Here is a 57,671-nt window from a genome sequence, read left to right as displayed (position 1 = left end):
ACCCTTACTCAAGATTCCTCTACTATTTGGGCTTGTGGCAGGATTGGTTTGTTTTTTGTTTTTTTTGATAGTGCAAAACCTCGATAAATTTTCGAGCACTAGTCGATTATTAGACGTTGGCTTTTTTAGTATTCTGATTGCGGCGGCGTGTTGGTATTATCGAAAAAATATTGGTAAAGGCTATATGCATATGTGGGAAGGGATTTCGATTGGGTATGTAGTTTGGCTAACAGGCGCCTTGTTTTGTGGGTATCTTACAAGTTTGTTTTTTTATTTTTTCCCAAATTCCCTTTTACATTATAAAAACATCCTTCGTCAATCTCTCTTGACCAATAAGGAAGAGGCTGTCAAAGTATGGGGCAAAGAACTCTATGATCAAAAAATAGCCGATATTGACCTGCTTGAACCGTCAAGTTTCATCTTTGATGAATTCCGTTTTACCTTGCTTCTGATTGTGATGGCGGTATTGTTGATAGCCCTTATATTTCGCAAACAGCATCCTTCAGGAACCGCTTAATAGGTGGGTGTACTTGTAGATTTTATTTTTTCTTAATTTTGTAAAAACACAATGACTAAAACCATGAAAAAAGTAATCTTAACGTCTTTGATGACGATACTTGCATTAGGCGTTTTTGCACAATCAGAGGGGTATTTTGGAAAAAAAATAAACGACAAAGGAGCAATTGCCTCTGCGGAGCTACCCAAAAAACTAGGCTCTAAAGAAAAAATGAGTACCAAAGTAACAGGTACTGTCGAATCAGTTTGCCAAGCAAAGGGCTGCTGGATGAAAATCAAAACTACGGACGGGCAAACGATGCGCGTGACTTTTAAAGACTACGGTTTTTTTGTGCCTAAAGACATCGCCGGTAAAACGGTAGTGTTTGAAGGAGAAGCAAAAATGAAAACCACTCCTGTGGCCGAATTGCAGCATTATGCCGAAGATGCTGGCAAGAGTAAAGAAGAAATTGCTAAAATCACTGAGCCTAAGCATGAACTCACTTTTGTTGCTGATGGCGTAATTGTGAAAAAATAAAGAACACAAAGTCGCAGGCGGTCGGTCGGTTTAATCCTGACCGACCGCTTTTTATTTGTACTTTTGTCGTTTCTTCAAAAAAGAATAATAAATAAAATAACATTTTAATACCATGACCACAGAACAGTTGAAAGACTTGAAAGCCCGTGTTTCGGCTTTGAGGGGGTATCTTTGACTACGATACCAAGAAAGAAAGACTAACAGAATTGGAACAAGTGCAAAGTCAGCCCGAATTTTGGAATGATAATACCAAGGCCGAGCAGACTATGAAAGAAGTGAGAGCCCTAAAAGGCTGGACCGAAGGCTACGAAAAAGTTGAGGAGCGTTTGGGAGATTTAGAAACCTTACAAGAGTTTTGGGAGCTAGGCGAAGCGACTGAAGCCGAAGTAGAAGCCGAATACCAAGCGCTCTTGAAAGTATTGGAGGAAGTGGAATTGAAAAAAATGCTCTCCAACGAAGAAGACCAACTCAATGCTGTTTTGGAAATTAACTCTGGGGCAGGTGGTACCGAAAGCCAAGATTGGGCCGATATGTTGTATCGGATGTATGTGCGTTGGGCCGAAAAACACGGCTACAAAGTGACCCAAATCGATTATCAAGAAGGAGACGGGGCAGGTATAAAATCGGCTTCTATTCAGATAGATGGTCCACAAGCTTACGGTTATTTGCAGTCCGAAAATGGTGTCCACCGTTTGGTACGTATTTCGCCTTTTGACTCTAATGCTCGTCGCCATACTTCTTTTGCGTCGGTATATGCCTATCCGCTGATTGACGATAGTATTGAAATCGAAGTCAATCCCGCCGATATTGAATGGGATACCTACCGTTCGGGAGGTGCTGGAGGCCAAAACGTAAACAAAGTAGAAACGGCAGTACGTCTTCGACACCGTCCGTCGGGCTTGATGATTGAGTGTCAGCAAGAACGAAGCCAACACCTCAACCGCGATTTGGCGATGCGTTTATTAAAATCAAAACTATACCAAATCGAAGTAGAAAAACGCAATGCGGCGCGTGCAGAAGTAGAAGCCTCCAAGAAAAAAATTGAGTGGGGTTCACAAATTCGTAACTACGTCATGCACCCTTACAAATTGGTAAAAGACGTTCGGACAGGCGTAGAGACCTCTGACGTTCAGGGCGTTATGGATGGTGACTTGGACGAATTTATCAAAGCCTATTTGATGTTGCAGTAGTAGAACAGTTATCTCAAATAATACAAAAAGCCCTGACTCATCATCAGGGCTTTTGTGTAAGGATGGTTGTTTACAAACCTATAAATCTAAAAATCTGTTAATAATTTTCTGTAAATCAGTGAATAATAATTAACAGCGTTGCCAGCACTAAATAGCAGGGTCTGCGGGGGTATTGGATGAATTATTAGCTCTTTCGGTCAATGGATAAGGATACCATGTACGACTCCGCTCCACTTGTGAAGCTGCATTTCCTGAAATAGGTGCTGTACGATTAAAGCGGCGATTATCTTCCAAGCGCATTCCTGATAGATACAATTCAATCGCCCGCTGACGATATATTTCCGTCAACAGAGCTGTTGCAGTGTTTTCGCCACTGTAAGCCGGAAGCCCCGCTCCTATTCCCCAAGCATCAGTAGTTTTTGTCAATACTGAATTGAGAGCTGCTGTAGCACCCGCCAAGTCGTTGGTACGCGCCGCTGCTTCTGCTCTAATAAGCAAAATTTCGCCAGGCAAATACACCGGAATCGCGGCGTTGTTAGCCGTAAAGAAGCTTGCTCTTCCCAGATTTACTCCGCCAGCTGCAACTCCCGTAGGATTGGATAGATAAAAAGCCATACGTTTGTCTGTCGCTACAGGACGTAAGCCTTCTGGCAGACCCAAGGTAGCATTGAGTGGTTCGGTAACGTTTCTGTTACCAAAAGTGTTAAAAAACATAGGGTTCTGGGTGGCGTCGTCAAAATTGAAGGCCGATTTTTTGGTTAAATCCACCTTATTGGCTGCCGCAAGTGCTTTGGCATTATCGCCTGTCATGAGACTATAACGCGCAATCAGTGCTTGAAGGGTATTGGCAAGATCTATACCCGCTACAATACGACTCGCAAAGGTCGAAGAAACAGGAGTAGCAGCAAGGGTTGTGGCGGCTGATTCGAGGGTTTTGATTGCTTCTTTCAAGGCTTCATCGCGCGTTACGAACGGCGCATTAGTGCCACTTACGATAGGCAGTTTTTCCCAAAATTGAGCCATTGTACCCAGTGCCAATGCCCTGAAAATAGAAGCATAAACAGTGATACCACTTTTGGTACCTGCATCACCAGCTACATTGCCTACATTTTGTAAAATCAAATCCGCATTTGCTTTTACCAATTGATTTTGAGCCCACAGGTTGCGTATGATGCCATTGTTGGTAGTGATACCAATCCCCCCAATACGGAGTTGTTCTTCATCACCATTTCCGGCATTCAAAACAGTCAATTCTTTGGTAGTAAGACCGTTGGCTGTAATGGAGGTATAAATAACACCCGCACGAGTGCTAGTGTAGCGATATTGTAATCCGTTGCAAAGAGTAATCAACCCATTGATGTCGGTAGTTACTTGGGTTTCACTAGCTGCACTAGGGTTGAGGTACTCTTGGTCACAAGAAGTAGTAGTGAGCAAAAATCCAGCTAAAATTGAATATATGATGGTCTTTTTCATATGAAAATCAAAGTTTTAATTAAAATGAAAGGTTCAGCTGCACTTGGTAAGTACGCGGGATAGGTACGTTTCCAAAGTCAACTCCCCGCAAAATATCGCTGTTATTACCTGCGTTTGTTTCAGGGTCAAAACCGTTGTATTTATCCCAAGAAATCAAATTGCGACCTACTAGCGAGACACTCCAATTGCTGATACCTTTTACTTGGGGTAATTGATATGTCAAGGCCAACTCTCTTAGTTTAGTAAATGCTCCATTATCTACGCGGTATTCTTCGATGTTTACCAAAGAAAATACATAACCACGTGGTACAGTACCGAGCATTTCGGCTTCTGCCAAATCACCGATACCTACGTTGTTGCGGGTACGTTTGTCAGCATTAAAGACTTGTACACCCTGAACTGCATCCAACAAAAACCGTAATCCTACTTTTTTATAAGTAAGATTGCCACTAAAGGAGCCTGTCCACTTAGGGTTTGGATTACCAATTACGGTGGTGATAAAACTTCCCGAAGGTTGCCCGTCGGCTCCGCGTTGAGCGGTATAACTAATCGGGCTATTCTGGGTACCACGTTCACGTTGTGGAAGGTTTTGGGAAGTTAGAAGAAGAGAACCATCGGCATTGCGGGCATAAGGGAAGCCGTAAAATACACTCGCAGGTTGTCCTTCAATCAAAAATACGGGCGCACCTGCGGAGTTTGAAATGGTAAGTGTCCCGATTCCTGGGTTTCCTTGGTCAATATCTAATACTTTGTTGCGGTTTTGGTTGTAAAGTACCGTGAAATCTGCCGAGAAGTCTTTTTTCTTGACGGCAAGTGCATTCAAGCTGATTTCAAAGCCTTTGTTTTCCATGGTTCCTACGTTGTTTACGATACTTGTACCACCCGTAGAAGGTGCCAATTCGCGGTTTACAACTAAGTCTTTGATTTGCTGATTATAGACAGACACACCTACATTTACTCTGCTTTTCAAGAGAGAAAGGTCCGCTCCGACTTCTATTTCATCCATTCTTTCGGGGCGCACACGTGGATTGGCAAGGGCGCTACCCGGTACAATGGTATTTTTTCCTAAGAACGGAACAGGCGAAAATTGCCAAAAACGGCTATAGCTACCAATACCTGTAAGATTTCCGGCTTGTCCGTAAGAAGCACGAAGTTTGAGGCCATCCCAAATGCCCGACAAACCGCTGTTTTTCCAGAATTCTAGGTCAGATACCACAAAGCTACCGCTGATTTTGGGGTAAGTTTGGTTGGTTTCAGAAGGGGAGAATTTGGAAGAACGGTCGCGACGAATCGCAGCGGTCAAAAAGGCTAAGTTTTTGTAACCCACCGTAGCTTGGGCAAAGAATCCACTCAAATTATACCGGTCTAATCCGTAGCCAGCCGTAACAGTAGTACTAGCTGCACCACTTACAGTTTCGATAAAAGGTGCTGTGTTTAAGCCACTTGCACGGGTAAAATCTGACTGATAAAATTGGTAGTTGAAGCCAGCCGCCGCATTGAGTTTGAGGTCGTTGGTAATGTCAATTTCGTAAGTGGCGTTGATGTCGCTATTAAATTGCGTTACGTTGTTGGTGGCATTCGCAGCAAATCCATCAGGATAGCGTTCGGCAGGTAACCCTGCTACGGCTTGATAAGGATAAGGAGGAATGTAGTTTTTACCCAACTGAGAGTAATTATCTACCCCCACAATCCAGTCAATGCCTAGACCTTTGATAGGCGTTAGATTGAGCTGAGCGTCGGCGATAGTGCGGTTTACGGCTTGGGTAAACTGCATAGCCTCAACAGTCGTAAGTGGATTGACGCGCGTTGGCTCTACGGCTAGCAAATTCCCCGCTGCGTCGCGTTGGGTAATATCGTAGATGTTGTTAGTGATAGTGACGGAGTTGATAGGGCTGTAGAAAACGTTACCGTTGGGTTTTTCGTTGGAAAAACTATTAGAATAATTTAAGCCTGCCGACAATTTTGCCCAATTGGTCAAACGTTGGTCAACCCGAGCGCGCAGACTAGCTCGACGGAAATCTACACCTTTAACAATCCCTTCATTTTTCATGTAAGAAGCTGATACAAAGTACTGAGTACGGTCAGTTCCGCCTGAGATAGAGAGGGTATTGTCATTTCCATAACCAGTACGGAAAATTTCGTCAAAATAATTGTAACGAGTCACATCTACCAAATTAGAAGCTAACTGAGAAGTCGCACCGTCTCTTACGATACCCACGGTGGTAGTTCCTGGGTTGGCGGCGATTTGCGCGGACGAAATCACCCCAATAGTGTGTAGTCTCAAATCCTTAAATCCAAACTGCTTGCCAAGAGTAGAAATAAATACCCCTTTACGAAGCTCATTGACTGAGAAGTTGGTTGAAAAATTGATTTTAGGAGTTCCTGCTTTGCCTCGTTTGGTAGTGATAATGACCACGCCATTGGCAGCTCTAGAGCCATATTGGGCGGCGGCAGCGGCACCATTGATTACGTTAAGGCTTTCGATGTCGTTAGGGTTGATATCTGCCAAACGATTGGTACCCAAAGCGGCATTGGGAGCTTGACCACCCAAGCTAAGGGCAAGTTGAGATACGGATGAGGTTTCGTTGTTGACAATCACGCCATCGATTACATACAGCGGATCTGAGCTTCCTAGTATAGATTTTACCCCGCGCAAACGCACCGTAATCCCACCCGCAGGGTCTCCAGAGTTTTGGGTAATTTGGGCACCGGGTACTTTTCCTTGTAAAGCACTCACGAGGTTTGGAGTACCAGTTTTTTCAAGATTGTCGGCCTTGATAGTAGTGATAGCATTTCCTAGTTGACGTCTTTCGGCGCGGAGTGTCGAACCCGTCACTACCACTTCATCAAGATTCATTTGGTCTTCTTTTAAAGACGCATTCACTACCGATTGACTAGAGGTTACATTTTGGCTGACAGAACTAAACCCGATAGCACTAAAAGTTAGTTTTGCATTTCCACTCAGTGATAAGGAGTAGTCTCCTTCGATGTTGGCAGTAGTACCTACTGTAGTACCTACTACCTGAATAGTAGCCCCTGGTATAGGCTGCCCATTGGCATCTGTCACTTTACCTTTTACGGTAAAAGACTGCGCCCAACTACTTAATGTAATCAGCATCGCAACGATAGTGCCAAGGATTTGCTTCCATGAAAACTGAAGCCGTAGGGGTAAAAAGTGAACGTAGCTGTTTTGGCTCATAGTTATTGAAATAGGTTATTGTTGAAATCGGCATAAAACCGCATGAAATAAATAAAAAAACGGCAAAGTCCGACAAATAATTGCGGAGTTTTTCGTTTTTTTGGTAAAATATTCTAAAAAAAAGGAATTTAAGCCAATAAAAAGATTTGTGCCGCTTAGGTTATTTGATTTATTTGCGCCTTTATGCGGGTTTATCTTCAATGGAAAAAAATATGCATCAAGTTCAAACGCATTTGTTAAAAAGAGAACGACAGGCTTTTATTATGAAGCAGATAAACCTACACAACAGGGTTTTATCGGCTGATTTAGGATTGATGCTCAATGTATCAGAAGATACAATTAGAAGGGATTTGAACGAATTGGCGGAGCTTGGGGAGCTTGTAAAAGTTCATGGAGGAGCCTTGTCCAAATCTTACCATTATGACTATGCTTCCAATACTACTTATGCGCTGCCCGAAAAAACAATCATTGCGCAGAAAGCAGTTACTTTGATAGAAGAAGGTATGTATGTAATGGTAGGCGGCGGAACTACCGTTCGTGAGTTGGTGCGATTACTGCCCCAAGATCTGAAAGCCACGTTTTTCACAGTAAGTCTAACTACGGCTTTACAACTTTGTGATCATCCTAGTGTGGAAGTAATTTTTTTGGGAGGAAAGCTTATCAAAAACTCACAAATAAGCGTGGGAGGAGAAGTCATAAGTCGAGTCAATGACATCAATGCTGATTTGTGTATTTTGGGTACCAATGCTATTGATGTGACGGAAGGAATCACCGATTCGGACCTAGAAGCGGTACAGGTTAAAAAAGCAATGATGAAAGCCTCAAAACGCACGGCTATTGTGACTATTAGTGAAAAATTGGGAAGTATGCAGCGGTTGCGTGTTTGTGATTTGAGTGATATAGATTTTCTAATTACTGAACTTATCCCTTCAGACCCTGTCTTCAGCAATTATGACCAAAACGGGCTCATGATTTTATGATAAATCCTCACGGAGATGGGCGAATATAAGATGTGGCACATAGAAGCTCAAAATTTGTAGACAAAAGCTACACCCATTAAAATTTGACTTCTCCGAAGTCCTTGGTGTGAAGGCAAAAACCTTATGCTACAAAGGTGAAGCTTCTCCGAAGCTATTCTTCCACAACGGTCTTCTCATATGCTGCTTCGGAGAGGCGCAAAGTTTGTAGCTCATTCATTTTTCTTTTAATCACGCCTTTTACGTCTTTCTTCTCTTCGCGTCTTATTGAGTTTGCTAATTGCTTCTTTAGCTTCTTTTACTTGGCTTGATTTTTTTTCACCTCTATCTACTACTGTTTTATAATACTCCAGTGCTGCTGTAAAATCCTTTTCATTTTCGGCTATTTTTCCTAAACTTATCAATGAAGATAGATAATAGCCCGAGGTGAAGGATTTGGTTTTAGTGGCAAAATCAATCGTTTTTTGATAATACTCTTTGGCTTTAGGGATATCGCGGTGGTAATTGTTGTAATAATACGCCAAAGCATAAGCGGCATTTCGGCCACTTACGGCTTCGTAGCCAGGCATTCCTTTATCAATTTTAGTTAAAATGCTATTGGCTATTTTTTCTGCCTCGGCGGCTTGGCCTCGTACAAATGCCGATCTCAAATAGTAGCGTTCAAAATAGGGATTATCTGGATAAGTTTCCCAAGAGTATTTGGCCAAATCGTACGATTTAGCGTACTGATTTTCGTAGCCATAAATTTGAAGCAAAAAATACCGAGCTTCCGTACGTGTGTAGAAAGCATTATTACCTACTTTTTCTAGTTGCTGAATACCGAGTTGTTTGTTTCCTTTCGGGAAAAGCCACAAAATTGGCTTTAGTAACGGATAATTGTCGGGAATCCATTCGGCAAAATAATTAAACAAACCATCCCCAAAAAGCAATTCTGGGCTTAGTTCGCTTTTGCCTTGGCATTTCTCCATGTATTTGAGGGCATTTTTGCCCGCCACGGTAGCGCGAGTCCAATGTTTACGCTCAGAGTGGATACGACCTTTGAATGCATAAGCAGCTGCTAGAAAAAACGCAGGTTCGATTTTATTTTCTCGAATATCATAAAGTTTCTCGGCCAGCGTAATGCACGTATCCATCAGTGCGATACAGCTTGCGTCGTAGCGGGTGTCGTCGGTATTGGGGACCATTTTCCACCATTCAGCCAAACCCATCAAAAAATAAGGCATGGGATGATTGGGGTAGCGATATTTCAACCAACGAAACTCGGCATCTGCTTCGGCAAATTTAAAATTATACAGTTTGTTGATTGCCTCGGTAGCCTCAATTTGTACCCCTGGGTTCGACAAGAGCATTTCGTATTTACTATCAAAATCGGCAGAAGCGTATAATTGCGCTTGTAGAGGGCTTTCACAAACCACAAACAACCCTATTAAGCTGAATAACCAATATTTTAAGTGGTTCTTTTTCATGGTGTATTATCTTTGCTGTGTCATACTAACGAACAATTCTTGAGAACAGTTTGTGTGCCTTCTGTTTTTTTAAGGATTTTTTAATATTTTTCAAATCATGCTGACGGTCAAAGACAAAAAATTTGTTTCGTTTATCGACAAACACCAAATAGAAACGCGAATAGCTCAACTTAGTCGCGAAATTAGTGAAGATTACCGACATAAAAACCCTTTATTCATTGTAGTCCTCAATGGTGCTTTTATGTTTGCATCAGACCTTATGAAAAACGTTTCAATCCCTTGCGAAATTACGTTTGTGAGGGTTTCTTCTTATTCCAAAACTACTTCTACGGGTGAGCTTACTGAAGTGTTGGGATTAAAAGAACCAATCCAGAATCGACACGTAATTATCGTAGAAGATATTGTTGATACAGGGCTGACAATGAACAAGTTATTGTTTCAATTGTCTATTCACAAACCAGATTCTATTCAAGTTGCAACTTTGCTTTTTAAACCCGCTGCCCTCAAAACCCCCCTTAGCGTCAAGTACGTAGGTTTTGAAATTGAGAATCGTTTTGTGGTAGGCTATGGCCTTGATTATGATGGCTATGGTCGCAATACCGATAGTATTTATGTTTTGGCTGATTAAAGCTTTTTGATAATAGTTAAGAAAATTTTACCTAACTTCTTCCCCGCTCCATGTCTGAATTTCAAGCGTATTTACAACTTGGTTTTGAACACATCACCGACCCCAATGGTTATGACCATATTTTGTTTGTAGTTGCACTTTGTGCCGTTTATGCTTTTCGTGATTGGAAAAAAGTTTTGATTCTGATTACAGCCTTTACATTAGGGCATTCGGTTACGCTTGCCTTGGCTACGCTTAAGCTTATTACTTACAGTTCGGATGTAATAGAATTATTGATTCCTATAACTATTTTTATCACAGCGCTTTCTAATTTTTCCGAAAACAACCAAGTAGAAGCAAAATCCCCCAAATTGCGGTATGTGCTAGCGGCATCTTTTGGCTTAATTCACGGAATGGGTTTTTCCAATTACTTGCGGAGTTTGTTGGGTGAACAAGAAAGTATCGTAATGCCTTTGTTTGCGTTTAATCTTGGTTTGGAATTGGGACAGTTATTAATTGTTGCCATTGCCTTGGGAATTGCCTCGCTTTTTGTGGAGGTTTTAAGGGTAAAACGCCTCACTTGGAATCATCTTATATCAGGTATCGTAGCAGGTATGGCTCTTTCGCTTATCTTAAACAATGAGCTTTTTCGCACTATGATGGGGATGTCGGTAGAATGACGTCGCTAAAAAAGTGCTAAATGTCGTGCCTTAAAAGGTCTTTATTTATTATTAGAGTATTTTTACACCAATCCAACAAACCAAATATCAAATGAGAAAACAGTTTATCTTTTATTGGCTCATGCTTACAGGAGGCGGTCTGCTAGCACAGCCTCCAGCAGGTAACTACCACGCCAACGACCGTTTTGAACAACTTGGAGCGACCTTGCCTACCCCCAACACTACACGTACCGCATCGGGTGCCCCAGGGAAAGACTTTTGGCAGCAACGTGCTGATTATGACATCAAAGCAGAACTAGATGACGAACAACGTAAAATCACCGGAAGCGAAACCATTACTTATCATAATTATTCGCCTGATGAGCTGAAATATGTATGGTTGCAGCTTGACCAAAACTTGTTTGCGAAGGGTTCTATTAATGCGCTTTCGCAGCACAATAGCATCCAGCCACAAATGTCGTCCAATGCCGTACGTGGCCTAAACGCGCCAAGCTCGGTACGCAGTAGCATTACTGGCGATAAAGACTATGATTTTAAAATTACTTCAGTCAAGGATGCTAAAACAGGCAAGCCTCTACCTTATACCATCAACAACACCATGATGAGAGTGGAGCTACCAGTAGGTATCAAAACAGGGCAATCATATGCATTTTCGGTAGATTGGAATTATTTCATCAACGAATATTATGGACGTGCAGGGTATGAGTTTTTCCCAAAAGACGGCAACACCAACTACTTCATTGCACACTGGTTTCCGCGCATGTGTGTATATGATGATGTAAACGGCTGGCAGCATAAGCAGTTTTTAGGGCAAGGGGAGTTTACCCTGACTTTTGGAAATTATAAAGTAGCTATTACGGTTCCCAATGATCATATCGTAGGAGCAACGGGCGAGATTCAGAATATGGCACAAGTGCTTACGCCTGAGCAGCTAAAGCGTATGGAGAAAGCAAAAACTGCTACTCGTCCAGTACTAATTGTGAGCCAAGAAGAAGCCGAAAAAGCAGAAAAGGGCAAACCTACTGGCAAAAAAACGTGGATTTTCAAGGCTGACAACGTCCGTGACTTTGCCTTTGCTAGTAGCCGCAAATTTATCTGGGATGCGATGCAAGTAGAGCAAGCTGGCAAAAAAGTAATGTGTATGTCGCTTTATTCTAAAGAAGGAAATCCTCTTTGGGGTCAATATTCGACAATGGTCATTGCGCACACGATTAAAAGCTACTCTAAGTTTTCTATTGATTATCCGTATCCTGTATGCTACTCTTGCCATGTCAATGGTGGGATGGAATATCCAATGATTTCGTTTAATGGTGGCCGTCCCGACCCTGACGGAACTTATTCGGAAGGTACGAAATTTGGAATGATTGGGGTGATTATTCATGAAGTAGGCCATAATTTCTTCCCCATGATTGTCAATTCCGATGAACGTCAATGGGGCTGGATGGATGAAGGATTAAATACTTTTGTGCAATATCTCACCGAAAAAGAATGGGATAGAGATTTTCCGGCACGTCGTGGAGAGCCTCAAGATATTGTGGAATACATGAAGCAGGATACCAAAAACTTGGTGCCTATTATGACAAGTTCCGACAATATCATGATGTATGGCCCCAATGCCTACGCAAAGCCTGCCACTGCGTTGAATATTCTACGCGAAACAGTAATGGGACGTGAGTTGTTTGACTACGCTTTCAAAGAATATAGCCGCCGTTGGGCTTTCAAAAACCCTACTCCTGCCGATTTTTTCCGTACCATGGAAGATGCCTCTGGGGTAGATTTGGATTGGTTTTGGAAAGGTTGGTTTTATGGAGTGGAGCCAGTAGACCAGGACTTGGTGGAAGTAGAATGGTTTGCGGTCGATACCCAAAACCCTGACCTCAACAAAGCCGAAGCCAAAAAACAAGCCGACGAAAAACGCAATACCGTGGCTCGTCAACGCGACAAAGATTACATCAAAGAGTCGGTGGTAGAAAAAAATCCTGACATGAAGGATTTTTACAATACCTACGACCCTTACAAAGTAACCGACGCCGACAAGAAGAAATACGAAGCCTATCTGGCAAGTCTCTCACCTGATGAGCGAAAATTGGTAGAATCAGGCTTGAATTTTTATACTTTGAAAGTGAAAAATAAAGGCGGCCTGCCGATGCCCGTGATTGTGAAGATGCAGTTTGAAGACGGAACGGATTCGGTGGCTCGTTTTCCAGCGGAGATATGGCGCTTGAACGACCAGCAGGTATCGAAGGTGGTGACGACGAAGAAGAAAGTAGTGCAATGGACCTTGGATCCCTATCGCGAGATCGCTGATATTGATGAAGAGAGCAATCATTTCCCACGTCAGCCAGCGCAGCCTACGCGTTTTCAGTTGTTTAAAGGAGGCGGTTTTCAGCGAGGTGGTGGCAGCAATCCCATGCGTGAAGCCCAGCAAAATCAACAGGCCCGTCCTGCTCAGCAAGGAGGCGCCAATAAAAACTAAGAAATTATTTTAATGATTTTTACCCCTATTATGGTTTCGCCCTGATAGGGGTTTTTTATGGCATGAGATTTGCCAGTGCCTTCTAAAAAGACAGATAGTATGTTTAAAGCGATATATCTTGCTGGGTTGCTCATCATGACTTTGGTGGGGAGCACCAATGCACAAAAGGGCTTTCGGATAGAAGGGAAACTGCACAATGCGACTCCTATGAGGCTTATTTTAGCGCAGCATTTTGGTGGCGAATTGATGCCCATCGATACTGCAGTAGTAGGAGTGGACGGAAAAGTCACGTGGGAAGATTCCCAACCTTTACCAGCCGGGATGTGCCGTATAATAGGTATTGGAAGAGGACTTGATATAATAGCAGCCGATTCGCAACGGTTTTCTTTTGAAGCTGATATGAAAGATGTTATTAGTACGATTCGTTTTCAGAATTCTGCCGAAAATAACTTGTTTTTTGATTATCAGCGTCAAGTGAGAGTTCGCTATCAAAAAGCCTTGCTTTTTCGTCAGCAAAACAATATTAAAGATGACAATGATCCGCGTTGGAAAACTCGTTTTCAGGAATTGAATGAAGAAGTCAAGCAATATGTAGATTCCCTATATGCCCAAAAACCCTCGTCTTTTGTAGTACGTTATCTAAAAAGTTATCAGGAACCTAAGCAGCCGGTTTTGCCCGTAAAAAAACTGACCTCTAAAGATTCCTTATTTTTACAGTCATATAGTAGGGTTCATTATTTTGAAAATTCTTTTTTATCTGATGAAAGAATGGTTTATACACCTACTGTGCCCCTAAGAGTAAATCGCTTTTTGAAAAGCCTAGCTCAACTCCCCGCTTCCGACCTTATAGCTATCGCCGATAATATTCTTCTGCAAACTAAAGGGACAGTTGAGTTGAAGAAATATATTGTTGGAAAATTTGCCCACGAATCAGAATTAGCAACATCCCCTGCCCTAGACATGCTTTATGACCACATAGTCACCAACTATGTAGAGGCCGAGCCTAAGCTTTGGGATGCAAGTACGCTTCAAAAAGTCAAAGAAATAAAAGAGATAAAGGCTAGATTAAGCCTACATACTCCCTTTCCTGATTTGGTCTTAACAAATACTGTGGGCCAAGAAGTATCATTGAAAGACATACAAAGCCAATATACGGTTGTGTTTTTTTATGACCCAAGTTGTAGTCATTGTAGAGAGCAAACCCCAAAACTGACAGCCTTAGCCAAGCAATATGCTCAAAAGCTAAAAGTATTTGCTGTCAGTTTGGACTCTGACGAAAATGTATGGAAGAAATTTATCGCCGATTTTCAGACCGATATGTTTATCAATGTACGAGATGTGTCCAAAAAGATAGAATTTTACAAACTTGGTGTGTATAATTATCCTACCATTTATGTATTAGACCAAAATAAGAAAATGGTGGCTCGGTGGATAAATGCTTCACAGCTTGAGAGTTATTTGCTCAATTGATAAGCCGCAGTGAGTTGTAAAACCCCAAATTTTTGGAAAAATCGACTATCTCTCAACTGTGAGTCACCGGGTACATTATAGGCAATATACATATCACTAACTCCCTGAATACTGGCTAAATACCTCAATCCCAATTTTAATTTATTGGCTTTAAACCCTACTCCTCCTTGGTATCCTAAAGTGAAAGGACGATAAGGTGAAAAAGTAAGGGGAGAATTAGAATATTGAGAAAGAAATTCTTTGAGGTTTCCGTCATCAAATGCCTTGAATGAAAGCATGGGACCAGCACTGATTTCAAAACGATTTTTTTGATAACCAATTGACAAAGGAATGTCTATTTGACCATATTGAAGGTTGGTTAGATTACTGCTGCTTGAACTTTCTAGTTCGCCGCCTTTTACAGATAACAACAACTCTCCTTGTAAAAATACGTCTTCCAAAGTACGAACATAGCCTCCTACTGCATACCCAAATGTCATTTTGCCACTCGAACGAATCGTTTCGAGATTAGAGGAGCTAGAGGCCGTTCGGCGGGCCAAAAAATCTTCTCCTTTAAATTGAGAAAGCTGCAACCCCGCTTTTAGTCCCCATTCTACTCTTTGCGCATTGGCTGTAACGACGCAAAGACATAAAAAACATACAAATCTTATCTTCATAAATCAATTTTATAGTTTGCATTAACTAAAACGCAAATCTACGGAAGATGTTGCTTGAGTTATGGAGCCTTATTGTATTTTTGGAAGAATATAATTCGGTTATTAAAAAAACTAATAGAATGAAAAAATACATTTTAGGTGGTGCTCTTTTATTGGCTACTCCGTTGTTGACTTTGGCTCAAGTCTATGATATATGTGTATATGGAGGAACATCTGCGGGAGTAATAGCTGCTTACACCGCCAAAAAAGCTGGCAAATCGGTACTTCTGATAGAACCTAGCAAGCATTTGGGAGGACTTAGTGCTGGAGGTTTAGGACAAACAGACATAGGGAATAAATATGCCATTACGGGAATCGCTAGAGCGTTTTACCGAAAGATTGGACAGCATTATGGCAAGTTCGAACAATGGACTTTTGAGCCTCACGTGGCCGAAAACTTATTTAAAAGTTATGTAAAAGAGGCTGGAATTGTGGTCTGGTACGAACATCGTCTGCTGGCGGTCAACAAAAAACAGGGCGTGATTCAAGAAATCGCTGTGGAATCCTCTAATAAAGTAGGTACTAGAAAACTAGTAAAAGCTAAGATGTATATTGATTGTACTTACGAAGGAGATTTAATGGCCAAAGCGGGGGTTAGTTATATCGTAGGGCGAGAAGCCAATAGTCAGTATAATGAAACATGGAACGGTGTACAGCTCCTCGACAAACATCAATTCCCAGACGGAATTGATCCCTACAAGATTCCCAATGACCCCTCAAGTGGATTGCTTTGGGGGATTTCTACCGATGCTTTGGCTCCCAATGGAACGGGCGACAAACTCGTTCAAGCTTATAATTTTAGACTATGTCTTACCAACAACCCTAACAATCGCATTCCAATTACGCGTCCTGCTCGTTATGATTCAACAAAGTACGAATTATTGCTGAGGCAAATCGCTATTGAAAAGCCTACTCACATCAATTGGGGAGTAATGCATATTGCGGATATGCCTAATTCTAAAACCGACATTAACAACAAAGGGGGCTTATCGACAGATATGATTGGCGCTAATCATAACTATGCAGAAGCAGACTATGAGACTCGAAAAAAAATCATTCAAGACCATGAAGACTACACCAAGGGATTTCTATATTTTGTAGGGCATGACGCCCGTGTTCCTAATCACCTTCGGCAGCAAATGCTCGAATGGGGTTATCCTAAAGACGAATATTTAGACAACGACCATTTTAGTCATCAGTTGTACATAAGAGAAGCCCGTCGGTTGATTGGAGAATATGTAATGACCCAGCACAATTGCGAAGGCCGCGAAGTGGTGCAAGATGGTATTGGGCTTGCCGCTTATACAATGGACTCTCACAACTGTCAAAGGATATTGGTGAAAAACCCAAAGACCGCAAAACTAGAAGTAAAAAATGAAGGAGATGTGCAGGTAGGAGGCTTTCCCCCCTACCCGATTAGTTACCGTTCGTTAGTTCCCAAAAAAGCAGAATGCCAAAATTTACTGGTGCCAGTTTGCTTGTCAGCGAGCCATATTGCTTATGGTTCTATTCGAATGGAGCCTGTTTTTATGGCGTTGGCTCAAGCGTCGGCGGTAGCCGCCACAATGGGCATTGATAATAAAAAAGCAGTGCAAGAAATAAACATCTCTCAGTTGCAGCGTACTTTGCGTATCAATCCTCTCATGGATGGCAGCCAAGCGGAAATTTTGCTTGATAATGATGTAACTCCCCAAAATATCTCTACCCAAGGAAGTTGGCAGAAAATCACTACCGGAGGTAAATATGCAGCCTCACAACTGATAAATACCCCTAAAGCAAAAGACGTAGCCAGTGTACGTTTTACGCCTGATATTCCGCAAAAGGCTACCTATGACATATATCTCTACAATCCCAATCCCACCGGCGGTGGAGGAAATCCTGGGGCGGAAGCTGACCAAACCAAAGCTGCTAAAACGCTCATCAGAATAAAGGCTGGAAGTAAAGTAACAGAAGAAGAGATTATATCCCAAAATCAAATCAATGATTGGATAAAGTTAGGCTCTTTTGTGCTGGAGAGAGGGGCGGATAATTTTGTTGAAATTACCAATCTTAAAGCAGACGGAATCGTAGTGGCTGATGCTGTACTATTTGTTCCTCGCTAAAAAATAAAGGAGGCATTCAGATGCCTCCTTCCATTGCTCTATTACTATTTTGAATATTTATGGATTTACTATTTTTCCCATAAAAAGAACAGTATTAGAGCTTTTTTCATTTATAACAATAACAAAGGGACGGTCTGCATAATAAGTTTGTGGAACAGAAGTCAACTCTACCCCAATCGTAGTGACAGCCGCAGCTTCTGTACCTTTTTCATCTACGCCAACATAAGTGTTTTGCTTTACAAATCCTACTTTGAGATTGCCAGCTTTGTTGATTTTTGTTAAATCAGCATCATCCGAAAAAGCGGTAGGCATACCCATTTTTTTAAGGACTTCGTTGAGATAAACTTCGTATTCTAAAGTAAACCGAGGGAGGCCGATTTGTAGGTTATTTACCTCTTGTAATCCTTTCTGTAGGTCTGACCATTCGGTGGCTGAAAGCTTTGAGATAAGGCCATTGACATCTGTATTTTCGGTAGGTACCATCACTGTCATGGCATATTGACCATTACCGTAAGGAAGTTGGTAGGCAAAGTATCCATTACGATTGGCAAACGAAATTTTATCTTTCATCTGCATCATTTTGACATTCTTGGTTTGATTGCCACCCAACTGAAAAGGGTAATCTGACGTTTTTTGGGTATCAAAACTCGTTTTCCAATCTCCTTTAAAATAAAGAGCATTCATCAAAAACAATACCATTTGTGGTTCTATTTTGTCGAGTACTTTTTTGATTTTGCCGTTGGTTTTATCACTAGCCCAATTATTTAAGGGAGTGGCATCTGAGCCGCTAAAAGAAGAAGCTTGGGCTTGGAAAGATTGTTTTAGGATATTGATAAAATCAGTCTCAGGCTGAAACGAATCTCGATTCCAGACAGAGTTAGCCAAGCCTAGCGTTACTTTGGGATCTGCTTTTGGCAATCCTTCAATGAGTTTTTGATAAGTGGCGTTGGCGTCGGCCAATGATATACCGTTCAATTTTAAAGTTTGTTGAATTTCTTCCGCAGTTTTGCCATTCGCACCGTTGACAAGCATCCCCAATGCCATATGTAAACTCAAAGGAGATACAAAAACATTCTTTTCGGGTTTTTCGACCTCATTAAGTTTTTTGAAAAAATCAAAGGCAAAGTCATCCGTTCGGCTGGCAAAGTCACCAGAAATCGTTACTTCTACACCACTTGGGGCTGGGCCACCAGAGCTACAGCCTATTGCGGCCCAAAGCAGCAATAAAGTCGCTGCAATGACAAATAAGCTTTGGAAAAAAGAAGAGGTTTTCATGATAAATGCTGTTCTAGGAATAGTAGTCATAAGCTGTTTGATTTGGGTGAAAACTTAACCTATGACGTACTTTGTAAAATAACGGTTGGAACTAGAAAAAATTTTTTTAAATCTATGCAACCTTTGTGCCAATCACTTGCATCTACCTATTGAAACAGCCTAGTTATGGTAAAAATTTTACAACTGTTCACGAGCGAAGCCCAATTGGTCAGAGCCTTGCAAAAGGGAGATACCAAAGCCCAACGCCACTTGTATGAAAAATACTCGGCGAGGCTTTTGGCGGTTTGTGTCAGGTATATCAATGATAAAATGGAAGCGGAAGATGTGATGATAGAGGGGTTTATGAGAATTTTTGAAAAGATAGATCAATTTAAAAGTGAGGGGAGTTTTGAAGGATGGATGCGGCGCTTGATGACAAACGAAGCTCTGATGTATTTACGCACCAAACGCCACATAGAGATAGATATTGACGCTCCCGAAGCGCAGCAGCTTACTAACTATGATTGGGCGGATGCAAACCTAGAAGCGGATGATTTGATGGCAATCATCGGAAAACTTCCTACTGGATACCGTACCGTGTTTAATTTGTATGCCATAGAAGGGTTCTCTCATGCCGAAATCGCCGAGCAACTCGGAATCACTGAAAGTACATCAAAGTCTCAATTGCATAGAGCACGGGCTTTGTTGCAAGAAATGGTAAAAGAAGCAGAAAATCTAAGTCGAGCCACTACAGAGGTAGTAAATCGTCTAAAAAAATAAAAAAACATGAAAAAGCACCCTACAGACAAATTTTTTGCTGAAAAGCTAAAAGAGGTCGAAATTAAACCTCGTCCTGAGGCTTGGGATAAGCTTCAAATGCGTATGCAGACCAAACAGCGACGCGTTGGCGGATGGTGGCACCAAGGCCCTTGGCTGGCGGCTGCGGGTGTGTCGCTAGTGCTTGTGGCTGGCTGGGTTGTATGGAGTCTTAATCAATCGCCTGAATTGACGGTAGCTCATAAAGAGACAAAGAAGTCAATGCCACCACAAGAGCAGACGATACCTCAAGGTGAGGCTAACAAAATACCCTCTGCTACCGATAACGACGCTATCGCTGCTTTGGCCGAAACTCCTAAAAAGACAATAGACAAAGGAGTAGAAAAAAGAAAGATTAAGTCGGTCATTCCCCAGAAAGATTCTCAGCTATCTCAGCCTCGTGTCTTAGAATCTTCGGAGCTACAATCTTCCCAAGAAGTGGCGATCAATGAAAATAAAACACCTGAGCGCGGGAATGCCAACATCGCTCCTATCAAAATTGAACAACCTCAATCAATTGCCCAAAATAGCCCTACTACTCATCAACCAGTGACGAAAACAGTGGTATTACAGCTCCCAGAACTGAAAGAGTCTTTGGTGGCTTCGTCCCAAGTTGAATCAAATGTAGAAAAACAAAATTCTGATAGTGAAGATTTTGGTGACAATTTGTTGAGCAAACCTCGCAAATCTACCCGAATGGCAAAAGTATGGCAGCAGCTCAAAAATGCCAAAAATGGTGAGAAAGTAGATTGGGAAGAGGTTGGATTTAATCCAAACAAAGTACTAGCCAAAGCCACTGGAAAAAATGAAAATTAAACAATGAAAAAATACCATCATAATCAATTAAATACAGCCATGAAAAAGTTAATGCTTACCTTATTCTTTGCCATTTCGGCCTTTGTCGTACATGCCGAAAAATACACACAGCAGGGCGATTCGCTCATTGTACAGTTTGGGAACAATACGCGTCTTATTATTCAAGCTAAAGATAAAGACGGTATTTTGAGCCTACGCCAGTATGACCTTAACAAAATTGTGAGAGATATGGGTGCCGCTCTTGATTCTAGTGATAAAGAGACCTACATCTACATCAATGAACAAAACGGACGCAAATACCTCAAAGATACGGTGTTGGTAATAAGCCGGAAAGATGGCGAAGTAAAGATTACCATCAATGAACCTTCAACCAGCGTTTCTAAAGAGAAAGAAGAGAATAGCTCCAAAAATGATAACAACAATGACGATAATACTATAACCCGTAAAGTAACACGTCGTTATCGAAGTCCTCGTAATGGGTTTGATGTATTAGTGGGGCTTAACACTTATGGGCAAAACAACCCTCTGGGCTATCAATCGGCGGACTATGACCTACAACCTTGGGGTTCGCGCTTTGTGAGTTTGAGTTGGGTGAGAGGTGCTGCCATAAGCCGAGGAAAAGACGCGTCGTTGGGGTTGGACTTGGGAATAGATGTCTCGTGGTACAACTTTATGTTTGATGGCAATAATACCGTCCGCAAAGACATGCAAACGGTAGCCTTTCCCGCTTTGACTAACGACGTATATAAAACAAAACTAACGGCTGCCTACATCAATTTATCTTTGATGCCTACCCTTGCCATTCACCGTGGTATCATCTCCTATCTCAGTTTTGGCGTCTACGGTGGTTATCGTATTTCTAGCTACACCAAAGTGCAAGAAGCTAGAAAAGGGCGCTCTGAAAGAAGTCATTCAAACTATCACCTCAATGATTTTAGATATGGATTAGGTGCCGAGCTAGGCATTAGACACTTCCCGGATCTTTTTATGCAATATGATTTAGGTGAATTATATCAAACCAACAAAGGGCCAGCGGTTCGTGTTTTGAGCTTTGGTATTCGTTTATAATCCTTAAAATTAGTGAGTTAGACAGTAATAGAATCGTTCTTTACTTTTTGGCTCACTAATTTTTTTATTATTCTTGAATATTTTTTTCTGTAAAAATTTGAATTATAAACAAAAGCTTGTACATTTGCGACTCCAAAATCTGAACAGATAAGGTTTTGGGCGTTTTTTGAAAAATACAATGGGGGTGTACCAGAGTGGCCAAATGGGGCAGACTGTAAATCTGCTGGTTTATACCTTCGGTGGTTCGAATCCATCCGCCCCCACTTTTAGTAAAAGTTTGCAGTTTAGAGTAAGCATATAGTTTGACTATTGACTGACAAATAACAACTAAAATGCGGGAGTAGCTCATTTGGTAGAGCGGTAGCCTTCCAAGCTTCAGGTGGCGGGTTCGAGCCCCGTCTCCCGCTCTCTTTCAAGTTAATTGTTACTTGTTGATGGTTATTTAGAAAACATTTTTTTAAAACTAATAACTATTAACTGTTAGCAATTAACTTTTTTGTTGAAAAGCCGTTATAGCTCAGTGGTAGAGCACTTCCTTGGTAAGGAAGAGGTCCGGGGTTCAAATCCCCGTAACGGCTCTGGATGTGCAAGTTTTTCTCTGTAATTCCATAATAAATAAAAAACCAATTTTTAGTTAATAAAGCAATGGCAAAAGAACAATTCGACCGGTCAAAACCCCACGTAAACGTAGGTACTATCGGTCACGTTGACCACGGTAAAACGACATTGACTGCTGCTATCACAAAGGTACTCGCAGAAAAAGGTTTGGCAGAAAAGAAAGATTTCTCTCAAATTGATAACGCACCTGAAGAAAAAGAGCGCGGTATTACTATTAACACGGCTCACGTAGAATATCAAACTACTAACCGTCACTATGCTCACGTAGACTGTCCTGGTCACGCTGACTACGTTAAAAACATGGTAACAGGTGCTGCCCAAATGGACGGTGCTATCCTTGTTGTAGCTGCTACGGATGGTCCTATGCCTCAAACTCGCGAGCACATCCTTTTGGCTCGTCAGGTAGGTGTACCTCAATTGGTGGTTTTCATGAACAAAGTAGACATGGTAGACGACCCAGAGTTGTTGGAGCTTGTTGAAATGGAAATTCGTGAATTGTTGTCTTTCTATGAATTTGACGGTGATAATATCCCAGTAATTCAAGGTTCGGCTCTTGGTGGTTTGAACGGCGATGCTAAATGGGTAAAAACTATCGAAGAATTGATGGACGCTGTTGATAGCTGGATTCCTACTCCTGCTCGTGATACAGACAAGCCATTCTTGATGCCTGTTGAAGACGTATTCACTATCACTGGTCGTGGTACTGTAGCAACTGGTCGTATCGAGCGTGGTATCATCAACTCAGGTGAGCCTGTTGAAATCCTTGGTATGGGTGCTGAAAACCTCAAATCTACCGTAACTGGGGTTGAGATGTTCCGCAAAATCCTTGACCGTGGTGAAGCAGGTGACAACGTTGGTTTGTTGCTCCGTGGTATTGAAAAATCAGATATCCGTCGTGGTATGGTTATTTGTAAGCCAGGTTCAGTAAAACCACACGCTAAATTTAAAGCTGAGGTTTATATCTTGTCAAAAGAAGAAGGTGGTCGTCACACTCCATTCTTTAACAACTACCGTCCTCAGTTCTATTTCCGTACTACTGACGTGACAGGTATTATCACATTGCCTGCAGGTGTGGAAATGGTTATGCCTGGTGATAACTTGACTATCGAAGTTGATCTAATCAACCAAATCGCAATGGAAAAAGGTCTTCGTTTCGCGATTCGTGAAGGTGGCCGTACCGTTGGTGCTGGTCAGGTTACTGAAATTCTTGACTAATTTGTATATATTCATATACTAAAAAAGGGCACTCCTAGGAGTGCCCTTTTTATTTTATGAATAAACCGTTTATTTTGGAGCGTTTTTCCTCGTACAATGCAAAATTTCGGAGTCAGATTCATCACTGTCATTTTTGGGATATGTTTTAGCCTCATAGCATTGGCTCAAACCAACTCAGTAATCTATCTTGATGAAGATACGAAAAAGATAAATATTTGGGGAAATGACAACATTCAATATTTAGAAGATACTACCCAACAGCTCCAGCTCAAAGATATACTGCTAGACACTACCTTGGCTTTCCAAAGTTCGGCAAGTCATTCCCCTAATTTTGGTTTTGTAGAAAGTTTGTTCTGGATTAAGTTTAAAGTTTGCAAAAAAACAAACCAATCCGTCAGTTGGGTTTTGCATAATAGCTACCCTATGGTAGATGAGCTCAGAGTTTATTTATTGAATGAGACTTCGGGAGTCGTGACACGGAAGACATTGAAGGAAACCTTCCCCGGATATCAGCGAAACATAAACGTTCATCAATGCGCTTTTCCTTTAGACCTCATACCTGGTCAAGTATACACAGTATATATTCACTTCTATAGCGCAGATGCTAAAAAACTTCAATTTGAAATTTTAGAAACCCATCTTTTTTACGAATCTTATTTTGATGAACTCTGGTTTTGGAGTGGGCATTTGGGATTTGTAATCTGTATGATTATAGTACAACTAATTTTTTTGTTGGTTACTAAAGAGCGAAATTTTCTATTATATGTACTATTCTTAACAGGCTACTTGATGGTTGCTGTAGTAGGAGGCTATGGAATCATTGACTCTCTGCTGTGGGAACACAACGATTGGATAAAAAGATATAGTATCATAATCGCTGTGGCACTAAGTTGTGTATTGGGTGCGCTGTTTTATGCACACGCCCTGCGCCTAAGGGCTTTAGCTCCGCTTCTTTATAGATTATTGATGTTGGATGGGGTTTTATCTATTGTATTAAGTTTTTGGATTGTTATAAAACCTGACTTAATGAGCCCCAACGTTTACTCTTGTGCTCTCATTGTCATCTTTTTTTGTTTAGTATCTATCGCATGTATTGTAAGTTATAAAAGAGGAAATCACTCGGCGATTTATTACCTATTTGGTACACTTGCCTACTTTATAGGTATAATGGTCATATTGCTGTGGACCTTGAGCTATCTATCGCCTAATGTATTTGTGGCTAATGCTATGCACATAGGCAGTATGCTCGAAATGATGTTTTTTACTTGGGCTTTGGCGGATGATTACCGTCGTACGCGAGAAGAGAAAGTTCAAACTCAGGAGGAGTTAATTTTTACCCTAAAGTCTCAAAACAAAGAAATTTCTGAAGCATTATTGCGCGGGCAAACCTTGGAGCGAAAAAGAGTTGCCGCCGACTTACATGATTCACTCGGTGGAACCCTCTCTGCTATGCGTTGGACACTCTCTTCTTTTAATCCTGAAGGATTGACACCGCAAGAAAGACAAGTATATGAGGGACTAGTCGAAATGACCAAAGATGCCCATCAGAGAGTCAGATTTTTGAGCCACAATTTGGTGCCGGAAGATTTAGAAAAAGATGGACTAGGGCTGAGTTTACAAAAACTAGTTGACAAGCTAAACCGCAACAATAGAACTACCTTTTATCTAGACATTAGTCTTGAAGAAAGATTAAATCATAAAACGGAGTTTGAGTTTTATAGTATATGTCTAGAATTAATAAACAATGTAATCAAACATGCAAATGCCACCGAAGCTCGAATAAAGCTTCAAAGACGCGGTGGCTATGTTCATCTTGAAATATTTGATAATGGGAAAGGAATCAATCCGCACACTACCCAAGGGAAAGGAATGCAAAATATTCAAGATAGGATTTCTTCGCTCAAAGGGACATGGCAGATAGAATCAAATACAAGAGGCACTTTTGTGTCGGCTCAGGTACCCGTCAGTTGACTCTTCATTTTATATAGTAATAAATTCCATTTGACATGAGCAAAAAATATAATGCTGCCCTTATTTTTATATTTATTACTCTATTGATTGACGTCATAGGGATTGGAATTATTTTGCCGGTTGTTCCTCGACTTATTCAAGATTTGACAGGCGAAGGAATCTCAAATGCTGCTTTGTACGGAGGGTGGCTCATGTTTGTTTATTCTATCATGCAGTTTATTTTTTCGCCTATTTTAGGGGGATTAAGTGATCAGTATGGGCGTCGTCCTATCTTGTTAGGTTCTTTGTTGGGTTTTGGATTAGACTATCTTTTTTGTGCATTTTCGACTAATATAGGATGGCTATTTTTGGCTCGTATAATTGCAGGAATTTTTGGGGCTAGTTTTACTACTGCGGGAGCCTATATCGCAGATGTAAGTGCTCCAGAAAAACGAGCTCAAAATTTTGGACTTATTGGAGCTGCCTTTGGCTTAGGCTTTATACTAGGGCCAATGATAGGAGGGTTGTTAGGTCAATATGGCCCCCATGTTCCTTTTTTTGTATCGGCAGGATTGAGTTTACTTAATTGTGTTTATGGTTATTTTGTATTGCCAGAATCTTTGTCAAGAGAAAATAGACGCCCCTTTGATTGGAAGCGAGCCAATCCGGTGGGAGCCTTGCGCCATTTGAAAAAATACCCCATTATTTTTGGTTTAGTTATTCCACTTGTACTTATTTATATAGCTGGCTATGCTACTCAAAGTACCTGGACTTATTTTACTATGAAAAAATTTGGCTGGGACGAAAAATGGGTAGGATATTCATTGGCTTTTATTGGGTTGATGGCGGCTATTGTGCAAGGGGGACTGACGCGCGTTATTATACCTAAATTAGGGAATAAAGCCTCCATCTACTGGGGATTAGGAGGTTATTCTATTAGTTTTATTTTGTATGCTTTTGCTACAGAGAGCTGGATGATGTTTGTCATTACGATTTTGGCCTCTTTTGGAGGAATTGCAACCCCTGCTTTGCAGGCAATCATGTCTAACCAGGTTCCTCCTAATGAGCAAGGAGAGCTAAGAGGAGCGCTTACAAGTCTTATGAGTTTGACGGCCATCGGGGGTCCTCTTTTGATGACTTCCTTATTTGCGTATTTCACTTCCTCTAATGCTCCCTTTGTATTTTCGGGTGCTCCATTTATGATGGGCGGTATTTTGACGGTTATTAGTTGGGTCTTGATAAAACAAATTTTAAGTTCTGAATGAAAATATTCTCAAACTCTTGCAGTTAATAAAATTGTTTTATACTTTTGCAGTCCGATTTTAGAAGGTAACCTTTACACGGGCATAGTTTAAAGGTAGAACTACGGTCTCCAAAACCGTCGGTCTGGGTTCGAGTCCTGGTGCCCGTGCTATTTTTTTTGCGCAAAATGAACTCATTCGTAGACTTTGTAAAAGCCTCTTGGGACGAAGTAAGACACAACGTTACTTGGCCCAAACTCAATGACCTTCAATCAAGTACAACACTTGTGTTAGTAGGCTCGCTAATTTTTGCAGCTGTAGTCGGTCTAATAGACTTCGTTTTTGAAAACGCACTTAGTTTTCTTTATCAGTCATTCTAGGGCATTGGTCCTGAGTAATCCAAAAGTTGAGCAGATATGAGCAACCTGAATTGGTACGTGATCCGGGCCGTGTCTGGACAAGAGAAGAAGATTAAGTCCTATCTCGAAAATGAAATAACAAGACAAGGGCTTCAAGAATCTATTCCAGAAATATTAATTCCAACGGAGAAAATCGTAGAAATGCGAAATGGGAAGAAGCGCATTCGCGAGAAGAACTTTTTTCCAGGCTATATTATTATTTCGGCAGATTTGGCCCGAGGTGAGGCTTATCACTTAATTACAACTATGCCGGGTGTGCTAGGCTTCTTAGGAAATACAAGTGGTAATTCAAAAATCCCTGTTCCTTTAAGACAATCAGAAATCAACCGTATTTTAGGTAAGGTTGAAGATGCGGTTGAAGAAGTTGAGACACCAAAAGTAAGCTTTATGAAAGGTGAAAGCGTCAAAATTATTGACGGACCTTTCAGTGGTTTTATGGGTACTGTAGAAGAAATATTCGATGACAAGAAGAAGCTCAATGTCGTCGTGAAAATATTCGGGCGAAGCACGCCCGTGGAGCTGAGTTACGCACAAGTCGAAAAAGAAAGCTGATTTATCAGAATGTTGCCGGGAGTACGAGACAAAATGCTTCCGTTTTGTCTGTCAGCCGTACGTCAGAACCGGTAACGCCAACTTAAACGTTTTAAAACGATGGCGAAAGAAGTAGCAGGTTACGTCAAACTGCAAGTGAAAGGTGGCCAAGCCAATCCTTCTCCCCCAATCGGACCAGCTCTTGGTTCGAAAGGTCTGAACATCATGGAGTTCTGCAAACAATTCAATGGTCGTACGCAGGACAAAATGGGGATGGTGTTGCCAGTTGTAATTACCTATTACAAAGACAAATCATTTGAATTTGTCATCAAAACTCCACCAGCCCCTATTATGCTTTTGGAGGCCGCAAAAGTAAAGCTCGGCTCGGCAGAGCCTAACCGTAAGAAAGTAGGGTCGGTTAATTGGGATCAAGTGAAAACTATCGCTGAAACCAAAATGCCAGACTTAAACTGCTTTACCTTGGAAGCTGCCATGAAGATGATTGCTGGTACGGCGCGTAGTATGGGTATTACAGTTACAGGTAAAGCCCCTTGGGAAAACTAATCACGAAGCGGACGTAAAGACATTTTGAACAATGGCAAAATTGACTAAAAAAAGAAAAGAGGCTTTAGCGAAATACGATGCGAAACAAGAGTATTCGTTCGAAAAAGCAGCAGAAATTCTAAAGAGCATCTCTTATACTAAGTTTGACGCTTCGGTAGATATTGATGTTCGTTTGGGTGTGGACCCCCGCAAAGCAGACCAAATGGTGCGTGGCGTGGTGGCCTTACCACACGGTACAGGACGTGAAGTACGGGTATTGGTACTTTGCTCACCTGATAAAGAGGCAGAAGCTAAAGAAGCAGGTGCTGATTATGTAGGACTAGATGAGTACGTACAGAAAATAGAGCAAGGATGGACTGATGTAGACGTAATCATTACTATGCCTACCGTAATGGCAAAAATTGGTAAGTTGGGTAAAATCCTCGGTCCCCGTGGTTTGATGCCTAACCCCAAATCTGGAACTGTGACTTTGGAAGTTGGCAAAGCTGTAAAAGAGGTAAAAGCTGGTAAAATCGATTTCAAAGTCGACAAGTTTGGTATTATCCATGCTAGTATCGGCCGTGTATCTTTTGGCTCTGACAAAATTGCCCAAAATGCCCAAGAACTCATAGCTACCTTGATGAAGCTTAAACCTTCTTCGGCTAAAGGTACTTACGTAAAAAGTGTACACCTCTCAAGTACAATGAGCCCAGGTGTTGTTATTGATAAAAGCACGATTGCAGGAATATAATTATGACACGCGAAGAAAAAGCCGTTATCATAGAGGAACTCAGCGACAAGTTCAAAGCGGTTCCTTACTTCTACATTGTAGATGCAGCAGGCATGACTGTAGAAGAAACAAACAACCTACGCCGCAAGTGTTTTAACCAAGGTGTAGAATATCGCGTTGTTAAAAACACGCTGATTGCAAAGGCACTCGAAACTTTAGATACCGATTATGAATCTTTCAACGATAGCGTATTGAAAGGCTTCTCTGGTATTATGTTTCACCCAGAGTCAGGCAAAGTAGCTGCTAAATTGATCAAAGAATTTCGTAAAGAATCAGGCAATGACAAATTGAAGCTTAAAGGTGCTTCGGTTGAATACAGTCTCTTCATTGGCGAAAATCAATTGGATACGCTTTTGACCCTGAAGTCAAGACAAGAATTAATTGGGGAAATCGTTGGCTTGTTGCAATCTCCTGCCAAAAATGTCGTATCGGCATTGCAAAGCGGAGGTGGCAAATTGGCTGGTATCCTCAAAACCCTTTCAGAACGCGAAGGGTAATTTAATTACACAATTTGAAAATTTGACAGACACTTTATTACATCTTTCAAATCTTCGAATTACCAAATTTTCAAAATCAAAAAAACTCGTAACAAATTTTAACATTACAATAAAATGGCAGATTTGAAAGCATTCGCAGAACAGCTTGTTAATCTTACAGTAAAAGAAGTAAATGAACTTGCTGCAATTTTGAAAGATGAGTATGGTATTGAGCCTGCAGCTGCAGCTCCTGTAATGGTAGCTTCAGCAGGTGGTGGCGATGCCGCTCCAGTTGTAGAAGAAAAAACCGCTTTTGATGTAATCTTGAAATCAGGTGGTGCTGCTAAATTGCAAGTTGTTAAACTTGTAAAAGACTTGACAGGCCTTGGCTTGAAAGAAGCTAAAGAATTGGTAGACGGCGCTCCGAAACCTTTGAAAGAGGGTGTTGCTAAAGATGAAGCAGAAGCTTTGAAAAAGCAATTGGAAGAAGCTGGTGCTGAAGTAGAAATTAAGTAATCTACTTACGGTAAGTATCGCTTTATTCTTCTGGAATAGGCCTGATATAGCATCAGGTCTATTCCTATTTTAGTGTTAGGAGATACAATAGCTGCTTCAGTATAGCTACTCCTTCATTACTCACTTCCATAAAAGAGTTTAGTCTGAAACACTTCGCTACTCGTAGGAGCGATGCAGAGGGATAAAAACTCAGTAAAACTACGAGGCAAGCTAAGTTTTTTGTAAACTAATTATTGAATTTTAGCGTTATATCTTATTAGACTAACGCTTGGTCCAAATCCCCCCAAAAACTTATAAAGCCTTGGTAACCAAACAAACTCCACGTAAAAATTTTGCCCGGATTAAGCCAGTAATTGATTATCCGGACTTCCTAGATGTACAAGTTCGTTCATATCGAGAATTCGTTGACCTTGATACGGCAGCCGAAGATCGTCACAAAGAAGGACTTTACAAAGTATTCCAGGAAAACTTTCCAATCTCAGACTCTCGCGAAAACTTCGTCCTCGAATTTGTGGACTACGCACTTGATCCCCCAAAATATTCTGTGGATGAGTGTATCGCGCGTGGACTTACGTATTCGGTGCCTTTGAAGGCTAAATTGCGCCTAAAATGTAATGACGCCGATAACGAAGACTTCGAAACTATCGAACAAGAGGTTTTCTTGGGAGCGATTCCTTACATGACCGAAAAAGGGTCTTTTGTTATCAATGGCGCAGAAAGGGTAATTGTCTCACAATTGCACCGCTCGCCAGGGGTGTTTTTCTCCATGAGTAAGCACACCAACGGAACCAAACTCTATTCGGCACGTATCATCCCATTCAAAGGTTCTTGGATTGAATTCTCTACGGACGTCAACAATGTGATGTATGCTTACATCGACCGTAAGAAAAAATTTCCCGTAACCACCTTATTAAGAGCAATCGGTTTTGGCTCAGATAAAGAGATTCTCGACCTATTTGAGCTATCAGAAGAAATCCCTGCTACACAAGCTAGCTTAAAGAAAGCCGTAGGACGCCGCCTAGCTGCGCGCGTTTTGCGTACTTGGACTGAGGATTTCGTAGATGAAGATACCGGTGAGGTAGTTTCTATCAGCCGTAATGAAGTATTACTAGAACGTGATTCTATCGTTTCTGCTGATGATTTGGATGTGATTTTAGATTCGGGGCAAAAATCAATCATTTTGCACCGTGAAGATATGAACGTAGCGGATTATAATATTATCTATAATACGTTACAAAAAGATAGCTCAAACTCTGAAAAAGAAGCGGTTGAGCAAATTTACCGTCAATTACGTAACGCCGAAGCACCCGATGAGCAAACCGCTCGTGAAGTGATTCAAAGTTTATTCTTCTCAGATAAACGTTATGACCTAGGAGATGTAGGGCGTTATCGTGTTAATAAAAAATTACAATTAGAGATTTCAATGGATACCAAAGTCTTGACAACCCAAGACATTGTGTCGATTGTAAAATATTTGATTGGTCTTATCAATGCCAAGGCGGTAGTCGATGATATCGATCACTTGTCAAACCGCCGTGTACGTACCGTGGGTGAGCAATTGTGGGCGCAATTTGGTGTAGGTTTGGCGCGTATGTCTCGTACGATCAAAGAGCGTATGAACGTGCGTGACAACGAAGACTTCAAACCTATCGATTTGATTAATGCCCGTACATTGTCGTCGGTGATTAATTCTTTCTTTGGTACCAATCAGCTTTCGCAGTTTATGGACCAAACCAACCCCCTTGCCGAAATTACGCACAAACGTCGTATGTCGGCACTAGGGCCTGGAGGTTTGAGCCGCGAAAGAGCTGGTTTTGAGGTACGTGACGTTCACTATACGCACTACGGGCGTCTCTGTACTATCGAAACACCAGAAGGACCCAACATCGGTCTAATTTCGTCTTTGTGTGTATATGCCAAGACCAACAGTATGGGCTTCATCGAAACGCCCTATCGTGTGATTGACAACGGTAAGCTAACCGATGAACTTGTATACCTTACTGCTGAAGAAGAAGACTCACGTTATATTGCTCAGGCCAATGCCTCGGTAGATGATAATGGTAATTTCTTAGTAGAAAAAATCAAGACGCGCTTTGAAGGTGATTTCCCAATGGTGGATCCTTCGCAAGCCTCTTTAATGGATATTGCGGCCAATCAGATTGTATCTGTAGCGGCCTCTATGATTCCATTCTTAGAGCACGATGATGCTAACCGTGCTTTGATGGGTTCAAACATGCAACGTCAAGCCGTACCTCTTCTGCGTCCTCAGGCTCCTATTGTGGGAACTGGCTTAGAAGGAAGAGTGGCGCGTGATTCACGTGCTTTGGTAGTGGCTGAAGGAAACGGTGTGATTGAATTTGTAGATGCTACCAAAATTGTGGTTCGTTATGAACGTACTTATGAGCAACGTTTGGTAAGTTTTGATAGTGATATCGTTACCTACAACCTCGTTAAATTCCGTCGTACCAACCAAGATACCTGTATCAACTTGAAGCCGATGGTATTGAAAGGCCAAAAGGTGAGCAAAGGTGATATACTAAGCGAAGGATATGCAACAGAAGGAGGTGAATTGGCGCTTGGCCGTAACCTGCTCGTGGCATTCATGCCTTGGCAAGGTTATAACTTTGAGGATGCGATCGTAATCTCAGAAAGAGTAGTTCGGGATGATATTTTTACCTCTATTCACATTGAAGAATTTGATTTGGAGGTGCGTGATACCAAACGTGGTGAGGAAGAATTGACGGCAGAAATTCCTAATGTAAGCGAGGAAGCCGTGAAAAACCTCGACGAAAACGGTATTGTAAGAATCGGAACAGAAGTAAAAGAAGGAGATATCTTGATTGGTAAAATCACCCCTAAAGGTGAGTCTGATCCTACTCCTGAAGAAAAACTTTTGAGAGCTATCTTTGGTGATAAAGCCGGTGATGTAAAAGATGCCTCCCGTAAAGCACCACCATCAATGAAAGGGGTAGTAGTAGATACCAAACTTTTCTCTCGTCCGGGTCGTGATGAACGTGTGAAACAGAAAGATGAGCTGAAAGTTTTGATGAAAAATTACAGCCGTGACTTGAGTAAAATCCGTGAAGTAATCATTGATAAAATGGTGGAACTTCTCGACGGAAAAACTTCTGCGGGTGTAAAACATAAGTTTGGCGAAGACATCATGAGCAAAGGCGTGAAGTTTAGCCGTGTGAACATCATCAATAATATATTCCCTGACAAAAACCCATACCGCGACGAAGGTGGATATGTGGTGCCTGAAGAAGTAAACTTGTTGGGTGACTTGATTATTGAAGGCTGGACAGACGACTCAACGACCAATAAGTTGCTTTTTGAGATGGTCAAAAACTATCAAAAACGTCGCAACGAAATCACGGGTCGCTTCAAACGTGAGCGCTTTACTTTAGAAGTAGGAGACGAGCTTCCTGCGGGTATCGTAAAACTTGCCAAAGTATACATCGCTAAAAAGCGTAAGCTTAAAGTGGGTGATAAAATGGCCGGTCGCCACGGTAACAAAGGGGTAGTTGCCAAAATTGTTCGTGATGAGGATATGCCTTTCTTGGCTGATGGAACACCAATGGACATCGTTTTGAACCCACTTGGGGTACCTTCAAGGATGAACATCGGTCAGATTTATGAGACCATTTTAGCATGGGCCGGGCGCAAATTGGGCCGTAAGTATGCGACTCCAATTTTTGACGGTGCTACCGAAGATCAAGTAGTATCTGAGCTAAACGAAGCGGGTATTCCTTCGTTTGGTCGTACCCCTCTTTATGACGGACAATCTGGAGACAAGTTTGATCAAAATGTAACGGTGGGTATCATGTACATGCTGAAACTAGGGCACTTAGTGGATGATAAAATGCACGCCCGCTCGATTGGACCATACTCACTTATTACTCAGCAACCTTTGGGTGGTAAAGCCCAATTTGGAGGTCAGCGTTTTGGAGAAATGGAAGTGTGGGCACTCGAAGCATTTGGTGCATCTCACATTCTTCAAGAGATTTTGACCGTGAAATCGGATGATGTAATCGGACGTGCAAAAGCATACGAAGCTATTGTGAAAGGCGAAAATCTTCCAAAACCAAACATCCCCGAATCATTCAATGTATTGATTCATGAGTTGCGTGGTTTGGCACTCGAAATCACAATGGATTAACACCATTTATTTGTTTGGATACACAGTGCAGCGTACGGTGTATTCAAACAAATAAATATTAAAACTCAAAAAAGAAACTTTCACAAAAATCATATCCGAAAATGTCATTCAAGAAAAACAAGAAAATCAATAGTGACTTTTCACGGATTACCATCAGCTTGGCTTCACCAGAGTCCATTTTGGAAAGCTCATATGGTGAGGTAACCCAGCCTGAAACGATTAACTATCGTACTTACAAACCCGAAATGGGCGGGCTTTTTTGCGAGCGCATCTTTGGGCCAGTAAAAGACTGGGAATGCCACTGTGGTAAATACAAACGTATTCGTTATAAAGGGATTATTTGCGACCGTTGCGGTGTAGAAGTAACGGAGAAAAAAGTTCGCCGCGAACGAATGGGGCACATTGAGCTTGTCGTACCAGTAGCTCACATTTGGTATTTTCGTAGCTTGCCCAACAAAATTGGGTACTTGCTAGGTCTTTCTACCAAAAAATTGGACCAAATCATTTATTATGAGCGCTACGTAGTAGTGCAGCCAGGTATTAAAGCCGAAGATGGAGTCAATAAAATGGACTTCTTGACGGAAGATGAATACTTGGATATTGTTGATAAATTACCAAGAGAAAACCAATTGTTGCCCGACACGGATCCTAGCAAATTCATCGCCAAAATGGGTGCTGAAGGACTAGAATTGTTGTTGGCGCGTACTCAATTGGACGAACTGTCATACGAACTTCGCCACGCCGCAGCTACTGATACTTCTCAGCAACGTAAGGCAGAAGCTCTAAAACGCCTTAAAGTAGTAGAAGCTCTTCGTGATGCAAATACTCGTATCGAAAACCGTCCAGAATGGATGGTGATTCGGATGGTGCCTGTCATTCCACCAGAGTTGCGCCCATTGGTGCCTTTGGATGGTGGCCGTTTTGCAACTTCCGACTTGAATGATTTATATCGTCGTGTAATCATCCGTAACAACCGCTTGAAGCGTTTGATCGAAATCAAAGCGCCTGAGGTGATTTTGCGTAACGAAAAACGCATGCTTCAAGAGGCAGTAGATTCTCTTTTTGATAATAGCCGTAAGGTAAACGCCGTGCGTTCGGAAGGGAACCGTGCTTTGAAATCACTTTCAGATATGTTGAAAGGAAAGCAAGGACGTTTCCGCCAAAACTTGCTCGGTAAGCGTGTTGACTATTCAGGTCGTTCGGTAATTGTGGTAGGTCCAGAACTCAAACTGCATGAGTGCGGTCTTCCAAAAGACATGGCGGCTGAGTTATTCAAACCGTTTATTATTCGTAAACTCATCGAGAGGGGAATTGTTAAGACCGTAAAATCTGCGAAAAAAATCGTAGACCGTAAAGACCCTGTGGTGTGGGATATCTTGGAAAACGTGTTGAAAGGGCACCCCGTGTTGCTCAACCGTGCTCCAACACTTCACCGCTTAGGTATTCAGGCCTTCCAACCTAAATTGATTGAAGGTAAAGCGATTCAGTTGCACCCACTTGTTTGTACTGCCTTCAACGCTGACTTTGACGGTGACCAAATGGCGGTTCACGTACCACTAGGGCAAGAGGCGGTGTTGGAAGCATCTATGTTGATGCTTTCTTCACACAACATCCTCAACCCTGCCAACGGTGCGCCTATTACCGTACCTTCTCAAGACATGGTGTTGGGGCTTTACTATGTGACCAAAGGTCGCAAGTCTACCCCTGAAATTCCTATCATTGGTGAAGGACGTATTTTCTATGGTGCTGATGAAGTAATCATTGCCATCAACGAAGGTAAACTTTCAAAGCATGCTCATATCAAATGCCGTGTAACTGTTCGTAACGAAGACGGTACTTTGGAGAAAAAAATAATCGATACCGTAGCAGGTCGTATTCTGTTTAATCAGTGTGTACCTGAGTCGGTAGGATATATCAATGAGTTGTTGACAAAGAAAAAACTTCAACAAATCATTGGACATGTCTTCAAAATCGCTGGAAATGCTCGTTGTGCTCAGTTCTTGGATGATATTAAGCATTTAGGATTCCAAACAGCCTTCAAAGGTGGATTGTCAATCGGATTGGGTGATATCAAAATCCCGGATGAGAAATGGCGGCTGATTGATTCGGCCAAAACGGAAGTACAAGGTGTGATGGACAACTTTATGATGGGTCTTATCACCGAAAACGAACGTTATAACCAAATCATCGACGTTTGGACTCGTACTAACACCAAACTCGCCAATACATTGTTGGCTCAGCTAGAGTCAGACCAGCAAGGCTTCAACTCAGTATATATGATGATGCACTCTGGAGCACGTGGTTCGCGCGAGCAGGTTCGTCAGTTGGGTGGAATGAGGGGCTTGATGGCAAAACCTCAGAAAAACCTTGCGGGTGGTGTCGGAGAAATCATCGAAAACCCAATTTTGTCAAACTTTAAAGAAGGTCTTGACGTATTGGAGTACTTCATCTCTACACACGGTGCTCGTAAAGGTCTCGCTGATACGGCCTTGAAAACAGCTGATGCGGGTTATTTGACTCGTCGTTTGCATGATGTAGCTCAAGACGTTGTTGTTAATGAAGAAGATTGCGGAACCTTAAGAGGAATCGAAATTTCGGCTTTGAAAGACAACGAAGATATTGTAGAGCCATTGTCGGAGCGTATTTTGGGCCGTGTGACGGTTCACGATATTTTAGATCCGCTTTCTGGCGAACTTATCATTGCTTCTGGTAGCGAAATCACCGAAGAAATCGCTGCACGTATTGATGAAACTAGTATCGAAACGGTGGAAATTCGTTCGGTATTGACTTGCGAAACTCGCAATGGTGTTTGCTCGAAATGTTATGGCCGTAACTTGGCAACGGGTCGTCTGGCAGAAAACGGCGAAGCCGTTGGGGTAATTGCCTCGCAGTCAATTGGAGAGCCGGGTACTCAGCTTACCCTTCGTACTTTCCACGTCGGTGGGGTGGCACAAAATATTGCCCAAGAAGCTTCTATCAAGACCAAGTTTGACGGGAAGGTAGAATTTGAAGATATGCGTACCGTAGAGTCAACCGACAACGAAGGTAACCCTGTAACAATCGTCATGGGTCGTTCGGGTGAAATTCGTATCGTGAGTGAAGTAAACGGACAAGTTCTTATCGCTAACAACGTACCTTATGGAGCTAGCTTGCTAGTGAAAGAAGGCGAAAAAGTAACCAAAGGCCAAGAACTTTGTAACTGGGATCCTTATAACGCCGTCATCTTGTCGGAGTTTAATGGTAGCATTGAGTATGAGTCAATCGAAGAAGGTATCACTTTCCGTGAAGAAATAGACGAACAGTCTGGTTTCCAAGAAATGGTGATTATCGAGACCCGTGACCGTACCAAAAACCCTGGTATCTTGGTAAAAGGTAAGAGCCCACTTTTGACGGATGTAGAAGAAAAAATCTACAACTTGCCAGTAGGTGCTCGCCTAGTTATTAAGGATGGTGCGACTATCAAAGCGGGACAAGCTTTGGCCAAAATTCCGCGTACTTTAGGTAAAACTCGTGATATCACGGGTGGTTTGCCTCGTGTAACGGAATTGTTTGAAGCTCGTAACCCTTCTAACCCTGCGGTGGTATCAGAAATCGACGGAGTGGTTATCTACGGTGTTGTGAAACGCGGTAACCGTGAAATCAACATCGAATCGAAAGACGGTACTCGCAAAAAATACTTGGTGCCATTGTCAAAACACATTTTGGTGCAAGATGGTGACTACGTAAAAGCAGGTGAGCCACTTTCAGACGGTGCGATCACCCCAAGTGATATTCTTTCTATCAAAGGACCAACCGCCGTACAAGAGTATCTTGTAAACGAAATCCAAGAGGTATACCGCCTACAAGGGGTAAAAATCAACGATAAGCATATTGAGTGTATCGTACGCCAAATGATGCAAAAAGTTGAAATTATGGATCCAGGTGATACCAATTTCTTGGAAATGCAGGCCGTTGACAAATGGACTTTCCGCGAAGAAAACGACCGCGTACTCGATATGAAAGTGGTAGAAGACGCGGGTGATTCTGAAACACTCAAGCCTGGTATGTTGATTTCGGCGCGTCGTTTGCGTGACGAAAACTCTACCCTCAAGCGTCGTGATCAACGCCTTGTGGTAGCACGTGATGCCAAACCAGCCGTTGCTCAACCTACTTTGATGGGTATCACTCAAGCTTCTTTAGGTACAGAGAGCTTTATCTCGGCCGCATCGTTCCAAGAAACAACCAAAGTATTGAGCGAAGCAGCCGTACGTGGAAAACGAGATACCCTCGATGGCCTGAAAGAAAACGTAATTGTAGGTCACTTGATTCCGGCAGGTACAGGTGCTCGTCGTTATCAGAAGCTTATTATAGGTTCAAAAGAAGAACTCGAAACTGTAAGCGAATCTCGCGAACGTGGCAATTCTCGTCGGAGCAAACGTGAACTTACAAACTAGTAGGTTTCCAAATGAGTATCATACCAAACGCCCTGGCATTTGTCAGGGCGTTTTTGTTAAGGTAGAGTCTATACTTTTTTTTGAATACTACCGTTTTTTACTTTCTTTGTTTACAAACTTTTTATCCTTCAAGTATGAAAAAAAACATCCTTTCGCTTTCCTTCGTCTTTCTCACGTTTTTTTTATCCTACATACATGCCCAAGAAAATAACTATAATCTTCTACCTTTTCCGGCTCAGTTTAATGGCGGCGAGGGGCAATTTGTAGTAAATGCCAAAACCAAAATAGTCGTATCGGCCAAAGATGCTTTGCTCAAATCTGTAGCTTTAAGTTTTTCTAATACGCTCAAAACGGCTTCAAGTTTGCCGTTGACCATAGCACCGACCGCTCCAGCGACTGCCAAAAATGTTGTTTTTGTAAGACTAAATAAGGCCCTAGGATTAGGCAATGAAGGCTATAAGTTATTGGTAAGCCAAGACCGCATTATTTTAGAGGCTGCTACACCACAGGGGGCTTTTTATGGCATTCAGACCCTTTTACAATTACTTCCAGTAGAGGTTTTTAGTCCTACTCCCGTTGCCAATGTCGCTTGGACAGTTCCGGTATGTCAGATTCAGGATAGACCTCGCTTCAGTCACAGAGGGTTGATGCTAGATGTAGGGCGCCATTTTATGCCGGTTTCCTTTATCAAAAAGTATATTGATTTGTTGGCACTTCACAAAATGAACGTGTTTCATTGGCATCTTACTGAAGATCAAGGATGGCGTATTGAAATCAAAAAATACCCTAAGCTCACTCAAATTGGCTCCAAAAGAAAGGAAAGTTTAGTAGGGCACTATTCAGAAAACTATCCGCAAAAGTTTGACGGGAAAGAGCACGGCGGGTTTTATACACAGGCCGAAATCAAAGATATTGTAAAGTATGCTCAGGCCAAATACGTAACGATCATCCCCGAAATCGAAATGCCCGGCCATTCTTCGGCTGCTTTGGCGGCGTATCCAGAGCTGGGGTGTGAACCCTCAAAAGGCTATGAAGTAGCTACGAAGTGGGGCGTAATGAAAGATGTCTATTGCCCCAATGAGAAAACTTTTACTTTTTTACAGGATGTTTTGACGGAAGTTTTTGCGCTGTTCCCAAGCAAATACATCCATATTGGGGGAGACGAATGTCCTAAAGATGCTTGGAAGCAAAGTGAATTTTGTCAGGGTTTAATCAAAAAATTAAAACTAAAAGACGAACACGAGCTTCAGAGTTATTTTATTAAGCGTATCGAAAAGTTTGTGAATTCCAAAGGACGAGCCATTATTGGGTGGGACGAAATTTTGGAAGGGGGAGTAGCCCCCAACGCAACTGTGATGAGTTGGCGAGGTACCAAAGGAGGAATTGAGGCAGCGAAACAAAAACACAATGTCATTATGACTCCCAATACGTATTGCTATCTGGATTATTATCAAGCCAATCCCGCCAATGAACCTCTAGCTATAGGAGGGTATTTGCCCTTAGAAAAAGTATATGAATACAACCCTACGGCGGAGCTTTCGGCTGACGAACAAAAATACATTTTGGGGATTCAAGGAAATGTATGGACAGAATATATGCCTACGCCAGCCCAAGTAGAATACATGACTTTCCCAAGGGCGTCTGCCATTGCCGAGATAGCTTGGGGACCCTCTGGCCCCAAAAACTTTGAGGATTTTTCGACTCGTTTGAAGACTCATTTGAAACGTATGGATTATCAAAAAGTCAATTATTCGAAAAGAATATTGGATATACGGGCTGTTACTCAATTCAATAATCAAGGGCAATTGCAAGTACGTTTAGAGAAGCTTGACTCTGACAGTAAGATATACTATACTACTGATGGAAAAGCCCCCACTACGAGTTCTACTGAGTATTTAATGCCCATTACACTTGATAAAATCACGACTATCAAAGCAATTACGACCGCAGGGGCTAAATTTGAAGAGAAGTTTTTTATTCATCGTGCCAAAGGCAAGTCCTATACCTATGCCAATCCTCCCGCTGAGGGAGTGGATACGGATAAGAAAAAACTTACCGACGGGCAGGTGGCTCAAAGTCCTCGAAACAATAGCGAATGGGTGCGTATCAACGGTAAAGATTTTGAAATCACATTAGATTTAGGCGAGGTTCGGCCTGTCACAAAGGTCTCTACAAATTTTCTGAAGATTATAATGAACAACGTCTTCCCTCCTAACTCGGTCGAAATTGGACTGTCGAGAGATGGAGAAAATTTTAAAGAAGCGATTGTACAACCTGTTCAATATCAATTAGAAGGCTCGTGGGACATTTTGCCTGTGGTGGCAGACTTCAAGACTGCAAGGGCGAGATATGTGCGTATACGCGCTAAAAACGCTGGCCCCGCTCCTGAAGGGCATCCTTCCGCTGGGCGCCCTACTACGATAGCTATGGACGAAGTGGTAGTAGATTAAGCTCAGCTTATACAGAAAGCAAAAAGGGTGGTTTAGAATTAGCTAAACCACCCTTTTTGATAACATAATTGGATTTTTATGCTACCCCTTCTTTTTCGCGGTTGGCAAGCTGTCCGCAAGCGGCATCTATGTCTTTGCCTCTGCTTCTACGCACATTGACCACCACACCTTTGTTTTCTAAAAATTTGGCAAATTGGTCAAGTTTGTCAGCTTCGGTATTCTTAAAAGCTGCTTCAGCGATAGGGTTATATTCAATGATATTTACTTTGGAAGGTACTTTTTTAGTAAACTCCCACAACTCTTTGGCATCTTGGAGCGTATCATTGAAATTGTGAAATACGATGTATTCAAACGTAATCCGATTTTTTGTTTTACGGTAAAAATACTGCAAAGCTTCGGCCAGATTTTTCAGTGAGTTAGACTCATTGATGGGCATAATCTGATTTCTTTTCGTATCGTTGGCCGCATGCAGTGAAAGCGCGAGGTTGAACTTTACCCCGTCATCCCCTAATTTTTTTATCATTTTGGCGATGCCCGCTGTTGAAACAGTGATTCGTTTAGGAGCCATTCCTAGTCCCTCGGGAGAGGTGATTTTATCAATGGATTCAAGTACGTTGGCGTAGTTCAGCAGCGGCTCTCCCATTCCCATATACACAATATTGGTGAGAGGGGTACCGAAGTTTTCTTTTGCTTGGCGGTCTATAGCTACCACTTGGTCGTACATTTCAGAGGCATCAAGGTTGCGTTTACGCTCCATATATCCAGTAGCACAAAACTTACAGGTAAGCGAGCATCCCACTTGACTAGAGACACAAGCTGTCATACGATCATCGGCTGGAATCAATACCCCTTCAATGAGGTGCTGGTCATAAAGTTTGAATGCCGATTTTATAGTGCCGTCGTTGCTTTTTTGTGACTTGGCATTCGTAATAGCTCGGATTTCAAAATGGTGATTCAGTAATTCTCTCGTTTTGAGCGAAAGATTACTCATATCTTCAAAAGAGGTGGCAGATTTTTTCCACAACCATTCAAAAATTTGTTTGGCACGAAAAGATTGTTCTCCATGTTGACCAAGCCATTCTTTGAGTTGAGCAATGGAGAGTTTGCGTATATCCTGTTTAGGGACTAAGATTGTTTCTGTCATTGTAAATTGAAATTTAGAGTGCCTGTCTCTAAATTATTTGTATTGCAAAGGTACTGATTTACAGGCCATCACCCAAGTTTCAACACAATCTTCCCAAACTGTGTTCCCTGATCCATTTTTCTTAACGCCGCTTCTGTCTCTTCCAGAGAAAAAGTTTGGTCTATGATAGGGTGAATTTGGTGCATTTCTACAAACTTCATCATGGATTCAAACTCGGCCTCGGTACCCATGGTAGAGCCATAAATATTGAGTTGTTTAAAAAATACTTTGCTTGGTATGATGTCTGTTATATTGCCTGTAGTACCTCCAAAAAAACAAATACGACCACCGGGTCTAGCTACGTCAATAAGCTTGGCAAAACCAGGACCACCGGCACTATCGACAATGACATCAAAATACCCACTGCGGTCGCCGCCTGTGGCAGTTATCAAATTTTTGGCCCAATTGGGGTCTTTATAATTGATGCCTCCTTTGGCGCCTAACTCAATTGCTTTGTTGATTTTTTCATCAGAACTTGACGTAACCCACACTTCGGCACCCGCTGCTATCGCAAATTGCAAGGTAAATAAAGCCACGCCTCCCCCTATACCAGTTACGAGTACTTTTTCGTTTGCTTTGAGAGCCGCTCTTGACATAAGTGCGCGCCAAGCGGTTAGCCCTCCAAGGGGAAGTGCTGCTGCTGCTTCAAAACTTAAGTGTGTAGGCTTAATATGCAGATATTTGGCTTCTATTTTGACATACTCGGCAAAAGTGCCATTATCAGGCATTCCTAAGATTTTGAAAGATTTACTGTAAAAACGGTCATCATCTCCCCAATTATGAGAGGGATTGATGATGACGTCTTGGCCAAGCCATGTATCTGCGACGTCCTCTCCTATTTCGACCACTGTACCAGCGCCATCGGACCCAATGATTACGGGGAGTTTCATACCAGGATATTTGCCTTGTTGGACAAACACATCGCGGTGATTGAGCGCCGCCGCTTTTATTTTGACAATTACTTCCCCTTGCCCAGGTGTGGGGTTTTCAACTTCTTGGATAGTTACAGCCTGATTGATTTCATGAATAAGTGCAGCCTTCATAATGATTTGAAAATTAAGAGTTTGGTGACGCCACTGCTGCTACAACACTTTTTGGAGTTCCTTAGTTGGTGAGAGATTGGTTTTATTATAAAAAAACAAAACGTTTTTTACCAAAAACTTCTCGGAGAAGCATAGTGATTTCGATTGCCGAAAGTGACACCTAAGGTTAGTTCGTGAGAGCCACGAGTACTTGAAGAAAGAGGCGAAATGCCATATTCGTAAGTGTAAGTAAATGTGAACTTTTGGGCCAGACGCGCTCCTACCCACCCCAAAAAAGCCTCTCGTTGGCGATAAGAAGTTCCCAACCAAAATTGATTTAGATAGCTAAACTTCAAATTTAAGTCCCAAGAAAGTGGCCCGTCGGTTGATTTTTTGAACAAAACAGAAGGTGTAAAATCCCAATCCTCAAAAAGGCTAAGACGGTATCCCGCAGTGATAAAATAGTGCGGTACTAGTTGACCTTGCCAATCGTAGTTGCTACGTTGAAATTTTAATTTTGTCCCCAAAATCTGTTGTACTGAAAAGCCTGCAAAAAAATCGGAAGAATAAGCCCAGATACCGATATGTAAATCAGGTCGTAAGGTGCTAATTTTACCCACGGCTACCAAAGGGTCTTGGGTATTAGCCAGTTTGATATAATCAAAATCAAGCGTATGCTGAGTGATTCCAGCGGCCAGGCCTCCGCTAATTTGCCAATCGTCGTTGAGTGGATAGTGATACGCCGCGCTTGCACTGAAAGAAAACCTCGACCAAGGGCCTGTCTGGTCCCGAATAAGAGATAGCCCTGCTCCTGCGTGGGCATCAGGCAAGGTGACGACAGGAGTACGACCAAAGCTAAAACGAGGAGAAGCGGGCTCAATTTCAAAATCAGGATTTCCGATAGGCAAATGAGCCGTCATGTAAAAAGTACGAGGTGCGTCAGCAAGGCCAGCCCATTGTTGTCGATATCCCAAGCGAGCATCAGCGTAGCTTTCAATGCCAGCAAGGGCAGGATTAATCAAAAAATTGTTTTGAACATACTGAGCATATTGAGGTAATTGCTGAGCGAAGGCAGAAAGGCTGCCCCCAAAATATAATAAAGTACTTACTCTAAAGTAAAACCAGAGAGTTTGGGGCAATAAAATGCTAGGGATGTCGCGAAAGTTTTTCAAAAAAGAATAAAAATATACCAAATTGTTTGTATCAAAAATCGCGCCTAAGTGTTTTGTTGGCAGTTTGGTATACTATTGTTTTGCATTTTCAATTAGGTCTGTTGCGATTTTAGCTGATAATATAGCTAATGGAATCCCACCTCCAGGGTGAACACTTCCTCCCACAAAGTAAAGGTTTTTGAACTGTCGAGAAAAATTAGCGTGCCTTAAAAAAGCCGCAAATCGATTGTTAGAACTGTTGCCGTAAAGGGCACCTTGTGAGCTAGATGTTTTGGCTTCAATGCTGCGGGGATCTAAGATTTCTTCACACTCTATGAGTTTAGATATATCTTTTTGAAGGATAGCCCCTAATTTCTTCTGGATATTTTGACGCGTTTGCTTGATTAAGTCATCCCAATTTTGCCCTTCGTTGTTGGGAGCATTCACCATCACAAACCAGTTTTCTTTTCCTGCGGGAGCATCGTCGGGTTTGTGTTTGGACGTGATATTGATGTAAACTGTTGGGTCAGAATAAATCGTTTTTTGTTGAAATAAATGTTGAAACTCAGTTGGGTAGTCATTCGAAAAGAAAATATTATGTAATCCTAATTCTGAAAAAGAATGACTAATACCCCAATAAAAAATCAGAGCAGAACTAGATTTAGGTTGACGGAGTATTCTTTCGGGCTGCTGAGCCTCGGGAAGGAGTTTGCGAAAAGTATTGACTACATCCATATTACTTACCACTATATCAAAAAACTCGGCAGTCCCCCCTTCAAAAACAAGTGATTTTGCTTGGTTATCTTCTGTGTTTATTCTAGTTACTTTTGTTCCAAAATGAAACTTAACTCCCAATTCCTCCGCAAGGTCGATTAAGCTATTAGTAATATCCACCATCCCTTTTTTTGGAAAAAAAGCCCCAATGTTATATTCCAAATGTGGAATGATATTCATAGTGGCGGGGGTTTGGTAAGGGTCGGAGCCATTATAGGTAGCGTATCTGTTAAACAATTGCACCACCTGAGGACTTTGAAAGCGCTTTTCATTGGCACTATTCATCGTAGTAAAAGCATCTAATCGGTGTAAATTGAGATACCCTTTGAGCGCGTCTTTATTAAAATAAGTGCTGATTTTATGAAGTGAACGATGTAAAAACAACTTCTCTGTAATCTCATATTTTAGGGCACTGTCTTGGAGATGACTCAATACGCGCTGTGCCGGTTCGCCTAATTGGGATTCAATCTCTTCGGCAAAAGCTTGCGGATTGGCATGGGCTGTTAGCCGCTTACCATTATCCCAAAAGTAACGGCAAGTTTCGACTAGCCGTGAGTATTGGAAATAATTCTCTGGATTTTTTCCTGAAAGAGAAAACAATTCATCCACTAAGTGGGGCATGGTAAACAAAGATGGTCCAGCGTCGAATCGAAACCCTTTTAACTCAAAGCTTGATAATTTGCCCCCTGGATACGAATTTGCTTCAAAAACATGCACTTCATAGCCTTTATTGGCTAGTCTTATACTTGAAGCAATGCCAGCAATGCCAGCCCCGATAACTGCCGCTTTTTTCATTCTGTGGCACGGACGACCCGTCCGTGAAAACGTTAAAATAAATTGATTTAGGCTCGTCCGTGAAACATTAAAACATCTCAAATTCTCCTCACGACCCGTCCGTGAAAACGTTAAAATAAATTGATTTAGGCTCGTCCGTGAAACTTTAAAACAACTCAAGTTCTCTTCACGACCCGTCCGTGAAAATTCTAAAACACCCCAAGTTGCGTCCACGACCCGTCCACAACAAAGTTTAACAAAACAAATCCCTACAACATTAAACCATTTTAAACAGACATTGTTTGGCGTTGTTGCCTGCTTGATACGATTATCTCATCACCCACTCTAATAACCCCTGTTTGAGGGGTAATTACATTTTGACCAAAGAAAATCTTATGGTTATGCTTTCGATAGGTAGATAAAGTACGAAGCGGTTCTTTGCCCGCGATTTCTCCTTTTTCGGGATCTACTGTAGTAAGAACGCACCTTGCACAAGGCTTTACCCCATAAAAAGAAAGTGCTCCTATCGAAAACTCATACCACTGGTCTTCATCATAAGGGAGTCCACCTTCAAATACCAAATTAGGTCTGAACCTTAACATAGAAATGGGCTGTGGCAACCGAACATTTAAGTCATCCAAAGAAGATTGTCCAACCAGCAAAAAAGGATACCCATCCGCAAAACTTACATTGATATCCAGAGGAGAATAACGTCGGTCAGCCAGTCGGGGAGAAGTATCTGGCAAATAAACCAAACGAACCCCAAACCCGAGCGCTTGACTTAGCCACTCATTGGCGCTATCGCTCACTATTACAGCCTCCATTTGGTCATCCCAAACGATGACATTTACTATGTCTAAGGTTTGGGGTATAAACGGTACAACCAACTCACCCAAATCACGAGTGCGATGCCGTAAAAATAAACTTTCTGAACCTAAAGATACATCAATCAGAGCCATGTGAGGATGTTGGCGTTGGGTCACAAAAAGGTTGTTATCATCAATAATCAACCACCGGCGATCATGGCGAAGACCACGTTCTTCTACTACTGCCTCCGAGAGGCGAATCCCTGATAGCGACTTAACAGGATAGATGAAGATTTCGGAAAGTATAAGAGGAGACGTCATTCTAGTTCGTAGATTTGCACAAAACTCGTTATTCGATGCCAAACTACAAACACTTATTTTTTGATCTTGACCATACACTTTGGGATTTTGAACGCAATTCGGCTGAGTCCTTGACGGAGATTTATCATAATTTCGAGCTTGTTAATCATGGCGTGGTTTCGTTGGGGGATTTTGTCAAAACTTTCATCGAAATCAATACAAGTTTATGGGCTGATTTTGACCAAGGACGTATTGCGCATGGGTACATCAGAGAGCATCGATTTAGGCTTGTTTTTGAAGCACTCAAAATACCGCAGCTGGCTTTTGGAAAAGATATGGGAGAAGAGTATTTACGATTGTTACCCCAAAAATCTCACCTGTTGGATGGGGCGGTAGCTTTGTTGGATTATTGTGCCGAAAAAAATTATCAATTGCACATCGTCACCAATGGCTTTGATTCTATTCAGGCATCCAAAATGGAGAGTGCAGGGATTCAGCATTATTTTCAGCATGTCATAACCAACGAAAAGGCGGGAGCTAAAAAACCAGATGCTCAGATTTTTATGTTTGCGTTAACTGCCGCTCAGGCTCGTCAAGAAGAGAGTTTAATGATCGGCGACAATTGGGAAGCGGATATAATGGGTGCTATGCGATTTGGAATGGATGCAGCTTATTATAATCCTAAAAAACTAGCTTTTAAAACAAAGCCTACTTACGACATTCAGCATTTAGAAGAGCTAAAATCAGTGTTGTAAAGAAGAAATAGGTTGGCAAAAATCTCCCACACATTGTTTTCCGCTATCTATTAGCGTCTTTTTTTCGATTTCTGATAGTTTTCTAACCTTAGCTCCCACATTTTTGAAATCAATGGAGATGGTACGCTGAAGGTCTTCAGGACGAAAATTGTATCGATTAGCAGCTTCAGAAACTAAATTGTAAAAAGCTCCCATATAGGTCTTAAAACTACGAATGGGATAAGGAGCAAGCCCAAAATTTTGAGCATCGGCTTTGATTTGTTCCGCGCTTTCTAGGCGCAAACCTATGGTTTCGGCATTAAAAACGGGTGATTCGGGACTAATATAGGGGTTGGGAGAACTTAAAAAACGATTTTGATCAAAAAGACCAATCGGATAGTTCATCAACAGACCTCCATCTACCAGTACGTCAGCTGCGATATGACGAGGTGGACGTTCATAAAATTTACCAGTGCTATCCATAAAAACCGCACAATAATACAACGGAATCGACATGGACGCTCTTACGGCATCTGCAATTGCCAAATCGGGGAAATGTTCGTGAGACAACACCATCGCTTTTTGTTGCGTAAGATTAGTCACAGTTACATATAAATCTTTAAAACAGCTATCCTGATGGGTAAGCTCATGAAGTTGCCCAAAAGTCAGACTAGCATTTCCTGTTTTGCGTTCGATTTTTTCGCCAATCCACTTTTTGAAAGCATCTCCTCGGTACCATCCAAATCGTTCGATGAGGCGTTGGGCTCCGCCCACAAAAATGTATTGACCATCGTTGAAGGATTGTATTTTCATAGTGGCTACCAAATCCGTAAGCTCGGCTGCTGAGTAGCCTACCGCTAGTAAAGATGCCTGAATCGCCCCCGCTGAAGTTCCCCCCAATCGCCTGATGTCTTTGAGGAGCCCTCGTTGTTCGAGTTCTTGAATGGCACCACAGTAGGCAATCCCTCTGATACCTCCCCCTTCCAAGACAAGATTATGGTATTTTTTTTGAGAAAAAACGGAAAAAGAATAGGTAAAAAGACCGTAAAGGAGACAATATTTGCTGAGATACAAAAACACTTTTTGAATCATAAAAACGTTTTTGGTTTAAAACGGTTTATTCTAAAAAAAATTGACAAAACATGATGCAGATTATACTAACAAAAATAGGTGACTTAAAAAAACTTCTTTTTGTAGGGATAGTTCATTGCTGCATTATGGGCCTAAGAGTAGAGGTGGTTGCTCAATCTTTTTCTTTTCGTTGGGATGCCTCCGTCAAAGTAAAAGTAGGCGGTAAAGAGCTAATAAACCCGTGGGCAGGAGGCCAAAATAGCGCCCAATTTTCAAAAATGCACCTTGATAATGATGGGATAGAAGATTTGGTGATATTTGATAGAAGCAACCATCACGTCGCTACTTTTCTGGCCATAAAACAAGGGGATAAGGTTCAATGGAGATATACGCCCCAATACGAAGCCAAATTTCCGAGTATGCTTCATTGGATGCTTTTGTTAGATTATGACCAAGACGGTCGCAAAGATTTATTTACAAGTACCACGGCGGGTATCAGGGTTTTTAAAAACATAGCTACTTCTAATGGTTTTGATTGGCAATTAATCGCCGACCCACTACTTACCCAAGGGTTTTCGGGAAATATCAATTTGTATGTTCCGTCCACGGATTTGCCAGCAATCGTTGATATAGACGATGATGGTGATATTGATATTCTCACTTTTGATTTTACGGGTGCATCCGTTGAACTTCACCAAAATCTCAGTAAAGAGCAGAAAAGTACACAGCTCTTTGTGTTTCGAAAAGTCACGACCAATTGGGGCCGTTTCGCCGCTACTTCCAATTGTAACGAATATATTTTTAATCTCGAACCCGCAGATGCTCCCCTACAAGAAATAACGCAGACGAATGTATTTTCGCTAAGTGAAATCTTAGCCCCTACCTCAAATGCTAAACTAAACCATGCTGGTAATACCTTATGGGTGGGTGATGTAGATGGCGACGGTCGCAAAGATTTTTTACATGGGCATATTGCATGTGATAATGTAGCCAAACTTAAAAATGTAGGAGGAAACGGAATGGCGGCACTTTTTGGAAGTGTCGAAGCAAATTTTCCGGCTCAAAAGCCAATCAATTTCCCGCTTTTTCCGTCGGCTTATGTGGAAGATTTAGACGGTGATGGTGTCCGAGATTTGGTAGTTTCTCCAAGTAGTACCGATTTGGCAAGTAATGTGCTCATAAATTTGCGTGAATCAAATTGGTTTTACCGTAATGAAGTCACTAACCTTCAGCCTCGTTTTACATATCAGCAGTCTGATTTTTTGCAATCCGAAATGATTGATTTGGGCGAAAATGCCGCTCCTTTATTAGCAGATGTGGATGGCGATGGCGATTTGGATTTGTTGGTGGGTTATGGAGGAACACGTATGCCGAATGGCTATCGAGGAGGTATTTATTTTTATAGAAATGTGGGAAGTATTGCCCAAGCGACATTTGAGTTTGTGACGGACGATTATCTGAATTTAAGTAGTCGTTTGGCCACAAGCGAAAATGTGTTTTTAGTCAATACCAAACCTTTTATAGCAGACCTCAACGGAGATGGTACGCTGGATTTGGGTTTTTGGGCCAATACTTTCAAAGGTATGGATATTAGGTTTTTACCAAACAATGCCCCGCGCGGAAGAGCAATGCAGCTGGATACTACGCGTTTGAGCAAATTACCAAATCCAAACAATTTTGCCAACGGAGAAAACCTTCTTTACTACGACATTGATCAAGACGGCAAATTGGATGTTTTGATAGCCAAAAATACTGGAAATGTAGAATATCATAGAAATACCGGCACAACCTTAGCTCCGCAATATCAACGCCAAACCGAAGCTTTTGGGGGCTTAGATGTGGATTTTGATAAACGTTCTCAAGGCATGGTAGTGGCAGACCTGAATGGCGACCGCAAGCCTGAGCTTATCATGGGAGATTTGTTGGGACAGTTAAGGGTTTATAAAAATTTTACTGAACCAAACGTAACTTTGAAAAGCGATAGCAACCTCATCTTTAATGTTTTCACAAACCAAACTGAGTTTCTAAAAATAGGAGTAGGTTTGTTTCCAGCGGCGGGTGATTTGGACGGTGACGGACTTCCTGAGTTACTGATTGGGAGTAATACGGGTGGAATTAAATTTTTGAAAAATACTTCCACCAAAGTGGTAATTCCGGGAGAGCCGTTGACATTTATTGCTTATCCAAATCCCACCTCTCTTTTTTTGTACGCACAAATCCCTACGGATGGGCAAATTGATTTATACTCCCTAACAGGCCAATTAGTGGCACACCAATCGGCCTTAAAAGCAGGAGTCGAAGCGGCTTTTGATGTAACCAAACTAGCGATGGGAGTCTATATCGTTCGATTTGTGTCTAGGGAAGGAGAAGTTGCGACTCAGAAGATAGTGATAAGCCGCTAATACCACTATCGCATACGCTCCATACCCCCAACTTCTACTCAACTCCCAGCATTCGACACACCAGTCAGCCATTTGGGTGGGAAAGCGCCCCAAATCAGGCTCCAAGGTGTAGAGTCGCATCAAAGGCAAGGAGGCCAGACAAATGTATCCCCCTACCCATAAAGGCTGATGATTGAGCCTGATTAAAAAATAGGTCAGCATAAAGGGCATGCCATTAAACAAAATGCGTGTGGTATCTCCACCACCTACGATGCTCAAAACCATCCAAAGCCAAAATTCAAGCCGTAGAAATAATAAAAATGGAGTGCCATTGATTTGTGTGTTGAAAGGAGTAATAAGGGCTAGCCACAATCCACCAAAAGCAAACAACCAACTAATAGGAAGTTTGAGGAATAACTCCGGCGACTGAAAATAGCGATTAATACCCCGCAATATACTGATTGAGGGGGAGTTTCGCCAGTCGGGGTGAGCGGGCGGAAAAACCATACTAACCCAATAATAAACACCTATAGATACTCCCAAAGCAATCAAGGTAAATAGAAGTGTAGAGGGGTCGTTGAGTCTTTTTTTATTAAGAAAAAAAACAACCGCACTTATACCTAAAGCGGCAATAAATGACTCTTTTTGCAACGTACCCACAATCGCTACCAACATAAGTCCAGCTGCGATGACCCAACGGGAATAGTGATGAACGGGTTTTGGCGAAGTAGATAGCCATACAATTCCCAGAAGAGAAGTGAGCCATAAAAAACCTCCGATGTCAACATTGATTGGGTCGGGAAGGTACATTCTGATTATACCTTTCCAATGAAATAATATCCAAAAAATACCTACTGCTCTCCAAAAAGGTCGGATGTGGAGGCGTTGCCAAATGGTACTTAATAGTCCTACCGTTAGCAATACGAAGAAGCCATTGAGCCAAATAAAATTGGCGGAAGGCTCCGCAAATGGCAGAAAAGAAGCTAACCAAGGTGCTAAAATACGGGTATTGAAAGGAAAAGAAACTTGATAATTGGGGAGGGAGTGTTTGAAAAAATAGTAAATCTTAGTGTATTGGTGTGCGTCAAAACGAGGGTCTAGCAAAGCATAGGTATAAATAGGCTGGATATAAGCATATATTATATAAACAGCTGCTGTCAAAATGAAGATTGCCCACCAGTGCTTTGTTGCTTCCATTTTATAGGAGGCTTTTCGGTCATGGAACCAAGAGCAGATAACTATACTCTTGATCTTTAGGGTTCGAAATAGCCTGTTCGTTAAATGTCAATTTTTCTAGCTCAAAAAATGAACAGCAATCTTCATTTTTTTCCACCATTTTACAAAACAATTTTCCTCTCACATTCCCATCCAGCACTACATCGGCCAAAATGCCATCGGTACTCTCCCAGCCCAAATTCACGGTTCTAAAGGCTGCTTGTTGGCTTGCGGTGGTGACTTTTGAGAGTTTTTCTTCTTTTGCAGTACCGTTTTTAGAATACTTCAAGGTGAATTCTGAAAAAGAAGAAGAAATGTTTTGGTTGTTTTTATCTACTATTTTGAATACAAAATTAGGGGGAGGTGTAAAGCAAGCAATGTCTTTACACTTATCGCAGGCAGTGCATATCCATACCGATAAAGAGATAAACGCTATCGTAATGTTACGTTTCATGATGTTGAGGTTTCTTTATCGGTAAAGACGAACTAGACGGCCTGGGTAGTTGGCTCTTTGATTAAACAATTTTTGAGGCCATCTTCCAAAGTCTTCCACGGAAGAGGATTGACCGAAATACATTCCACCCGACTATCGCGGCGGTAAGCTAAATATTCAATCGAAAACTCTCCGCTTACAGCATTGATAAGTACCCAATCCGTACCGATTCTGAACGCGCCTTTGACTCTATCAACATTTTGAAGAGAAGATACCCATTTTTTGAGGGAAGGAAGCTCAAAAACTTCATCAGGCGAAAATACCCATCCACAACTATACCTACCCAAGCCGTGGCTTTCGCGCATGAGAGGCTTGCCTATCTCAGGAATGGGAAGTTCGTCTGCATGATGATGGTGATGATGGTGCTCATGCTCGTGAGCATGGGGATGCAGTGCTTTACGCTGAGGAAAAGGCTCTACATTAAGCCAATTAGGGTCAATATCGCCGTGTTCGACAGCACCAATCAAAATTTTAGGGGGAAAAAGTGCTTTAGCCCATTCCAGAAAATCTTTAGTTAAAGTCTCTCCTGCCAAGTCAATTTTGTTGGCAATCAATACATCCGCCAGAGTGATTTGGTCGATAAACGTTTCGTGTTCGCGGTAGTCTTCATTTTCCCACTGACGTGGATCTACTAAGCAGACCGTAGCCCTGATGTCTAGTACATCTTTCAGAAACTTCCCCCGCAACATATCCAAAATAGCTTCAGGATGACCCATGCCAGTAGGTTCAATTAAGATGCGATGGGGTTTTACTTGACGCAATACCAGCGTGAGCGTCATTTGCATCGGAAGATTGGCACTACAACAGATGCACCCTCCAGCTATTTCTTTCACAATAAGACCATTTTCGTCGGCTCCTGCAAAAGGAGTATGGTCGATAGAGACCGCCCCAAATTCATTGATAATGACCGCCCAGCGCTCATCCGCTGGTTTACGTTTGAGGATATTTTGTAGAGTAGTAGTTTTGCCTACGCCCAAAAAACCAGTAATCAAATTGACCGGAATTTTATTTAAAGTCATAACAAACGCATTTATTTTGATTATACAACCAAATATTGAACTTACAGATTCAGCTTTCCTCCAAATTGGGTGAAAGTAAGCTCAATTTTGTTGATTATGTTTGTGTTTTTACTTTATACAACAAATGTGTCTTACCTTCGTTTTTCAGCAAATTTGCAGTAATTAAACCAATCACGACGATTTTAAACAAACAGATTATAAAATCACATACACTTAAGTGCACACCGTAAATTCATTTCTAATGTTTCGCCAACTTTGTTTTTTATTTTTTTTGGGTTGGGTTTTATCGGCACAAGCCCAAAATCCTAGTAGCAAATATGACCCTCATGTATTATTTAATCCCTTATTCAATTATCAGCCTGCCAATGAGTTTCGTTCTGGGAGTGGAACACCCGGTCCTAAATATTGGCAAAATCGCGCAGATTATAAAATAGCGGCTACGCTCGACGAAGCAGCTAACAGCTTATCGGGAGAAGTAGAAATCACTTATACTAACAATAGCCCCGAAGCGCTTCCTTTTGTATGGCTTCAGTTGGATCAAAATGCTTTCAACGACAATTCTCGTAGCGGAAAAACTACTCCACTCAATGGAGGAAGGTACGGAAATATGGGCTTTGAAGGAGGGTACACTATTAGTTCGGTAAGTATTCAGCAAGGCAAAGGGAAATTTGCCCCTGCCGAATTCATCATTGAAGATACACGTATGCAAATCCGTTTGGCAGAAGCAGTAAAACCAGCGGGCGATATACTAAAAATAAAAGTTACTTATGCCTTCAAAATACCTACCTATGCCTCCGACCGTATGGGTAAGCTAGAGACCAAAAACGGTATCATTTATGAAATAGCGCAGTGGTATCCGCGTATGTGTGTATTTGATGATATTGAAGGCTGGAACGTACTTCCTTATGTGGGAGCAGGAGAGTTTTATCTTGATTATGGTGATTATGAATATAGTGTTACGGTACCTTGGGACCATATCGTAGGAGGCTCAGGCGAATTGCTCAATCCTTCGGATGTGATGACCTCAGAGCAGCTCAAACGCATGGAAGATGCTCGAAAAAGCGATAAGACCGTGATGATTAGAGGCGAAAAAGAAATCAAAGACAAAAAATCTCGCCCCAAAGATTCGGGGATGATTACTTGGAAATTTCGTTGTCAAAATGCCCGCGATGTGGCATGGGCCACTTCTCGGGCGTTTGTGTGGGATGCCGCCAAAATGAATCTTCCAAGTGGTAAACCAGCTTTAGCACAATCGCTCTATACCGCCGAAAATAGCGGCAACGATAGCTGGGGACGCTCTACCGAATATGTAAAAGGGTGCTTGGAGTTTTATTCAAAATATTTGATGGAATACCCCTACCCTGTCGCTACCAATGTGGCCGGAATCGTGGGCGGAATGGAATATCCGGGGATTGTGTTTTGTGCCCACAACGACAAAAAAGATGCGCTTTGGGGCGTAACTGACCACGAGTTTGGACATACTTGGTTTCCGATGATTGTGGGAAATAACGAACGTAAATTTGCGTGGATGGATGAAGGGTTTAACACTTTTATCAACATGCTTTCGGCCGAAGCCTTCAACGACGGCGAATACAATCGCGACCGCCTAGATGATATGCAAAATCTGGCTCCTACCCTTTTTAGAGAAGGTGCAGATCCAATTCTGACTATTCCAGATGTTATCAAAATCCCAAATATCGGTTGGGATGCTTATTATAAGCCTGCCATAGGTCTTAAAATACTACGCGAAACTGTGTTAGGTCGTGACCGCTTTGATTATGCATTCAAACAATACGTAAAGCGTTGGGCATTCAAACACCCTACTCCGTTTGATTTCTTCCGCACCATGGAAGATGCTGCGGGCGAAGATTTAGGATGGTTTTGGAAAGGATGGTTCTATGAAAATTATAAACTCGACCAAGGCATAAAAGAAGTGCAATATGTAGAACAAAGCCCTGCTAAAGGTTCCATCATCACCATCGAAAACCTCGAACAGTGGGCCATGCCTGCGGTAATTGAATTGGAAGAAGCGGGTGGTAAAAAAACGCGCGTTTCGATGCCCGTAGAAATATGGCAACGTGGCAGTACTTGGACGTTCAAGGCCCCTACCAAAGGGCTTTTGAAGTCGGTAACGATTGACCCCGATTCTCAACTTCCCGATATCAACCCCCGTAATAACACTTGGCGACCTACTCGTTATATTTCACCTGACGAAAATTAAAAACTTTAGGTTTATAGTAAGGCAAGGCGAGGTACTTCATAGTGCTTCGCCTTAGTGTTTTATTACAAAATTTGCTTTGGCCTCCATTTTTTTAATAAACTGATGCCTCAGTAAAAACGCTTCTGCAACGCAGTCAAATAGACAAGCGTATAATGAGATATGTGAAGGGAAAGAAGTCCTACTTTATCAAGCGTAAAATAGACACTTCCTTTCTCAGCAAGGCCTTGCATTCATTTAAAAATTGTTGTACCCCTCTTCAATATCTCTTTATTTGAACCAATATGATGAATAGAAAAAAAATCGCCCTTGTGGGTGCTGTGATAACTTTTGTCTTGATGTTTCAATCTTGTAAAGATCCTGACATAACAGCCGAGAAATCTGCTACTATTACTGCTCTTAATTGTGCCAATGTGACCTTTTCTGCAAGTGCTACAAGTGGAACATCGTACACAGCTACTGCCACCGTCCCTTATACGGGTGGCAATGGAGCGGCCTACCCCGAAGGTACGGCTGTGGCCTCATCTGGCGTTACGGGATTGACTGCAAAACTATCCGCAGGGACATTAGAAAATGGAAGTGGTTCAGCTAGTTTTGTGATTACCGGAACGCCTTCTGCCGCTGGAACGGCCAATTTTTCTATCGATTTGGGTGGACAAACTTGCACTTTGGCATTGGCCGTAGTCGCTTCTAAGGCCAATGTGGCTTCGCTAGTAGGTACAGTTACACCTGCCACGGCTACCAGTGGAGTAGCCTACTCTGGCTCTGCTACGCTCGACTATACAGGCAGCAACGGTGGCACCTACGATGCTTCCACTGCTTCATCTACAGGGGTGGAAGGTTTGACAGCTACTTTAGCAGCGGGCACTCTTACAAGTGGTGCGGGAAAGCTAGTCTATACCATTGCAGGTACACCTACGTCGGCAGGTACTGCTGTTTTTAACTTGAGTTTTGGTGGCCAAACTTGCACCATTTCAATAGCAGTAAGCGCATCAGGGGCAACCTCAACTGCCAAAGACACAGTCGTCATTACCTACTCAGGCACAAGTGCTTCTTTCAGCAATGCTTTTCAAAATGAGGGCGTCACTGTAACCACAAGTGGTGCAGATGTAACCGTAAAATCAACCAATACTTCTAAAGAAATTGTGTATCTTTTATCAGGTACAGCCACCAAAGGAAGTTTTAAAATCTATAGCGAATACAAGTTCAATATTACGCTAAAAGGAGTTAGCCTTACTAATAGTAGCGGTCCGGCCATCAACATTCAATCAAGTAAAAAAGCAACTATCAATGTTGTTGGCACCAATACCTTAATAGATGGCGCCACTTATACTACAAGTACAGAAGACCAAAAAGGAACGCTTTTCAGTGAAGGACAATTGAGTTTTATGGGGACCGGAACATTGAACGTCACCGCCAACTATAAGCATGGTATCGTATCAGATGATTATATTTATGTAAGTGAGGCCACCATCATCATAAAATCAGCCGTAAGCGATGGTATTCATGCCAATGATTATTTTGCAATGGACAATGGAAGCATTACGGTCTCTGCGGCGGGTAGCAATGGTATTGAAGCAGAAGAAGGGTATGTAGCAGTAAATGGAGGAAACATCACAGTCAACAGTGTAAATGACGGAATTACGGCTTCGTATGAGGGTACAGATGCGACGATTACACCTTACGTTTTGGTCAAAGGTGGGAAAATAACCGTCACTACCACAGGAGACAAAGGAAACGCCATCAAAAGTGAAAGCTATACTACTATTGGTACAGGGGATGTCATAACGTTGAACGTGTCGGGTAAAGGCGCTAAGGGGATAAAAACCGGTGGTGATTTTACTTTGACAGCCGGTACGGTAAAAAT

The 57,671-nt window shown here is 41.9% G+C and carries 42 protein-coding genes and 4 tRNA genes (2 of these 46 running past the window's edge); 32 read left to right on the top strand and 14 right to left on the bottom strand.

Annotated features, from left to right (window positions below; translation table 11 throughout):
- The 3 genes from G563_RS0104505 to prfB form a co-directional block, all read left to right on the top strand.
- Window positions 1–517: the 3' portion of a DUF4199 domain-containing protein gene (locus G563_RS0104505; protein WP_028664256.1), read on the top strand. 29 nt of this gene lie to the left of the window's left edge; 517 of the gene's 546 nt are visible here — the last part of the coding sequence; its start codon lies off the left edge, out of view; the stop codon is at window positions 515–517.
- Between the two features lie 63 nt (window positions 518–580).
- Window positions 581–1,033 (top strand): DUF4920 domain-containing protein, encoded by a 453-nt coding sequence (locus G563_RS0104500; protein WP_028664255.1) that lies wholly within the window; start codon window positions 581–583, stop codon window positions 1,031–1,033.
- Window positions 1,034–1,145: 112 nt separating this feature from the next.
- Window positions 1,146–2,223, top strand: a protein-coding gene (gene prfB / locus G563_RS0104495; protein WP_157585064.1) for a peptide chain release factor 2 whose coding sequence is annotated in 2 segments (ribosomal slippage) — window positions 1,146–1,205 and window positions 1,207–2,223 — 1,077 coding nt in all. Because the reading frame shifts where the segments join, the coding sequence is not laid out codon by codon here.
- Between the two features lie 147 nt (window positions 2,224–2,370).
- On the opposite strand, the gene G563_RS0104490 is transcribed toward prfB, so the two are convergent.
- Together G563_RS0104490 and G563_RS0104485 are read right to left on the bottom strand one after the other, a co-directional pair.
- Window positions 2,371–3,696 (bottom strand): RagB/SusD family nutrient uptake outer membrane protein, encoded by a 1,326-nt coding sequence (locus tag G563_RS0104490; protein ID WP_028664253.1) that lies wholly within the window; start codon window positions 3,694–3,696, stop codon window positions 2,371–2,373.
- Between the two features lie 19 nt (window positions 3,697–3,715).
- Window positions 3,716–6,895: a SusC/RagA family TonB-linked outer membrane protein gene (locus G563_RS0104485; protein ID WP_028664252.1), complete on the bottom strand. Its 3,180-nt coding sequence runs from the start codon at window positions 6,893–6,895 to the stop codon at window positions 3,716–3,718.
- A 212-nt stretch (window positions 6,896–7,107) separates the two neighbouring features.
- On the opposite strand from G563_RS0104485, the gene G563_RS0104480 reads away from it, so the two are divergent.
- Entirely contained in the window at window positions 7,108–7,875 is a 768-nt protein-coding gene (locus tag G563_RS0104480) for a DeoR/GlpR family DNA-binding transcription regulator (RefSeq protein WP_028664251.1), read from the top strand.
- A gap of 224 nt (window positions 7,876–8,099) precedes the next feature.
- Here the strand turns inward: G563_RS0104480 and G563_RS0104475 are convergent, their stop codons facing one another.
- Window positions 8,100–9,338, bottom strand: a complete 1,239-nt coding sequence (locus tag G563_RS0104475) for a hypothetical protein (RefSeq protein ID WP_028664250.1) — start codon at window positions 9,336–9,338, stop codon at window positions 8,100–8,102.
- 97 nt (window positions 9,339–9,435) lie between these two features.
- On the opposite strand from G563_RS0104475, the gene hpt reads away from it, so the two are divergent.
- The 4 genes from hpt to G563_RS0104450 all read left to right on the top strand — a co-directional run bounded on the left by hpt (window position 9,436) and on the right by G563_RS0104450 (window position 14,571).
- Window positions 9,436–9,966 (top strand): hypoxanthine phosphoribosyltransferase, encoded by a 531-nt coding sequence (hpt, locus tag G563_RS0104470; RefSeq protein ID WP_028664249.1) that lies wholly within the window; start codon window positions 9,436–9,438, stop codon window positions 9,964–9,966.
- A gap of 50 nt (window positions 9,967–10,016) precedes the next feature.
- Window positions 10,017–10,625 carry a HupE/UreJ family protein gene (locus G563_RS0104465; RefSeq protein WP_028664248.1) on the top strand — a complete coding sequence of 203 codons (609 nt, stop codon included), beginning with the start codon at window positions 10,017–10,019 and terminating at the stop codon, window positions 10,623–10,625.
- A 91-nt stretch (window positions 10,626–10,716) separates the two neighbouring features.
- A complete protein-coding gene (locus G563_RS0104460; protein ID WP_028664247.1) occupies window positions 10,717–13,101 on the top strand; it encodes a M1 family metallopeptidase in 2,385 nt (794 codons plus the stop codon).
- Between the two features lie 99 nt (window positions 13,102–13,200).
- Window positions 13,201–14,571, top strand: a complete 1,371-nt coding sequence (locus G563_RS0104450; RefSeq protein ID WP_084650759.1) for a redoxin domain-containing protein — start codon at window positions 13,201–13,203, stop codon at window positions 14,569–14,571.
- On the opposite strand, the gene G563_RS0104445 is transcribed toward G563_RS0104450, so the two are convergent.
- Entirely contained in the window at window positions 14,556–15,227 is a 672-nt protein-coding gene (locus G563_RS0104445) for a porin family protein (RefSeq protein ID WP_028664245.1), read from the bottom strand. The two genes, G563_RS0104450 and G563_RS0104445, sit on opposite strands and share 16 nt — an antisense overlap.
- Window positions 15,228–15,346: 119 nt before the next feature.
- On the opposite strand from G563_RS0104445, the gene G563_RS0104440 reads away from it, so the two are divergent.
- Window positions 15,347–17,368, top strand: coding sequence for an FAD-dependent oxidoreductase (locus G563_RS0104440; protein ID WP_028664244.1), 2,022 nt, complete (start codon window positions 15,347–15,349; stop codon window positions 17,366–17,368).
- Between the two features lie 57 nt (window positions 17,369–17,425).
- Here the strand turns inward: G563_RS0104440 and G563_RS0104435 are convergent, their stop codons facing one another.
- Entirely contained in the window at window positions 17,426–18,673 is a 1,248-nt protein-coding gene (locus tag G563_RS0104435) for a serpin family protein (protein WP_084650758.1), read from the bottom strand.
- A 135-nt stretch (window positions 18,674–18,808) separates the two neighbouring features.
- On the opposite strand from G563_RS0104435, the gene G563_RS0104430 reads away from it, so the two are divergent.
- The 19 genes from G563_RS0104430 (at window position 18,809) to G563_RS0104340 (ending at window position 40,663) form a co-directional block, all read left to right on the top strand.
- Window positions 18,809–19,402, top strand: a complete 594-nt coding sequence (locus G563_RS0104430; protein ID WP_028664242.1) for an RNA polymerase sigma factor — start codon at window positions 18,809–18,811, stop codon at window positions 19,400–19,402.
- A gap of 6 nt (window positions 19,403–19,408) precedes the next feature.
- Window positions 19,409–20,254, top strand: coding sequence for a hypothetical protein (locus G563_RS0104425; RefSeq protein ID WP_028664241.1), 846 nt, complete (start codon window positions 19,409–19,411; stop codon window positions 20,252–20,254).
- 39 nt (window positions 20,255–20,293) lie between these two features.
- Window positions 20,294–21,322 (top strand): outer membrane beta-barrel protein, encoded by a 1,029-nt coding sequence (locus tag G563_RS0104420; protein WP_028664240.1) that lies wholly within the window; start codon window positions 20,294–20,296, stop codon window positions 21,320–21,322.
- Between the two features lie 180 nt (window positions 21,323–21,502).
- Window positions 21,503–21,585, top strand: a tRNA-Tyr gene (locus tag G563_RS0104415).
- A 71-nt stretch (window positions 21,586–21,656) separates the two neighbouring features.
- Window positions 21,657–21,729, top strand: a tRNA-Gly gene (locus tag G563_RS0104410).
- A 99-nt stretch (window positions 21,730–21,828) separates the two neighbouring features.
- Window positions 21,829–21,900, top strand: a tRNA-Thr gene (locus tag G563_RS0104405).
- Window positions 21,901–21,967: 67 nt separating this feature from the next.
- Window positions 21,968–23,155 carry an elongation factor Tu gene (gene tuf, locus G563_RS0104400; protein ID WP_028664239.1) on the top strand — a complete coding sequence of 396 codons (1,188 nt, stop codon included), beginning with the start codon at window positions 21,968–21,970 and terminating at the stop codon, window positions 23,153–23,155.
- 96 nt (window positions 23,156–23,251) lie between these two features.
- Window positions 23,252–25,126 (top strand): sensor histidine kinase, encoded by a 1,875-nt coding sequence (locus G563_RS36720; protein ID WP_028664238.1) that lies wholly within the window; start codon window positions 23,252–23,254, stop codon window positions 25,124–25,126.
- A 35-nt stretch (window positions 25,127–25,161) separates the two neighbouring features.
- Window positions 25,162–26,370, top strand: coding sequence for a TCR/Tet family MFS transporter (locus G563_RS0104390; RefSeq protein ID WP_028664237.1), 1,209 nt, complete (start codon window positions 25,162–25,164; stop codon window positions 26,368–26,370).
- Window positions 26,371–26,445: 75 nt separating this feature from the next.
- Window positions 26,446–26,516: transfer RNA gene (locus G563_RS0104385), tRNA-Trp, on the top strand.
- Window positions 26,517–26,534: 18 nt separating this feature from the next.
- On the top strand, window positions 26,535–26,726 hold the full coding sequence (secE, locus tag G563_RS0104380; protein ID WP_028664236.1) for a preprotein translocase subunit SecE: 192 nt from the start codon (window positions 26,535–26,537) through the stop codon (window positions 26,724–26,726).
- Between the two features lie 36 nt (window positions 26,727–26,762).
- Window positions 26,763–27,317, top strand: a complete 555-nt coding sequence (nusG, locus tag G563_RS0104375; RefSeq protein ID WP_028664235.1) for a transcription termination/antitermination protein NusG — start codon at window positions 26,763–26,765, stop codon at window positions 27,315–27,317.
- Window positions 27,318–27,416: 99 nt separating this feature from the next.
- Complete coding sequence (gene rplK, locus G563_RS0104370; protein WP_028664234.1) at window positions 27,417–27,860, top strand: 50S ribosomal protein L11; 444 nt, start codon at window positions 27,417–27,419, stop codon at window positions 27,858–27,860.
- 31 nt (window positions 27,861–27,891) lie between these two features.
- On the top strand, window positions 27,892–28,590 hold the full coding sequence (gene rplA, locus G563_RS0104365) for a 50S ribosomal protein L1 (RefSeq protein ID WP_028664233.1): 699 nt from the start codon (window positions 27,892–27,894) through the stop codon (window positions 28,588–28,590).
- Window positions 28,591–28,592: 2 nt separating this feature from the next.
- Complete coding sequence (gene rplJ, locus G563_RS0104360) at window positions 28,593–29,126, top strand: 50S ribosomal protein L10 (RefSeq protein ID WP_028664232.1); 534 nt, start codon at window positions 28,593–28,595, stop codon at window positions 29,124–29,126.
- A 114-nt stretch (window positions 29,127–29,240) separates the two neighbouring features.
- A complete protein-coding gene (gene rplL, locus G563_RS0104355; RefSeq protein ID WP_028664231.1) occupies window positions 29,241–29,621 on the top strand; it encodes a 50S ribosomal protein L7/L12 in 381 nt (126 codons plus the stop codon).
- Between the two features lie 301 nt (window positions 29,622–29,922).
- Window positions 29,923–33,780: a DNA-directed RNA polymerase subunit beta gene (gene rpoB, locus G563_RS0104350; RefSeq protein ID WP_028664230.1), complete on the top strand. Its 3,858-nt coding sequence runs from the start codon at window positions 29,923–29,925 to the stop codon at window positions 33,778–33,780.
- Window positions 33,781–33,881: 101 nt separating this feature from the next.
- Window positions 33,882–38,213, top strand: a complete 4,332-nt coding sequence (rpoC, locus tag G563_RS0104345; RefSeq protein ID WP_028664229.1) for a DNA-directed RNA polymerase subunit beta' — start codon at window positions 33,882–33,884, stop codon at window positions 38,211–38,213.
- Window positions 38,214–38,347: 134 nt separating this feature from the next.
- Window positions 38,348–40,663 carry a glycoside hydrolase family 20 protein gene (locus tag G563_RS0104340; protein ID WP_028664228.1) on the top strand — a complete coding sequence of 772 codons (2,316 nt, stop codon included), beginning with the start codon at window positions 38,348–38,350 and terminating at the stop codon, window positions 40,661–40,663.
- 76 nt (window positions 40,664–40,739) lie between these two features.
- On the opposite strand, the gene rlmN is transcribed toward G563_RS0104340, so the two are convergent.
- The 5 genes from rlmN to G563_RS0104315 all read right to left on the bottom strand — a co-directional run bounded on the left by rlmN (window position 40,740) and on the right by G563_RS0104315 (window position 46,694).
- On the bottom strand, window positions 40,740–41,807 hold the full coding sequence (gene rlmN, locus G563_RS0104335; protein WP_028664227.1) for a dual-specificity RNA methyltransferase RlmN: 1,068 nt from the start codon (window positions 41,805–41,807) through the stop codon (window positions 40,740–40,742).
- 68 nt (window positions 41,808–41,875) lie between these two features.
- Window positions 41,876–42,889: a quinone oxidoreductase family protein gene (locus G563_RS0104330; RefSeq protein WP_028664226.1), complete on the bottom strand. Its 1,014-nt coding sequence runs from the start codon at window positions 42,887–42,889 to the stop codon at window positions 41,876–41,878.
- 107 nt (window positions 42,890–42,996) lie between these two features.
- Window positions 42,997–44,040 carry a PorP/SprF family type IX secretion system membrane protein gene (locus G563_RS33700; RefSeq protein WP_169579712.1) on the bottom strand — a complete coding sequence of 348 codons (1,044 nt, stop codon included), beginning with the start codon at window positions 44,038–44,040 and terminating at the stop codon, window positions 42,997–42,999.
- Window positions 44,041–44,112: 72 nt separating this feature from the next.
- A complete protein-coding gene (gene crtD, locus G563_RS0104320) occupies window positions 44,113–45,588 on the bottom strand; it encodes a 1-hydroxycarotenoid 3,4-desaturase CrtD (RefSeq protein WP_028664225.1) in 1,476 nt (491 codons plus the stop codon).
- Between the two features lie 266 nt (window positions 45,589–45,854).
- Window positions 45,855–46,694: an MOSC domain-containing protein gene (locus G563_RS0104315; RefSeq protein ID WP_028664224.1), complete on the bottom strand. Its 840-nt coding sequence runs from the start codon at window positions 46,692–46,694 to the stop codon at window positions 45,855–45,857.
- 35 nt (window positions 46,695–46,729) lie between these two features.
- On the opposite strand from G563_RS0104315, the gene G563_RS0104310 reads away from it, so the two are divergent.
- A complete protein-coding gene (locus tag G563_RS0104310) occupies window positions 46,730–47,428 on the top strand; it encodes a YjjG family noncanonical pyrimidine nucleotidase (RefSeq protein ID WP_028664223.1) in 699 nt (232 codons plus the stop codon).
- Here the strand turns inward: G563_RS0104310 and G563_RS33695 are convergent.
- Complete coding sequence (locus tag G563_RS33695) at window positions 47,417–48,499, bottom strand: patatin-like phospholipase family protein (RefSeq protein ID WP_051210756.1); 1,083 nt, start codon at window positions 48,497–48,499, stop codon at window positions 47,417–47,419. The genes G563_RS0104310 and G563_RS33695 overlap by 12 nt on opposite strands.
- 50 nt (window positions 48,500–48,549) lie before the next feature.
- Between G563_RS33695 and G563_RS0104300 the strand changes: the two genes are divergently transcribed.
- Complete coding sequence (locus tag G563_RS0104300; protein WP_028664222.1) at window positions 48,550–50,880, top strand: FG-GAP-like repeat-containing protein; 2,331 nt, start codon at window positions 48,550–48,552, stop codon at window positions 50,878–50,880.
- On the opposite strand, the gene G563_RS0104295 is transcribed toward G563_RS0104300, so the two are convergent.
- The 3 genes from G563_RS0104295 to G563_RS0104285 are packed head-to-tail and all read right to left on the bottom strand — an operon-like array spanning window position 50,800 to window position 53,586.
- On the bottom strand, window positions 50,800–52,056 hold the full coding sequence (locus G563_RS0104295; protein ID WP_028664221.1) for a hypothetical protein: 1,257 nt from the start codon (window positions 52,054–52,056) through the stop codon (window positions 50,800–50,802). The genes G563_RS0104300 and G563_RS0104295 overlap by 81 nt on opposite strands.
- 19 nt (window positions 52,057–52,075) lie before the next feature.
- A complete protein-coding gene (locus G563_RS0104290) occupies window positions 52,076–52,528 on the bottom strand; it encodes a hypothetical protein (RefSeq protein ID WP_028664220.1) in 453 nt (150 codons plus the stop codon).
- A gap of 32 nt (window positions 52,529–52,560) precedes the next feature.
- The gene (locus G563_RS0104285) at window positions 52,561–53,586 is read right to left on the bottom strand and encodes a CobW family GTP-binding protein (RefSeq protein WP_028664219.1); all 1,026 of its coding nucleotides are present in this window, start codon (window positions 53,584–53,586) and stop codon (window positions 52,561–52,563) included.
- A 241-nt stretch (window positions 53,587–53,827) separates the two neighbouring features.
- On the opposite strand from G563_RS0104285, the gene G563_RS0104280 reads away from it, so the two are divergent.
- Both G563_RS0104280 and G563_RS33690 read left to right on the top strand, forming a co-directional pair.
- Window positions 53,828–55,807, top strand: coding sequence for a M1 family metallopeptidase (locus G563_RS0104280; RefSeq protein WP_028664218.1), 1,980 nt, complete (start codon window positions 53,828–53,830; stop codon window positions 55,805–55,807).
- A gap of 281 nt (window positions 55,808–56,088) precedes the next feature.
- On the top strand, window positions 56,089–57,671 hold the 5' portion of the coding sequence (locus G563_RS33690) for a carbohydrate-binding domain-containing protein (RefSeq protein WP_084650756.1). 1,033 nt of this gene lie beyond the right edge of the window; 1,583 of the gene's 2,616 nt are visible here — the first part of the coding sequence; the start codon lies at window positions 56,089–56,091; its stop codon lies off the right edge, out of view.

Source organism: Runella zeae DSM 19591 (assembly GCF_000423565.1).
In the GTDB taxonomy this organism is placed as follows: Bacteria; Bacteroidota; Bacteroidia; order Cytophagales; family Spirosomataceae; genus Runella; species Runella zeae.
This window is presented reverse-complemented; position numbering and strand designations above follow the sequence as displayed.

Bases quoted from the DNA above. Each gene is read 5' to 3' on its own strand.
- G563_RS0104500 (WP_028664255.1), top strand. From the start codon at position 581: ATGAAAAAAGTAATCTTAACGTCTTTGATGACGATACTTGCATTAGGC.
- G563_RS0104445 (WP_028664245.1), bottom strand. From the start codon at position 15,227: ATGAAGATAAGATTTGTATGTTTTTTATGTCTTTGCGTCGTTACAGCC.
- G563_RS0104480 (WP_028664251.1), top strand. From the start codon at position 7,108: ATGCATCAAGTTCAAACGCATTTGTTAAAAAGAGAACGACAGGCTTTT.
- G563_RS0104490 (WP_028664253.1), bottom strand. From the start codon at position 3,696: ATGAAAAAGACCATCATATATTCAATTTTAGCTGGATTTTTGCTCACT.
- G563_RS0104425 (WP_028664241.1), top strand. From the start codon at position 19,409: ATGAAAAAGCACCCTACAGACAAATTTTTTGCTGAAAAGCTAAAAGAG.
- rpoC (WP_028664229.1), top strand. From the start codon at position 33,882: ATGTCATTCAAGAAAAACAAGAAAATCAATAGTGACTTTTCACGGATT.
- G563_RS0104440 (WP_028664244.1), top strand. From the start codon at position 15,347: ATGAAAAAATACATTTTAGGTGGTGCTCTTTTATTGGCTACTCCGTTG.
- nusG (WP_028664235.1), top strand. From the start codon at position 26,763: ATGAGCAACCTGAATTGGTACGTGATCCGGGCCGTGTCTGGACAAGAG.
- G563_RS0104315 (WP_028664224.1), bottom strand. From the start codon at position 46,694: ATGACGTCTCCTCTTATACTTTCCGAAATCTTCATCTATCCTGTTAAG.
- G563_RS0104290 (WP_028664220.1), bottom strand. From the start codon at position 52,528: ATGAAACGTAACATTACGATAGCGTTTATCTCTTTATCGGTATGGATA.
- G563_RS0104285 (WP_028664219.1), bottom strand. From the start codon at position 53,586: ATGACTTTAAATAAAATTCCGGTCAATTTGATTACTGGTTTTTTGGGC.
- G563_RS0104475 (WP_028664250.1), bottom strand. From the start codon at position 9,338: ATGAAAAAGAACCACTTAAAATATTGGTTATTCAGCTTAATAGGGTTG.
- G563_RS33695 (WP_051210756.1), bottom strand. From the start codon at position 48,499: ATGATTCAAAAAGTGTTTTTGTATCTCAGCAAATATTGTCTCCTTTAC.
- G563_RS0104420 (WP_028664240.1), top strand. From the start codon at position 20,294: ATGAAAAAGTTAATGCTTACCTTATTCTTTGCCATTTCGGCCTTTGTC.
- rplA (WP_028664233.1), top strand. From the start codon at position 27,892: ATGGCAAAATTGACTAAAAAAAGAAAAGAGGCTTTAGCGAAATACGAT.
- G563_RS0104430 (WP_028664242.1), top strand. From the start codon at position 18,809: ATGGTAAAAATTTTACAACTGTTCACGAGCGAAGCCCAATTGGTCAGA.
- hpt (WP_028664249.1), top strand. From the start codon at position 9,436: ATGCTGACGGTCAAAGACAAAAAATTTGTTTCGTTTATCGACAAACAC.
- G563_RS0104465 (WP_028664248.1), top strand. From the start codon at position 10,017: ATGTCTGAATTTCAAGCGTATTTACAACTTGGTTTTGAACACATCACC.
- rplL (WP_028664231.1), top strand. From the start codon at position 29,241: ATGGCAGATTTGAAAGCATTCGCAGAACAGCTTGTTAATCTTACAGTA.
- G563_RS0104450 (WP_084650759.1), top strand. From the start codon at position 13,201: ATGTTTAAAGCGATATATCTTGCTGGGTTGCTCATCATGACTTTGGTG.
- G563_RS36720 (WP_028664238.1), top strand. From the start codon at position 23,252: ATGCAAAATTTCGGAGTCAGATTCATCACTGTCATTTTTGGGATATGT.
- crtD (WP_028664225.1), bottom strand. From the start codon at position 45,588: ATGAAAAAAGCGGCAGTTATCGGGGCTGGCATTGCTGGCATTGCTTCA.
- G563_RS0104435 (WP_084650758.1), bottom strand. From the start codon at position 18,673: ATGACTACTATTCCTAGAACAGCATTTATCATGAAAACCTCTTCTTTT.
- G563_RS0104460 (WP_028664247.1), top strand. From the start codon at position 10,717: ATGAGAAAACAGTTTATCTTTTATTGGCTCATGCTTACAGGAGGCGGT.
- rplK (WP_028664234.1), top strand. From the start codon at position 27,417: ATGGCGAAAGAAGTAGCAGGTTACGTCAAACTGCAAGTGAAAGGTGGC.
- G563_RS0104485 (WP_028664252.1), bottom strand. From the start codon at position 6,895: ATGAGCCAAAACAGCTACGTTCACTTTTTACCCCTACGGCTTCAGTTT.
- G563_RS0104390 (WP_028664237.1), top strand. From the start codon at position 25,162: ATGAGCAAAAAATATAATGCTGCCCTTATTTTTATATTTATTACTCTA.
- secE (WP_028664236.1), top strand. From the start codon at position 26,535: ATGAACTCATTCGTAGACTTTGTAAAAGCCTCTTGGGACGAAGTAAGA.
- G563_RS0104310 (WP_028664223.1), top strand. From the start codon at position 46,730: ATGCCAAACTACAAACACTTATTTTTTGATCTTGACCATACACTTTGG.
- rplJ (WP_028664232.1), top strand. From the start codon at position 28,593: ATGACACGCGAAGAAAAAGCCGTTATCATAGAGGAACTCAGCGACAAG.
- G563_RS0104330 (WP_028664226.1), bottom strand. From the start codon at position 42,889: ATGAAGGCTGCACTTATTCATGAAATCAATCAGGCTGTAACTATCCAA.
- rlmN (WP_028664227.1), bottom strand. From the start codon at position 41,807: ATGACAGAAACAATCTTAGTCCCTAAACAGGATATACGCAAACTCTCC.
- G563_RS0104340 (WP_028664228.1), top strand. From the start codon at position 38,348: ATGAAAAAAAACATCCTTTCGCTTTCCTTCGTCTTTCTCACGTTTTTT.
- G563_RS0104280 (WP_028664218.1), top strand. From the start codon at position 53,828: ATGTTTCGCCAACTTTGTTTTTTATTTTTTTTGGGTTGGGTTTTATCG.
- G563_RS0104295 (WP_028664221.1), bottom strand. From the start codon at position 52,056: ATGGAAGCAACAAAGCACTGGTGGGCAATCTTCATTTTGACAGCAGCT.
- G563_RS0104300 (WP_028664222.1), top strand. From the start codon at position 48,550: ATGATGCAGATTATACTAACAAAAATAGGTGACTTAAAAAAACTTCTT.
- tuf (WP_028664239.1), top strand. From the start codon at position 21,968: ATGGCAAAAGAACAATTCGACCGGTCAAAACCCCACGTAAACGTAGGT.